Raw genomic sequence first — 57,671 nt, forward strand, 5'->3', positions numbered from 1 at the left:
GTGTTTGCAACAGTGATCGCAAGTTCCATGATGTTTTTAAGGGTTCTTTTTGAAGTATCTGTCATAAATCCAAGTTTAATAGGTCTTTTGATATATCCAATGATTAGTATGGGCATATTAGGTATTATATTGGGTTTTATAGCTTGGAAAGCAACAAAAGTATGGAATATTGATACTGATATTAAATTAGAAAATCCTTTTTCACTTAAACCGGCATTAATATTTGGTTTACTTTTTATAGTGATTCTTTTTGCTTCTAAAGCTGCAGACATTTATTTTGGAAGCGCAGGAATTTATATAGCCAGTATAATCTCAGGGGTCGCTGATGTAGATGCAATTACAATAAGCATGGCATTTCTTGCAAGGGATACAATCTCTCCTGAAACTGCTGTAACTGCAATAACATTGGCCAGTATATCCAATACAATTATAAAGTTTTTAATAGCGTTGTTCTTTGGAACAAGGAAATTTGGACAGTTAATTGGAATAATATTTGCAGTAATAATAGCAATAGGATTAATAACCATTATTTTTGTTTAAACACATTGTTATATTTATAAAATCAGTTAAATGGACTCTAAATCATGTTTTAATATTTTAATAATTTATCTAATAAAAACTTAAATACTGCAAGATTTAAAAATTTATGAGTAATTTATTAATCCACAACACTACATAATATAATATTCTAGAATATTTTAAATCAGTTATATAGAATTACATACTTACCTTATAACTATTTTAAATTCACAGGTGATAAAATGCGGATACTTTTGATTCATTCTGATTATCTAAGGTATAAAACCAAATCAAAAACAAAAATAGCAGAAAAAATCGAAGACGAGAAGAAAAGCGGCCAATTTGAAAATGCTTTAGTCGTTTTTACAGCAGTTGAAAAGGAAGATGAACAAAACTCAACTGAAATTGTTGAAAATGCTGTATCGGAAATAATGAACGTTTCTAGGCAAGTAAAACCAGATAATGTGATTATATATCCCTATGCTCATTTAAGCTCATCTTTAAGTTCTCCCGACGCTGCAAAAAAGATATTAAAAGAAATGGAATCTCAATTAGGAGATGAAGGCGTTGAAGTTTCAAGAATTCCATTCGGATGGTATAAATCATTTGAAATTTCATGCAAAGGCCATCCCTTATCAGAATTATCAAGAACAATCACAGCAAAACCAAAAGAAGAAGAAAAAACAGAGGAAGAACCTTCAAAATGGTATATTTTAAATGAAGGAGAACTTTTAGACATTGAAACCTTTAAATTCGAAAGTGGAGACCTCAAGAAGCTCACTGATTATGAGCTTGGTAAATTAGAATCCACTGGAGAAGAACCACCACACGTAAGACTAATGCGTGAAAAAAGTCTTGCGGATTATGAACCTTCTGCGGATATTGGACACCTCAGATGGTATCCTAAAGGAAGATTAATTAGAGATCTTCTCTCTGATTACGTTTACAATCTTGTAACTGAATATGGGGCAATGCCTGTTGAAACTCCAATAATGTATGACCTTGCAGATGATGCAATAAGGACACATGCCGATAAGTTTGGGGAAAGACAGTACAGGATGGGTACTAAAAAAGAACTAATGTTAAGATTTGCTTGCTGTTTTGGAGCTTTTAGATTACTTTCCGATTCTTTTTTAACCTGGAAAAACCTTCCTGTTGGAGTATATGAACTTTCAACATATAGTTTTAGATTAGAAAAAAGAGGAGAAGTAGTGGGACTTAAAAGACTTCGAGGATTTACAATGCCTGATTTCCACTCAGTATGTGCAGATATTCCTCAATCAATGGAAGAATTCGACAGGCAAATTGACATGTGCATGCAGACTGGAGAGGACCTTAATGTAAACTATGAAGCTATTTTCAGGGCAACAGCTGACTTTTATGAAGAAAATAAGGAATGGATATATGAAGCAGCAGAAAAAATGGGAAAACCTGTACTGCTTGAAATTCTACCAAGACGTAAGCATTACTGGATTGCTAAAATGGACTTTGCAGCCATTGACTATTTGGGAAGACCTATAGAAAACCCTACAATCCAAATAGATGTTGAAAGTGCTGAAAGGTTTAATATAACATATATTAACGAAAATGAAAAAGAAGAATATCCAATAATTATTCACTGCAGCCCAACAGGAAGTATAGAACGTGTTATAGGCAGTTTACTTGAAAAAACAGCCATTGAACTTAAAGAAAACCCGAAAAAACCTATAATGTTACCTGTGTGGCTTTCACCAACCCAGGTAAGAGTTATTCCTATTGCAGAAAGACATATAGAAAAATCAATGGAATTAGCCAAGGTATTAAAGGAAAATAACATTAGGGTTGACATGGATGACCGTCATGAAACAGTGGGAAAAAAGATAAGGAACTCTGGAAAAGAATGGGTACCTTATACTATTGTTATTGGGGATAAAGAACTTGAAAGTGATCAATTCACTGTAAATATCCGTGAAACCAATGAGAAAGTGTTAATGGATAAAAATGAGTTGATAGCTAAAGTTCAAGATGAAATTGGAGGAATGCCATTTAGATCATTACCATTACCGGTAATTATATCTAAAAGGGTTAATTTCTAATTTTAATAACTATTTTTCTCTTTTTTTAATTGCTAGGTTACTTTTCATTTAAGATTTTTTTTATTTTAAATTTGACAATTTATAATAAATAAAAACAGAAACTTAAATATTATAAGTTATAACTTAGAATTTAGAAGTAAAATTTTGGAGGACAATTAAATGGGTGAAGTGATTGCAATATTGAATCAAAAAGGCGGATGCGGTAAAACCACATCAGCAGTAAATCTTTCAACAGCTTTAGCTTTAAATAAAAGAAATATTTTACTTGTAGATATTGATCCACAGGGTAATGCTACAACAAGCTTTGGAATTGAAAAAAATGAGCTTGAAAACACTATATACACAACTTTAACTGGAAAAAACTCCATTGAAGATGCTGTAATCCCAACAGGTATTGAGGGATTGAATATCGTTCCAAGTAACATATCATTAAGCGGTGCAGAAATTGAGTTAAGCGGCGAAATAGGATTTCACTCTATATTAAAAGAAAAATTAGAATCAATGAAAGACGCTTACGATTATATATTTATTGATGTGCCCCCATCACTAGGGGTTCTAACAATAAACTCATTAGTTGCAGCAGACAGCGTTATAATACCAATTCAAGCAGAATTTTATGCTCTTGAAGGAATAGCAGATCTTATTGAAGCAATGGAACTTGTAGGCAACCGATTAGACAGCCCATCAACTATTAAAGGAATTCTTCTAACATTGTATGATTCTAGAACAAGATTGGGCAGAGATGTTTACAGTAATGTTGTTGAATACTTTGAAGGGAAAGAAAATATATTTAAAACAACTATACCTCGAAACGTTAAGCTTGCAGAAGCACCAAGCCATGCAATCCCATGTTTAATATATGATGAGGAATGTAAAGGTTCAATTGCATATATGGAGCTTGCAGAGGAATTGATGGATATGGAGGACGAATAATGCCTAAAGAAAATAAAAGCGGAGCACTGGGACGTGGGCTCGATGCTTTAATCAGCAAAAAATATGTTAAAGAATCTGAAAATAAAGATGCATCTAAAGATAATCATCAACTCAACGAAAAAATAGTGGAAGATATTTTGGCAGATGTTAAGAAAAATCCACGTATTTCACTTTGGTCTGCTAAATCTGCTGCTGTTTTGAGGTTTTTAAGAAAAACAGAGCCAGAGTTTAGTATAAGCAGTGAAGCATCTCTTTTAATTGAAGAAGCTGTAAAAGAGAAATATCCTGAAATATGGGTGGTATTTGAGGATAAAGTTTAAAATTGAAATGATTTATAGTTATATTTTCAATTTATTAAATTTTTCATTAAATAAATAATAAATTATATGTTATTCCTTGGTCACTTATAACTAATAACTTAAATCTTATAATTTATAACAAGAACTTTATAATTAAAAACTTAAAACAGACTGATATGACTTATTTAACTTAACAAAAGGTTCAGCACGTTTTACAGCAACACCCAGATTTTTAAGATCTTCTAATTTTCCAATTTTTAATCCTCTTTTCCTTAAAGTTATAATCCTCTCTGCAGAAACCATTCCAATCCCTGGAACCCTAATAAGCTCATCATAAGACGCTTCATTAACTTCAACAGGGAACAAATCCATATTGTTCATAGCAAAAGAGTATTTTGGATCAACCTCTGTTTCAATATTCCCATTTTCATCAAATACCAGTTCATCAAAGGAAAAACCATAATAACTCAATAAAAAATCCGCTTGATAAAGTCTGGAAGTCCTTTTAGGATGTGGAGATTCATAATTTTCAAGAGGAGTATTTTCTAAAGGAGTAAAAGCACTAAAATAACTTCTTTTTATTTTAAACTTATCTAAAAGCCAATTTGTTCTTTTTAGAATATCTTCATCACTTTCATCCGCTGCACCTACAATAAATTGGGTTGTCTGGCCAGACGGGGCCATATTTTTATCATTGGACAAACGACTGATCCATTTCATCCGTTTTAAGATATCTGTTTTGAAATTCTTAGTGGTTGTAAGTTCTTCAAATCCATCAGGAGTTGCAGCTTCAATATTTACACTTACTCTGTCTGCTAAACTCATAGCTCTTTTAATAAGGTCATAAGATGTTCCTGGAAGAATTTTAAGATGTATATAACCATCATATCCATAATCCCTTAAGATTCTGGCAACTTCTACCTGTTTTTCCATTGAAGAATCTATATCTTTAAAAACTCCTGAACTTAAAAATAAGCCTTCAACATACCTTTTATTGTAATAATCCATGAATACTCTTGAAAGTTCTGCTGGTTCATATTCATAACGTTCAAATTTCCGGTTACTGTGATTCATACAATATTTACAATCATTTGAACATTTATTAGTCATCAAAACCTTAAATAAGGGCATACAATGTCCATCTGGCGATGTACTGTTGTAGACTCCAGGTATTTTGCCTGAGGCGTAAGTTTCAAGATTGGGGCTTACATAATTGCATAAATCATATTTTGCAGATTCCCCAAGAATTTTTAGTTTTTCTAAGGCATTCATTACATTATATTTTATCAAAAATAGTATTATAATTTATTCTATATGCCTTCCATAATTAAAAATCATGATAAAATTACAGATAAAAGCTTTAAATTCTAAAATAAGCAAATTCCATATGTAAATTGATCATGAGATAGTTTTTTAATAAAAAATAAAAAGAAAAGATTAAATCTTTTCACCGATATTATCCTGGCATTCCAGACATCATACCAGGTTTAAATTCGTTCCAGTAGCATTGTGCAGCAGTTAGTTCTGTGTATTCATATGTGGCAGGTATTTTTTTTGAGTAAGAAGCACCTGTACCATAATGTTTAGCAATCATTTTTCCATATAGCTTTACTTTTTTCTTACTGACTTTTTTAAGATACATATACATTGTAACTCCTGTGTCTGTCTGTGGAGAATACATGTATCCAATAACTGCAACATATTTTGTTCCTCTTTGATATGTTTTCCATGTAAATGTGATTGTATTGCCACTTGGATCGTTTAAAGTAGTAGTGCCTTGATCTACAACTTTAAGTTTTGCTGCTGATACTGGTTCAACTAATTGAAGGCCAATAACGAACATAAACACTATTCCTGCAATTAATACAATATTCTTTTTCATTTATTTCCTCCTTTATTATTTACTGTTATGAATTACACTAATTTCTATATTATTTGTGTATATAAATGTTATTATTATGATAAATTGAAAATGCTTATATACGAGTTAATATTAAGTTATCATAACTTTCACTAAATATCATAACTTTCTAAACTTCTCTTGATTATAAATTTTCTTCTTGAATTTCTGTTCATTTAATTTTACAAACTTATTTTCAAAATATATAAATAATAAAAGATCTTCATAATAAATGGTGTTAAAAAATGTCAGTTTATATAATACTAGGAGTTATAATAGTTTTTTTAGTCATTTTAGCTGTTTTTACAGTTGCTATTTACAACAGCTTGATTGGTTCACGTAACAGGGTTAAAAATGCATGGTCTCAGATTAATGTTCAACTGAATCGAAGAGCAGACTTGATACCTAACTTGATAGAAACTGTTAAAGGCTATGCTAAACACGAAAAAACTGTATTTGAAGAGGTAACTAAAGCAAGAGCCAGTCTTATGAATGCAAAAACAGTTCAAGAAAATGCGGATGCGAATAATATGCTAACTGATACTTTGAAAAGTCTTTTTGCTGTGGCGGAAAATTACCCTGAATTACAGGCTAACGAAAATTTTTTGGAGCTACAGAGTCAGTTAGAAGAGACTGAGGATAAAATAGCTTATTCCAGACAATTTTACAATGACACGGTTTTAATTTACAACAACAAATGTCAGATGTTTCCAAGTAACATATTGGCAAGACAATTTAGTTTTACAGAATCAGAGTTCTTTGAAATTGAAGAATCAGCAAAAGAAGTCCCTAAAGTTGAATTTTAAGTGGTAAAATGAATATGGATATTTTCTTACCTTACTGCTTATCAGTGGGTTTAATTTTACTAGGGTTTTTTACACCACTTTTTATTTATTTAAAATATGGTAGAGAACCAAAAATTGATTATAATGCTAAATATGAAATGGATTTACCGACTGATGATCCTCCAGCAATAGTAAATGCAGTTCGTGCTGGAGATCTAAGATTTGGTTTTCCTAATTCAGATGGGTTTAGGGCAACGATATTGGATTTAATTGATAGAAAGTATTTATTTTTAAAAAATTGGCATTCTAATAAGGTTTGCTATTCAGATTCCATATTACTGGAAATTAATCCGGATTATGATCCTGATACTCTCTGGGAATTTGAAGTACAGGTCTTAAATTTTCTTAAAGAATATGAAGAGGACGGGATTATATCAATGGATTTGATTTCAGAAAGCCTGAAACATATTGATAATTTAGGGCCCTTCAGGTATAAATATGAAGCTTGGAGAGAAGAAGTCAAAGATACTTTATTGGAAGGAAATAACTTTAAGGAGGCGTTTTATAGTAAAGGGGATAAATATTTAAAAATTTTTGGAGTTTTAGGGATAATAACGGCTTTGAGTTTGATTTCATATGCTGTCAATTTTAAATCATTTTCAGGAACGTTTATTTTATGTGCCCTGATTTTATGGTTGGTATCTGCTGTATCATTTTTATTGCCTAAAAAGATCGCTGGCCAATGGACACCTTATGGAAAAGAATATTATGAAAGATGGCAGAGTTTTAGAAGATATATTGAAGATTTTAGTTTAATGAATGAATATTCTCCAGAATCAATTAAGGTCTGGAATAAATATTTGGTATATGCTACTGCTTTGGGTGCTGCTAAAGAAGTTAGAAAAGCAATGTGGCTATCACTTCCAGAAAACTAATTAGAAAAAAAGCGATGTCTACTCCTATCATGATGAAACAAAAATTTTAGAATCTCTACAAAAACATACTAGACACTTTAAATAAATCAAACTAAAATATTTCATTTTGAAATTAAGCAATATTTTCCAAATCGTTTTTTAAGCTAAATTTTTAAATAACATTCTAACTTACTACATTATATGAGAATAGTCCTAGCAGGAACAGGAAGTGCAGTTGGAAAAACCACAATTTCAACAGGCATAATGAAAGCATTATCAGAGGAGCATCAAATTCAACCATTTAAAGCAGGTCCCGACTATATAGACACATCATATCACACCCTTGCAACAGAAAACAATTCAAGAAACCTTGATTCATTCTTTATGTCTGATGAACAAATAAGAACATCCTTTGAAAGAGGTTTAAAAACATCAAAAGCTGATTTTGGAATAATTGAAGGTGTTAGAGGACTTTATGAAGGAATAAGTCCTATTGAAGATGTGGGAAACACAGCATCCATTGCTAAAGCCATTGATGCACCAGTTATACTTATTATAAATGCCCGAAGTTTAGTTAAAAGTGCGGCAGCAATTGTAATTGGGTTTAAAACCCTTGATCCAACTATAAAAATTGAAGGTGTGATTTTAAATCAAGTAAAAAATAAAAAACACTACCTTAAGACCAAAGAAGCTGTTGAAACCCTTGCAAAAACGGATGTAATAGGTGGAATACAGCGGGATGACGCAATAAAGGTTGAACAACGTCATTTAGGGTTAGTACCTGCTGTTGAGCGTGAAAATTTACTTAATTATATAGAAAAATGGGGAGAAGTTGTTAGGGAGAATATAGATTTAGATGCATTCATGGAGATAATGAAGAATGCTGGAAAACTTCCTGAAGGAAGAGAAGACACATGGCATCAGGAAAACCATAAAAAAGTTAAAATAGGCGTAGCTATGGATGAAGTGTTCAATTTTTATTATACTGAAAATTTAGAAGCACTAAAAGCTAATAATGCTGAAATAATTCCATTTAGCCCCCTTCACGATGAAGAAGTTCCTGATGTTGATGGTATTTACTTTGGCGGCGGATACCCTGAAATATTTGCAAAAGAGCTTGAATCTAATGAATCAATGCGAAAATCAGTTCTTAAATTTCATAAGGATGAAAACCCAGTTTATGGGGAGTGCGGAGGACTTATGTACCTTACAAATGCTATAAATGGCAAAAAGATGTGTGGAATTTTTAATTACGAGTCAACAATGACTAAAAAAGTCCAGGGATTAAGTTATGTAATTGCAGAAGCTCAAAAAGACAATGTGATAACCCAGAAAGGTGATATTTTTAGAGGGCATGAGTTCCACTATTCAAAAGTATTGTTAAATGGGCAAAAACCAGAATTTGCATTTAATATACTCAGGGGAAAAGGAATTGAAGGTGCACAGGATGGTTTAATGAAAAATAACACTCTTGCAAGTTATATGCACACACACACTGCAGCATGCCCACAATTTGCATCAAATTTCACTTTAAATGCAGGAAAATAAAATGGTCATGATATTGGGGATTTAATAATGAAATTAGCGGTTATAGCTGAAATTGCCCCTGCAAAGGCATTTGTACCCATACTTGAAAAAATTGATGCCGAGATAATTGGATTAACTCATGGAACGGGTGCAGACACGTTACTTACGAAATATTGCACTGAAATGCATCATATAGGTGAAAGCAGAGGTAAAGGGGCAGAAAAAAGGTCAAAGGCCAAAATCGCCAGCCTTGTTTTTGAGGATGTTATAAGCACGATAAGAGCTTTAAAAGGCAAAAAAATAGACCTTCTTTTAACCTGTGGAAATGCAGGAGATGTTAGAAAGGGAATTATTGCCTCAAAATTTCTTAGAATTCCGGATTTACATATAGAACAGGATTTCTACAATCCTATAGAGATGATAGCATTTTCAAATCTGCTAACTGTGCCCTCCGATCATTATAAAAATTTTTTAGCTCAAAATTATGGAATATTTAACTCTAAAGTCATTGGAGGATATCCAATGGCCTCTTATGTAAATCAAATGCAATTAAAAGACCCTGAAACCGTTAAATCTGAGCACAATATTGAAGATTTCATATTACTTGTTTTTGGAGGGGATGTACAGGGAAAAGGCATTCCCCAGATAATAAAAAATGTTGAAAAACTGGATAGAACTGTTTTAATTGTACCATTCCGCTTTGATGCAACTTACATAAGAAGCTTGATCAAATCTCCAAAATTAAAGGTTTTAGATGGATTTGTGGAATTATTAAGCATTATGAATGCATCATCGAGCATGATATATGGTGCAGGGATGGGTTTAACTATAGAAGCGGGTGTTCTTGGTGTTCCATCTATTAAATTAGCTGGATTTCACAGGCAACATGCAAGTGTGGACCTTGCAAGCCAAATTGGCATTCAAGTAGCTGAAATAGATGAAATACATAAATATATCCATGAATTAAAGGATCCAAATGGAAAATGGCTGGTTAATGACGGTAAAAAAGCTGTTTTGAATGTGATAGATCTTATAAATAATTTTGAAGCTTTAAAAGGTGAAAAAGGCGGTATAAAAAGCTTTAGAAAAATTTGGAATGCCCGATCTAAATTTAGATAATTGATATATGTAGTGCTCCAATTACGTGCTTAATATGTTTTAACAGCATTTATTTTAAGTTAATCAGATAAATAAAAACTGATCTTTGATTCACATCATTACAACAGTTTTTACGAGTAAAAAAGATTTTTTACTGCATTAAGCATTATATAAATAAATAAAATCCCTAAAAATAATTGCCAGTGATACTGGATCTTTGAATTTTCATTAATTTTAGTCAGATACCATATCATTGAAGTAAAAATCAATATCATTGCCAGTAATAATAGACCCGCGACTATTGGTCCTCCAATATTCCCATTTATAGTTCCGTATGTCGCAGTAACGATTAGATCTAAAACAGAAGAAATAAGGAGCAAAAACAGACCAATATAACCCAACATGGGAATTGCACTGTCTGATAAATCATTTAAAGACACTGAAACTGTTTGGTTTTCCTTAAATTGGTTTAACATTTCAAATAGCTTTTTAGTATTGGATTTACCGTCCACACTAATTAGAAAATCTCCATCCATCATATCTTCATCACAGATAACTCTTATCCAATTCCATTTTCTTTTATTGGATGGATTTTTGTAACTATACTGCTCAATGGACTTAATATTCGAGGGTTTCAAGATAAAGGATAGTTTTATAAGATTGTATTGGCTACCCATGACATATTTCTTAAAAGAATTCTTTTCAACTTCAATTGAGCGGTATAATAATTCATTTCCTTTGAAAATGACTTCCCCACTGGAAAAGTAAGTTAATGGTAGTTTATTTGTTTTTGGAAAATCTTCAGGCGCAGGATAATTGTAAAAAAACTTATTTTTAAAAGTACCACTCTTTATAATTTCATTATAGAGCTCTAAATGATCAATGGTACTTATCCATATTGTTGGTTTTAAATCCATTTTATGAACCTTTCCTTTATGCGTAAATTCATCTTGAGAATAATTGAATTATCTTTAGATTTCATTTCTTTTCTATTTAATATAAATATTTTATTATATCTTTTTATTAATAGTATTGGCCAATATATGGTTTAAAAAGCTTTAAATGAGTTACCACTTCTTTTTAAGTTTATAAATGCCTTTCAAATTGTTATTTATTCATCTCTCTTTTTGCAGCGTGATTAATAACCCATATAAAAACATTGTCCCTCAAGATTAAATCAAAAAATACTTATTATATTAAAAAAATAGCTACAGCCGGTGATATAATGGTTGTAAAAATAGGAATTATTAAATGTGGTAACATAGGTACCTCTCCAGTAATTGACTTATTACTCGATGAGAGGGCAGACAGACCGAACATAGACACTTGTGTAATCGGCTCTGGAGCTAAGATGAACCCAGAAGAAATTGAAAAAGCTGTACCATTAATGTTAGAAATGGACAGAGATTTTGTTATATTTATAAGCCCAAACCCTGGTGCACCAGGCCCTGCTAAAGCAAGAGAATTATTAGCTGCTGCGGATGTCCCTGCAATCATTATTGGTGATGCTCCAGGACTAAGATCCAAAGACGAGATGGATGAACAAGGCTTAGGTTACATAATCGTTAAAGCAGACCCAATGATCGGTGCAAGAAGAGAATTCCTGGACCCAACTGAAATGGCATCATTTAACGCTGATGTAATTAAAGTATTAGCATTAACTGGAGCATACAGAGTAGTTCAAAACACCATCGACGCAGCTGTAGATGCTGTTGAGGCTGGAAACGCTTTAGAATTACCAAAAGTTGTAATCTCCCGAGACAAGGCGGTAGAAGCTGCAGGATTTGCAAGCCCATACGCAAAAGCAAAGGCAATGGCTGCATACGAAATGGCAACCAAAGTAGCTGACATAGACGTTGAAGGATGTTTCATGGTTAGAGATGCTGAAAAATACATACCAATTGTTGCATCAGCTCACGAAATGCTCGGTGCTGCTGCTAAATTAGCTACAGAAGCAAGAGAAATCGAAAAAGCTAATGATACTGTTGTAAGAACACCTCACGGTGGAGACGGTAAAATAGTTTCAAAAGTCGACTTAATGGCTAAACCACAATAAATTATTAAATAGCGGTCTTCGGACTGCTTACCATATATTTTTTTTTAAATTAGGATTATTTTGCTCATTATTGTACTTAATATCTATAAACTCTGTATTTAAACAGATTTTAGGTAATAAGTTATTTTAATTTTGCGTATAAGTTATGCAATATATTTATTATTTATAGTTTAGTAGTTTAATAACATTCATTAAAAAAGAGGATTTTAATTTGTTTAATAATGATGTATTAATTGCAGCAGCCTTTTTTATCAATTAAGTATATAAGGTTGAAGTTAATAACTTAACCAATAAACATGATTTGGATTTTTATTTAATTTAAAAAAATGGACATTCATTAATTGAACCAAAATTGATTTTATCGTGATTATAATGGCTAGAAATACTGAACAGAAAATTATAGAATCCGCTTTAGTAGTATTTGCTAAAAAAGGATATACTGGTGCTACAACCAGATTTATTGCTGAAAAAGCAGGATTTAGTGAACTTACTTTATTTAGAAAATTTAAAACAAAAGAAAATCTTTATAACAAGGTTTTAACTCAAAATATGGAAAAACTCAAAGATGAATTAGAAATAATTTTTGTTAACATGGAGAACAAATTTAAAGATCCTAAAGATTTTACAAGGGCTTTAATTACAGATATTGCTAAAATAATTGAAGATAACTTTCAGATCATTTATTTAATGAATAGTGATATAAACGAAGAATATGAGTCCTTTAAATTTGAATTCATCACTTTAATAAGTGAATTTATGAAAAAAAATCTTAAAAACGATGAAATTAATTATCAAACATTTGCAATTACTATTTTTTCATTTGTATACATGAGAAGCCTTTCAAAATATAAAGGAAGTGATTTTGTGGACTTTGACGATGTTCTGGAAAGTTTTATAAAAAATTCTACTCTATGTATTTGATTAAAGTTTGATTTTTTATATTTCTTTTTAAATAATTTTTTTTTAAATTCAGCTTTTAGATTTTCTTTTTTTTATTTTAATAAAATGTTGTCATTTCTTCCCATTTATTTTATAAAACTTTATATATACGTTAGTACCTACATAGGACTGGTTAAACATGTAATTACTTAATAAAGATGTGAAAAGGGGAATTAAATGAAAAAAAATCTGTTTTTAGTAAGTGTGCTGTTATCCATGGTTTTTTTGGGTCTGCAGATGGCCGAACCAGTTGCAGCAGCACACCCGAAATTGATAGACACATTTAAAGTATACCATCCTGGCGGGCAAGGCGGTGACATGACAAAATATAATGTTTACAAATACAGTACTCGCCACGTATACGTAAAATCATATGAATACGTATATAATGCAGCTACAGGGAGATATACACGTGTTAGCAGTAGTTGGGAAGATATATACAAATTTAAAAACTCTAATTTGCTTAAAATGACCAGTCCAAATATTGAAGATAATGGTGTAACTAGATATTGGTTTAATACACATTGGAACGATGTAGGATTCTATAAATATGTATATAAACCAAATGTGCAAAACAGAGTTAATCCTATGCATTGGCAAGGCTATGTGAGCACTACTTCTACTTAAAATTAATTATTTAGTTAAAAGAAGCGGAATAAAGATACTAATTAGTTATATAGTGGCTTTAAAGCTTCTTTTCAAATTTTTTTAATTAACGGAGAAATAAAAAATGAATACAAAGAACATAATAATGATTATAGGACTTATTCTTCTTTTAACTTTTTCTTTTGGATGTACTTCACAGTCAAACAATCAAACAAGCAGCAGTGGCGTTAAAGAGCAAGTAGTGGGAGTAATTACGTTCACTGCTGACTCTAATGTTTCACCGAATGGCCTTGTAGCATCTAACGGTGTAAAAGTCATTTCAACAAATGGAGAAACTTTGTCACGTGAAGTTAAAGCATTTTCATTACCAGATAACACCCAAAAAGTGATTATAGAGTATTATAATGTTAGTGCGCTTCCTAATCTTAACGGAACTATATATATTTCAACAAATGAGAAAGCACTACCTGCAGATCAAAATGTAACAACTGATCAACCTCTTTTAGGCAATATGATAGATGAAAGTCCCCAAGTTTTCAGGGATTTTGTTCTATTCAATGGAACATTGCCAGATGGTAAATTTGAACTAAATGCTATTGGAGCTAAAAGTGTATATTTAGAGTCACGCTGTGCTAAAGGAACTTTTAAAGTCATAGCTGTTTTAAAATAGTTAAAATTCAGCTTATAAATTAAAAGGAGTGAAAAAATGTGAAAAAACAAATCGTAATGCTAGCGTTTGCATTTATCACCGCTTTAGTGTTATGTGGTGCCGTTTCAGCTGTTGATATAAATGTATTGCCTGGACAAACTATAAATGATGCAGTAGATGCTGCTACTGACGGAGATAACATTTTTGTATATGATCAGGCAGGCTCTCCATACACTTACACCGAAAATGTTGTGGTGAATAAACCAAACTTGAATATCGCTGCTAAAGGTAGTGTAACGGTCACACCATCCGATAACACAAAACCAGTGTTTGAAATAGCTTCATCAGGTGCAGGATCATCTATAACTGGATTTACTTTAACTGGAATTACAAGTAATGAATATGATTCCTATGGGAGGCCTAATAGTCATGTTTTCATAGATTCAGATAATTGTAAGGTTAAGGGTAACACTGTTATTGGGGCTTTAGTACCAAATGATGGAGTAATAGTCACCACAGGCGGAATAGATGTTTGGATGGGGAGAACGGGAAATCAAATCACTGGAAACACCCTAAAAGATGCATCGATCGGAATTTGTGGGGCGACCTATAATGAAGTGTCTGGAAATACATTAACCAGCGCTGCAGCGAATCCAGGTATTGCTGTTGGGCCTTTAGATACAAATTATAACACTGTAAAAGACAACACTATCTCTGGTTATAGCACAGGAATAAGAGTGTGGGATTCAACAGGTAACCAAATAATTGGAAACAAAATCCATGGAGAGGGTACTGGAATCAGTTTAATGGGTAATGTGCATTCATTAATGGCAGATAATATCATATCTGACTGCAGTAGGTATGGAATCTTAAGTAATGATGAACATATGTCTTATAGGGGCAACACCATCACTAATTGTAATATTGGCGTATATCTAGATAAAACTGAAGCTATCTTTGTCACTGGAAACACCCTACTAAATAATGCTTTATATGGAATATATCTAAGGGGAGCATCTTTTAGTGAAATAGCCAATAATAAAATAAGTGGTAGCCAAATTGGGATTCTTGTAGATGAATATGTTGATAGTTTTGGAAATATGTTTCCATCATCGGATAACCACATCACCGACTGTAACATATTTAATAATGGGGACGGAATAGTTTTCTCATCTTTATTTACCAATCCTTCTGGAAATGCGGTTAATAGCAACAGAATTGCTTATAATACAGCTTGGGCGTTGGTTAATTATTCTGATGAGACTGTTGACGCAACTTATAACTGGTGGGGTTCAAATAGCAATCCTTCAAGCAAGATATATGGTACGGGGCCTGTTAAGTATGATCCATGGCTGATTTTAAAAGCATCTGCTCCAAATGGAATATATTCAGGTGGTTTTGCTTTAATAACTGCTTCTCTTAACCATGCTTCTGATGGATCAATCCCTCAGATTACAGCTCCAACTGGAATAAAAGCTTTATTCAGCACTGATAATGGTATTATTGGTTCTCCAAGGACTACAATTAATGGTGTGGCTACATCTGTGCTTTTATTTACAAATCCGTGGGATACAAATGTTCAAGTCAAAATCGACGATGAAACAGTGAATTTAAAATTAGCTAATATCCCTCTTCTTTTAGATTTAGTCAAGGTTAAAAACTTCAAAAAATGGAAGGTGCACTATCTTTACTTTGTAAAAATCATTGCTCCTGATGGACAAATAACTACAAAAATCTTCCGAGGCGATTTAAGAGGTTATAAATCCCGAATTTTAAATCTGGGTAAACTTCCACGTGGTTCTATAATACAGATATCTTCTTTTATTACAAATAAAAACCGTTTTAAAAGAACTATTAGCCTGGTTAATTCAATTATTAAGCCTAAATGGAAGTGGAATTTCCAGTGGATTTACGAGAGGAATGTTGGAGCATCACCTGGAAGATTCTGGAGAAATCTGGTGATTAGATCCACACAAATCAGTATTTAAAAAAAATAACCTTCTTTTTTCATTTTTTGTTATTAGGTAAATTAGATTTATTCTAATTATGAAACTACTAATAAATTTTTATTAGCCATGAGAAAATATGATTCATAAATTATTCTGTTATGATATTGTATCTTAATTAGTATTCATTTATATACTAGTTATTATCTATTTTAGAGTATGATTTCATATGAAATAATGAATATGATATGAAGAATTCACAAATGGATTAAAAACACGTTATAATACTGATATTATCTTATTATGTATTTTAGGGGATTAGAATAAAGAAAGCATTTAAACATCTATTTGATAGCAAGATAAAATTTAAGGATAATTTTAGAGGATTAAATAATGACAAGGTGAGTTAATGAGAACAAATAAAGGATTGATAGTAGGAATAGCAGTAATAATAATCATTATTGTAGCGGCAGGAACATATGCATTTATGCAGCTGTCTGGAACTCCAGCATTAATTACAACAAATAATTCGGTAAATTATAGCTCTGATAATCAAAGTAGTTCTAACAGCACAGATCATGATCAAGGTAGTTCTAATAATGATCAAGGTAGTTCTACTAGTTCAAATAGTTCAAAAGCAGCTAAATCAGGATATACAAATCCATCAAGTCATACTCCTTCAAATGTTGTTGAAAATATAAAATGTCCGATGTGTGGAGGTAAAGGCACAATAACACGTGATAAAATAACAGGTTATACAGATTATTTTGATCCACAGCATAATAAATCATGGAAAATTCCAATTATTCAAAAGGTAACTGAAACATGCTCTACATGTCATGGGTCTGGATATGTCCAAATTGAAATTAAACGATAAATAATGGTTATTTTTTTATTTTTATGCAATGATTTTGAATCCTTAAACTTAATAATAATATTTTAAGTTATAATTGAGTTTATTATTACCATCAGTTAATGCTGCAGTTTTTATTAATTCTTATTTCTAATAAATATAAATAGAATTAAATATTTGATCTTTAAATAAGTCATAGATATGGTGAATTTATGATAGAAAAACTAATCGAAAGATTTTTTGAAGCTGCAAGCATGCAGCGATGGAATGACCATATAAGGCCAGTTGAATTAACAGAACTGGACAAACAAGCCCATAAAATGACTATAGCATATGTACTCGCCAAAATTGAAGAGGATAAAAAAGTTGAAGGACATATAAAATGGATAAATCTTATAGAGGGCTTTATTTTTGATTTTCTTTACAGATTAGTTTTAACCGATATTAAACCACCAGTATTCCACCGTATGATGGCAGAAAGAAGAGAAGAATTAAATGAGCATGTTTTAAAAGAGCTTAACGATGATTTAGATGCTTTTGGAAATAAAGAATTCCGCCTGAAATTCGAAGAACATATTTCAAGCAACGAGAATACTTTGGAACGCAGAATTCTTCGGGCTGCACATTATTTGGCTACAAACTGGGAATTTAAAATTATATATAATTCCGCACCATTTGTCTATGGCATTGAAAAGACAAAGGAAAGTATAGAAAACCAGATAGAGGATCATTATGACCTTATTGGTGTTCAAAAAATATTGCTTGGAAAGAAATCATTTGGATTTATAGATCTCTGCGGTCAGCTTAGATTTCAAAAAAGATGGGCTCATTCGCCGCGAATTCCAGAAACATCAGTTTTAGGGCACATGCTGATAGTGGCCATTATGGCTTATTTAAGCACCATTGAAATGGAAACGGTTCCATGTAATAAAAGAATTTATAATAACTTCTTTGCGGGTTTATTCCATGATTTACCTGAAGTTTTAACTAAAGACATCATTTCTCCAATTAAAAGGGCGGCAGACCTTGAAGAACTGATTAAAGATTATGAAAATGAACGTATGAAAGAAGAAATACTGCCCATACTTCCTAAACCCTGGCATGATGAAATGAAATATTTCCTTGAGGATGAATTTGAAAATAAAATTAGAAAGAAGGGTAAACCTCAAAAAGGGGTTCTATTTAAGGATTTAAGCAAGAAATATAATAAAAATGAATTTTCACCACTTGACGGGGAACTTATTAAAGCATGTGATAAATTAGCGGCATTCGTTGAAGCAAATCTATCTATTGAATATGGTATTAAATCTAAATTCCTCCTAGATGGTAGAGAAAATATATATGAATTATACAATGGTAAGAAAGTTTCTGGAACTGATTTTGGAAGGATTTTTAATTATTTCTATAAAAAACAGTGGTAATTTCAGCGTATTCTCCTTAAAACCATCTAAACAATTGATATATTCTTTTTTATAAATATGGTTTAATATTTAGTTAATGTAATAAATACTTCCTATTTAATTCAAAAAAAACAAAACAGCATCAAATAAGTAGTAATGACTGAGAAAGATTTTTATAATGTGAAAGTAACAAATATGTACCATGACAGATGAAAGCGGACAAAAAATTATGGACGCTGCCTTAATAGTATTCGCTGAATACGGGTATAAAGGAGCAACCATTAAAGAAATTGCAGAAAAAGCAGGTTACAGTGAGTTAACCCTGTTTAGAAAATTTAAAACCAAAAAAACCTTTTTGAAATGGTTTATATTCAGAGTTTTAACAATTTGATGAGGGATACAGAAGTAGTATTCAATGTTAAAGCTGAGGATCCTGAGGATTTTTTAAGACAAGTTATCGTGTTTATGGAAAGGATCACAGATGAAAATTATGAAGTAATCCAGTTAGGCACATATAATAGAACTGATGAAGCTGAACCTGCAATGACCGAGTTTATGGATAATTTTGCAGAATTTCTCAAAAAGAATATTCCAAATAAGGAGGTAGATCATATGGCGTTGGGTCTAAGTATCCAGGCATTTGTTTTTATGTATAATATTAATAAACGCCATTTACATCAACTTGGAGTTGATTTGGGAGATGCTTTAGAAGGATTCATACATAATGCTGTTAGAAGCGTTCGAGAATAGGTTTTATTTTTAAATTAATCTTTATTTTTTATTATTTAGAAATATACGCACTCTTATGTTAGTATCGGTTTGAATTTTTGGCTTATTTTTTCTTTTTTTGAAATATTTTATAATATTGCCTTAAAATCACTGTTTTTTTTTGAATAACCGAAAATGATATTATGTATGACCTATTATCATAATTTAGGTAAGAAAACCACGATTAGGATGTATATTCATAATTCATGGATACTGATGATCTCAATTGGAACTTAAACATTAAATTAGGCATGAATTGTCACTGTATTTTTTATTACAAATACTCTCAAAACTTGAATATACAGATTTAAGGTATTATAGAGAGGTATGATTTATTTCAACTAAATCAGCATTGGAAAAACCAGAAATAAAGGAAAATTTAATTGAAATACACTTTAAATTAAATTTAAATTTATATGGGAGGAATTAAGCTGAATCAACATGATTTTCAAGAATTATATGATGATTACACTCAGATGATGTTATTTACAAGTTCTAATAAACTCAAGCTTGAAAATATCCAAGAAGAGGTTGTTGAAATACAAAAAAGCTACATTGAAATTTTAGAAACCTCAAAAAATCAGGAAGAATTATTAAATTCACTTAAGGGACTTAAATCACGATTACCATTAATTAAAGAGGAAATTAAAACTGTTTTATATAAATTTGACAGAATCAGTGATATGATGCATCTTATAGATGTAATGATAGCTGATTATTATGAATTGGATATTGAAATAGATTTATATGAGTTGAATGGGATGGAAAAGGATTTATTTGCCATAAATGATGAATATGGGAAATTTAATGGGTTAAAAACTGAAATTGATGCATTAAATAAAGAAATGGCTGATAAAATAAATGAATTTTAGCCAAATTCTTATATTGCTTACATTTATTATAAAACGCCTTTGGTACTGGGAATTATATCATGCTCTATCTTTGAGGCATCATTTAAAGCTCGGGCAAATGCTTTAAATAGGGCTTCTATTTTGTGGTGGTCATTTTCTCCTTCTACTTTAGCATTTATATTAATTCTAGCGTAGTTTGCAAATGATTCAAAGAAGTGTTCCACATTTTCAGTGCTTAAATCGCCAACTTTGGCCTTTTTAAACTTGAAATTTAATACACTGTAACTTCTACCGCTTATATCTACTGCAACTGTTGCTAAAGCATCATCCATAGGGATTATGGCATGTGACATCCTTTTTATTCCTTTTTTATCGCCTATTGCACTTTTAAATGTTTCTCCAAGAAGTATTCCCACATCTTCTACTGTGTGGTGGTCATCAACACTTAAATCTCCATTTGCTTTAACTTGAAGGTCAAAGAACCCGTGTCGTGCAAATGAATTTAGCATATGGTTAAAAAAGTCAATTCCAGTATCTATATGGGATTTTCCTTTACCATCAATATCCAGGGATATTTCAATATTGGTTTCAGATGTCTTTCTTTTCATTTTCTTGCTTCTTTTCATCATTATCCTCTCTTATTACATGAATAGCTCCTTCAGGACATTTTGAAGCACATATTGTGCATACATGACAAAATTGTAAGTTTGTGGCCATTGCTTCTTTTTCTACATTCCATATTTTAGCTCCTTTGGGGCATGCTTCTTTACATATCCCGCAGCCAGTGCATTTTTCTTTGTCTACTTCTATTCTCATTTCTACAAATCCTATTTTATATTATTTATTCTGGATTAATTATATTTTAATTATATCTGCTGAAACAGCCTTAAATCCGATAAATATATTTTCACCTAAGCTTAAATCAAGTTTTTTTCTTGATAATTCGGTTATATCTACCCTAATGGGAATATTATCTATATCAACGTTAAGGCGTACCATATCATTTTTAAATCTCATTTCAGTTATATTACCTTCAAGCATGTTCCTAACACTGGATTCTTGAGGGGTTAATGTTACAAATATATCTATGGGACTTATTAAAATTAGGACAGTATCTCCTACTTTAAAGCCTTTTAAAGCTGAGAGGATTATTTCTTCTTTATTTAAAGTAACATACATTACTTTTTCTTCTTGGTCGATACTGGAGATTGTTCCTTCTATTTCGTTTACTTCAACGTGTTTTTTGAGGATTCTATTCATTTTCATGAATTTGTGTAAAAGTTCCTCTCCAGAGAGAGTGAGCTTACTGCTTCCCCCTCCGCCTTTTCCACCTCTTTTAGTTACCACGATTGGCGAACCTAACTCATTTTCCATGATTTCAATATTTTTAAGCGCAGTCCGGTAAGGAATTCCAGTTTCATTTGAGGCTTTCACTATAGAACCACATTGGTCTATACATTGAAGGAGTCTGGATTTTTTATTATTTAAAGAAACTAATTTATCTCCAATTTCAATTTCCATATCTAGTTTATATTTTGGCTTTTTTTCTAAGTCTGCCATGTTGATCATCTTCAAGATTCATTTGAAGTTTATTACTATTTATTTATTTTGCAAACCTTTCTATAAATTTAACTACTTTTTCCAGTACTTTAGATAACGGACCTAATTTTACCATGTACTTCCTCATTATGCGTACATCATCCTTTTTAAATCCTCCAAAGAGTGTTAAGGCAATTATATACGCAACGGGGGATATAATTATGGCTGTAATTAAGCCATAAACATCTTTGGGTATTATAAAAATAATTAATCCCATTACAACAGAAGCTATACCAATTCTCGCAAAATCTAGATAAGGTGGCTTAATTTCAGTTATATGGAAGGTTCTCCACACAATCGCAATCATTATAATGAAGGCAGCGATAGTTGTAGCTACTGCAGCACCTATAAGTCCATAATATTGAACCATAAAATAATTCAATGTAATGTTTATTACAGTTCCTATAAGGAGAATAACCATGGGAATTCTTGGATGTCCAATTCCCTGAGAAATACTGGATGAAACCATAAACAAAGTATAAAATGTCATACCTATAACAAGAATGCTCAGGGCACCTGCACCATAGATGTAATTTGACCCAAATATCAGGCTTAAAATAGGTTGAGCAAATATGGAAACGCCAACACAAATTGGTAGAACAGTTAAAATAACATAACGATATGATTGAGTAACGTAGGTCTCAAGGAGCTTTTTGTCCTTTAAACTGGCTGCTTCAGATGCTGCGGGGAGTATTGCAGCAGCTACAGAAAGTGAAATGATTAAAGGTAATCTTGCTATGGGATCTGCTACTCCATAGTACCCTGCATCTTTAGCAGTCATATATCTACCTATCATAAATGTACTAACATCATATATGGCTAGTTCTGAGAGTCCTGTTATTGCAACAGGTATTGAAAACGTTAAAATTATTCTTGCAAGGCCTAATTCTTCTTTTAAGCTTAATTTATTTTCAGGAGCAGGTTCTGGGAAATATTTCCATAGATATTTCCTAAATATTATAACTGCAGTTATTGCAGATGCTAAAAATCCTAATCCAGTACCAAGAACTGCGCCTGCAGCATAAAAACCTAATGATACAAGTACCACGGCGAATATGATGGTGAAAATTTGTTCAGCGGCTCTTGTGACTACTATAAATTCCATTCGGTATAATCCCTGGAAAGATCCCCTAAAAGCACCTACTATGACACTAAATGGAGTTATAAGTGCAACAGCTTGAAGAGGATATGCAACAGCAGGTTTATGGAACCAGTTAAGAGCTATCCAGTCTGCAGAAAAGAAGATTACAAGAGCAAAGAAGATACCTAAAATGGACATGATTTTTAAGGATGTAAAAATCACCTGCCGTGCCATTTCATCTTCGCCTACTGCTTTATGCTGTGCCACGAATTTTGCGACTGCAGGGGGGATTCCAGCGGCTGATAAAATCTGAAAAATTCCCTGAAAGGGTAATGTCAGTACTACAAGACCGTAACCATCAGGGCCGAGTAATCTACTCATTAAAAACCTGTAAATTAAGCCACCTATTCTGAAGAATATGTAGCTTATCATTATGAGGAAACTTCCCTTTAATATCTTTGAACTTGCCATTAACTCACCAAAATTAAGCATCGACGGATGTACTACTTTAATTTATTTTATTTCCTTTAATCTATATTAATTGTAGTTATAAGTGTTTAAAAAACGTTTTTTAAATTTAAGATAAAATTTTATACTTCAATCTATATGGAATGGATACTATTTAAAAGCTTTATTTAATAATTTTTAAATTTTAAGGAAATTAATATATGAATTTATTTTTAAATACGCGTCTTTTAATTATTTTCATATATGAGGATTATAAATGGCGGAATTTGAATAAAAAGGTATTTATAGCAGCAAATAAAATGGAAAATTTTAAATAGGCATTTAATGTTAATATCTCTATTTAGTACTTACTTAAGGGGATTTTAAAAGAGGTGATCAAAATTGAATAATAAAGCAATTATTGGAATAATGGCAATGCTGATTTTAGTGGTTTTAGCATCAGGTTGTACATCTACATCTGCTAATCAGTTTACAACTAAGGATTCTGCAGGGAAAGAAATGTCATTTACTATTCCTGCAGGATGGACATTTGAGGAAAGAGCACCAGGCATGGTGGTAAGTGGTGAAACAAACAAAACCAACCACACAGCAGTAACTATCTCTAAATTGCCTACTAATGGGGCCTCACTGGAAGTTTTAAAAAATAATGCTACCTATGTTAAGACAGGAAAAATAGTATCTGAAGTTAACCGTACTGTAGACGGGGTTCAAGCCTATGAAATTACCACAGATCAAATGGCAGGGGCATTAATAGGGAAAATAGGTGAAGCAAAGGACATAATATTTATAAAAAATGGAAATGTGTATAAAATCTCATTCTTTACTGGAGGAACGCTTCAACAGATCCAGCAAGACATAGATACTATTGTAAACAGTTTTAAATCAACATAAAAGGGTTAATATAGTTCTAATCTTTTTATATCCCTTATTTTTTTATTTATCTAAATGCTCTGCAAACTTTTTTACTGTTTTCTGGAGAGTTTTAAACCCATCTTCGTCATCTTTTACGCCATCAAGTGTGTCCTTTGACCAGAATGTGGCTCCTAAATTTGCTCCCCATGCCCCGCCGCTTACGGGTATTGCTCCAGTAAGCACGTAGTATGTGATTATTTGTTGTATTGCAAGTTCTTGGCCTCCGGATCTATCTCCACCTACTGCAATGGCCATTCCAACTTTATTTCTTAAAAAATCAATATCTACAGCACCCATTGCTCGTGTTCTATCCATAACGGCCTTTAATTGTGCGCTGATTCCTCCATTATAACAGGGGGATGCCATTATTAGTCCTTTACAGTCTTTAAGAAGGCTGTAGACTTCATACATATCGTCTTTTTTAATACACTCTTTTTCTCTTAAACAGTAGTTGCAGTGCATACACCCGGCGATATCTTTTCCTCTAATACTAAAAAAGCTTGTTTCATGGCCTTTTTCTTCCAGCATATTTAAAGCTTCATTTAAAACATAATATGTTGCTTGTTTTCTTGGACTTCCGCATATTCCTACAATCATAATAACCCTCGGATCATATTATGATTCTTAAATAGATAAAAGTTGTTAATGGAAATATTTTAGAAAAAATAGAAATAAAAAAGAGTTTATTGATGAAATAAATGAATTAAATATTATTTTTCAATAACATTACTAACTTCAAAATCTTCAGAAACCCACAACCCTACGATATTTAAATCTGGAAATAAGGATTTAATTCGATTTACAGCAGCGTAAATATGTTTTTCATGGGTTAAATCATTAACTGGATTTCCAACACAATCATAATGTCCAACAATGAATACATTTTCAGAATCATGAATATCAACTGTAATCTGTACTTTTTTAATGATATTTTGGATATTAGAACTTTTATCAGCTAAAAATCCGTTCATTCCAGGTTCTGTTATCATATCCACGTATTTAATGTTGTAATTTTCCATTATCCATTTTATCACGGGTAGCTGTACTCTCCCGTCCATGCAGTTTAGGCAGGTAGCGAAGGTCATATTTATTCTCCTATGTCTCGTTATTGGTTAAAAAAGAATTATATGTAGAAAATATTCAATTAAATAAACACTGCAAAATCTTTGATTTTGAGCGTTAAATAAAAAATAGAATAAGCATAGAATGTTCCATACTTATTAAATGTAATTAAACAAATTATTATTAGATTGACTCGTCTTCATCCATTGCAAGTCTCATTGTGTCTGGGTCTTGAGGCATGTGTTCTAAGAAGTCTTCAGCTGAACGTCTTACATCTCTTGAGCCTATGATGTACCTTCCAACAACAATGATGTCGGCACCGCTTGTAAGTGCTTTATTCACCTTATCTGGGGTTACTCCGCCTGCAACAGCAACAAGTCCGTTTTTATTCAGGAGTTCTTTGATCTGGTTTATATTACCCCATTCGGTAACTTCAGCCATTTCTTCGCCTCTTTCTGTTGCCATTGTTTCTAAATCAACATTTCTGTGTAACAAAACAATATCTGGCTTGTATTCTAGGGATTGAAGTTTTTCAACGAAGTTGTCAACATTCATCATATCTAAGATGGAGTATATTCCCTGTTTCATTGCTTCATGAACTGCTTTTTCTATGGATTCGATGGTTCCCAGTCCAGAGATTGCTACAGCGTCAGCTGTTTCATCTGCAGCCATTTTTATCTCTATTCTTCCTACATCAAGGGTTTTAAGGTCTGCAATAATGAATGCGTCTTGTCTAAGTTCTCTGATCCTGCTTATAACTCCAACACCGAATTTTTTAACCAGTGGTGTTCCAGCTTCAAGTAATATTCTTTCACGGTTGGGAAGACTGTTTACAATCCTTTCTACTTCGTCAAAGTTATCTAAATCAAGTGCAACCTGTAAGTATGGTGGTTTCCATAGTCTTACTACTTTAAAGCCCATTATGGCATGTGCACCACGGTCTTTTTCAGCTAAAACCTTTTTAGCTGATGGGTAGTCTTCCATTGCTCTTCTAATTGCTAATTTTGTTGCCCCATAGTTGTACTGGTAAATTTTTCGATAATCTTCAGCTTCAGGGTGTATGAACACGCTTGCAAGGATTACTATGTCTTCTACTTTATCTTCGGGGATAAGTCCTTCTTCTACTGCATCTGCAACAGCTCTACCTACTGCGGTTTGTGCTGGGCCGAAAATCTTGTTTGCATCTTCTAAACAGCCGACTGTGACTTTAGGAATAATTAATGTCGCTGGTTTTGTCATTAAATTTGGTCTAATCACTGAAAGAAGTGGTGTGTGACCAATTGAAAGCTGTGTTAAGCCGTTTGTGAATGCGGTCCCTGCAGGGCCATTTTTATCTCCAATTACTAAATCAACATGAGCTATTTCATTGCCATTTCCAATTAGGGCTTCGCCAATAAGATACATAATTTTAATCCTCCATATTAATCTCAGATAATGTATAAATAAAACAATATAAATATAGTTTTAGTTTTTTGGATATCTTATTGTATTTAGAAATAGGCTGATAGATTATATTGACGCTTGAGTTAAGAAAAAATAAAAAAAGAATAATTTCCTCTAAGAAATTATTTTTATGTGGAAATTTATCTTGTACTTGTTCTTGTTACTGTGTGGTATAGCCATCCGTATTTCCATTTATATCTCCACTTGTACTTCCATTTTCCGTGGGATTTAAACCATTTTTTACGCCAGGACTTGTACCATCCTTTCTTGTAACGAACTTTAACTGTGTAGGTGTATGTACCTGCATTTACTTGATTCGCGATGTTTACACTTGTTGGAATTGGTGCTTGGCTGTCTAAAGCTGCTGAAGCTGTTGCAACTCCTGGAGTTGAACCTGCTGTTAATGTAGCTGTTGCTTTACCGTTTAGGGTTTCTCCGGGGTTGTTTATAGTTCCAAGGTTTGTGGTGAATGTAACTGGTATTTTATCTGGGAAATGTTCAGTAGCAGGGTGAACACCTCCTGCTGAGTCGTGGGTAAAGTCTGCTGTAATTGTCGAAGTGCCACCAGTATGGATGGTTGTTGGAGAAGCTGTTACAGTCATTATTAACCATGGACTGTAATTTACAGTATGTCCTCGTCCATTAAAGATTTTACTGCTTGGATCGGCATTTGAACCATACCAGTTGTACTGTGCGTCTAATGTACCTGAACTTAAAAGTGAAATTGCTTCATTAGTAGATATGATCCTGTTGAAGTTGATACGATTATCAGGAGATAATGAATAAATCCCTGTTCTGGCGGTTATGCTGTTTTCACTTATGTAATTACCGTTTACAGTATCTATATACATTCCATATGCTGCTGTGGATGTACTTATAACTGATAGTATGTTCCCTACAATAAGGTTATGTGAATCACCTATTAAAATTCCATAGGCACCACTTGTTGGCGTGCCTATAACGGTTATTGTGTTTTCAGCAACGGTGTTGTGATCTGCAGCAGTATTAAGCCAAATTCCATATGCATCGCTGCTTCCGGCGGCTGTTATTATGTTTTTAGATATGACGTTATCTGCTGCATTTCCCAAAATGACTGTTTCACTATTTCCTGAAGGATCTGTAACTCCATTTAGCGTGTTATCATGTATATAATTGTTGTTTCCACTTATTTGAACTGCTATTAAACTACCACTTATGGTATTTCTAAGAATCTGACAGTTATCTGCACTATTAATGTCTACTCCGATACCTGTAGGATTGTTTATGGTGAATCCTTGGATAATTGAATCACTTCCAGGTGTAGTAATCATGAAGCTTGTGACTGTTGCTGTTCCTGCCCCTGTGGGGAATATAGTTAACCTTTTGTTAACCAAAATGTTTTCATTGTAGGTTCCAGGATCAACTTCGATTGTATCGCCATCAATAGCATGATTTACAGCATCTTGGATAGTTGTGGATGTGTATACAACTGTTCCACCTCTAACTACTCTTGGGTCAGGTAATGCTGTTGATTGTGCTGTATTCTCTGTACTTGTAGTGTCTGCAGGGTATGAATTTGAATTTTGATCATCTAAAATCGTTGTACTGGATGAATCTTCAGCTGAAACGGCGCCTGCAAACATCAAAGCAAATGATAAAGTGATTAAGATTATTATTGCTTGTTTTTTGATTTTTTCACCTCCTTTATAATTTTCCATTAATTTTGGTGATTACAAAATATGAATCCCATAAGTCTGTCAGTACAGACACCCATATAAAGTTTATTATATAAAAATACGAAAAAATAGAAATTAATTATTAATTATACAAAAAAACATTCTTAAAACTTAATTTAAAAAAAGGCAAAACTAATCTCTATTTTGAAATAAATCAGAAAAATACTTTATTATGAGCAAATACCCAAAGCTAGATTATCTATAAACTTTTCTATGGCCTCATCCATGTTAAAAACGGCACGCCCATGATATTTCTCACCAGCAAGCGTATATGTAAAGGATAGTATTGTCATTGCAAATATGGGATAGTCAATGGCATCATTCTTTAAATTGTCTTCAAGATGTTTACTAAGAAGGCCAACCCATTCAATCATAAACGGTTCAGAAGGTTTACTTGTTTCTTCCAGTATTAAATGTATAATTTCATAGTTATCATCACAAAACGCAGCTAGATCCGTTACAACAGTATTTAGAAAGTCTTTGGGGGTTTCACATATATAATCCTTAAATATACAGGCAAAATCCTCTTTAAGCTTGTCTATATATTGAACTGCCATCATATCATAAAGATTTTTTTTAGTTTTGAATTTCCGGAACAAAGTCTTCTCATTGAACCCTGCTTCTTCTGCAATGGCTATAGTAGTAGCAGATTCATATCCTTTTTTTGAAAATAATTTTAAGGCAGCATCCAAAATTTTTTGTTCAGTTTCATCTGTCATATAGTCAACTGTATTTTTTTAAGACTTTAAATTTTGTGAATTAATTTCAAAAAAATGATGGATTAAATGGGAATAATAAGTTATAATTGATTTTATAACAAAATAGCTTAAAAAAATTAATAAAATAAAAAAAGAGATGAAATATTTATTTAACCTGGAAGGTTATCATTTATATAGTCATCATATCCTTTAAGGTCAAGCATTCCATGCCCTGAGAAGTTAATTATAATGTTTTTCTCTTCTTTATTCTTTTTACATTCTAATGCTTCATCCATACCTACTTTTATGGCGTGACATGTCTCTGGAGCTGGAACTACTCCTTCACATTTAGCAAAAGTGGTACCGCTCTTGAATATGTCATTTTGACCTACGGAACGTGCCTCTATAATGCCTTCATGTAAAAGCAATGATACCTGCGATGACATTCCATGGTAACGTAAGCCTCCTGCATGCACAGATGGAGGTACAAATTCATGTCCAAGGGTATACATCTTGAGAAGCGGTGTTAAGCCTGCTGTATCTCCAAAGTCGTACATATATTCTCCTTTGGTAAGAGTAGGGCATGATGAAGGTTCTGCTGCAATGAACTTGCAATTAATCTTTCCATCGAGCTGGTCTTTAACAAAGGGGAATGTAGCTCCAGCAAAATTACTTCCACCACCTACACATCCAACAATCACATCAGGATCTTCCCCTATTTTTTCCATCTGTTTTTTGGTTTCAAGACCTATAACTGTCTGATGCAACATAACGTGGTTTAAAACACTTCCAAGTGAATAATAAGTACTATCGTCATTTAATGCATCTTCCATAGCTTCAGAAATTGCAATTCCAAGGGAACCAGGATGGTTAGGGTCATTAGCTAATATTTTTCTTCCAAATTCAGTCTTATTACTTGGTGAGGGTATAACTTCTCCATCATAAATCTGCATAATTGTTTTCCTGTAAGGTTTTTGTGTAAATGAAACATTAACCATGTAAACAGTACAATCAAGACCAACTAAAGAACATGCTAAAGATAACGCTGTACCCCACTGCCCTGCACCTGTTTCTGTTGTAAGACGTTCTACTCCATCTTTTTTAGCATAATATGCTTGTGCAATAGCAGTATTAAGTTTGTGACTTCCTGTTGGGGAATAATCTTCTCTCTTGTAATAAATCTTTGCAGGAGTATCTAAGTAATCTTCAAGTCCTTTGGCTCTAAATAGTGGACTTGGTCTTCCCATCATCTTATAAACGTTTCTTACTTCTTTTGGAATTTTGATCCATCGATCTTGTGACATTTCCTGCTCTAAAACACCTTTAGAGAATATTTTTGGCAAACTCTCCAGTTGTTTTCCTTCTTCAGTCTGATCTGGTGCGGGAAGTTCTACTGGTAAGTCAGCAGCTATGTTATACCATTTTTTTGGAATTTCTTTCTCTGATAACGTAACCTTATACATTTAATCACCATTTATCTTTGTATAAAATTATATACATTATGTACTATTTAAACCTTTATTGTACAAATATATACATTAGATTGTTTTTCTAAATTAGTATTTTTCTTAAATTGAGGGTTTATTATATATAAACATCTGGAAAGCTAAACTTTAAAGCCGTTTTCACTTGTAATTTCATACTATTTTCTTTTTTATGATGCATTTTTTAATTTCAAAACGTGAGCGACTAACTATGACGTTTTATTGATTGGTGTATTCTAATGAGGAGGAGAGAAAAATGTTTGAAACAAATAGAAAAATTACAGTCGTAGACGAACCCATATTCCAAGATTTTTGTATTGAGAGAGATATAAGAGAATCAAGTATTAAAGGTTATAAATATGCTTTACAGAAATATTCAAATTTTACAAACAAGACTTTAGAAGAATTAATTGATGAAGCAGAAGAAGAAAACGACTCAAGTATAAAATTACGTAAACGTAAAATTACTAAATATTTAAGAAATTATAAATTAAGACTTGAAGAATTAGATATGGCTGATAAATCTAGGAAACAAAATATGGTTTTAGTAACATCATTCTACAGGTATTTTGATATAGATTTACCTAAATCTAATGGGAGAAAGTCCAGAAATTTACGGAAACTACAAACAATAGATGATTTGCCTACTATGGATGAAATCCAAAGATTTCTTGAATATTGTAATAGTACATATAAAGCGATAGTATTAACAGGTTTAAGCTCTGGAATGGGCAGCGCAGAAAAAGCTAGTTTGACATTTGAACACTTTTTTAAAGCAATAGATATGTTTCCTTATCCTGAAACCTTACCAGAAATTATAGATAAAGCTAAAGCAAAAGGAAATATAGTACTTAAATGGTATATTATTAGAATCAAGACAGGTAATCCATACTTTACGTTCAGTAGCCCTGAATCTTTAGATCGTATAATAATTTATTTAGAAGAGTTACATCATAAACACCCAGAATATAATCCAAAGCCTAAAGATCGATTATTCAGGAGTATATATTCAAATAAACCTCTTAAACCGAATAATATGTGTAGCATGTTTAATTATATAAATAGAACTAAGGGTTTTAGACGTGTAGATAATCACTATGTAATAAAGAATCACACCCTACGTAAATATTTTGCAACCACTCTTGAAAATATGAAAGTTCCGCACTTAACCACTAGAAAGTTAATGGGTCATAATATAGATTCAGTTACTAATACATATTTCAAAACAGATGTTGAAATTCTTAAAAAAGATTATTTAGAAGCATTAGATAAATTAACAACAAATAAGGTTCAAATAAAGGTTATAGATAAAAATCAAGAACTTAAAGATGAGTTTGATAGTTTAAAGGCACTTGTATTAAAAAGTGGCAATTTATTTCCAGAACAGAAAGATTTATATCTTAAAGAAGAGTTAAAAGAACAGTTAGAGTTTGATAAAAGATATGCTAATGATAAAGCATTTAGAGAAGATTTACTAGAAAAAGAACGAGAATACAAACTAAATTTGATAAACAATGGGTATAATAACGCTGTTGGATAATGAGTGAAAAATGCTACAAATAGTAGCAACATCACTACTTTTTTTTAAACTATCCTGACAAAACATTTAGAATTTTTTCGACTTCCAGATCCATTTATTTTCCTAAAATATAGACACTGTATAATGATGATAGTGTAAAAAGAATATACTTTCAAAGTATCATTAACCATCCACATTCAAAGAATTTTCAGATCATTAAGTTTAGGTTCAACCAAAATCATGATAAATCATGATAAATGGTAACAAAGGTAACAAAATATTTGCATTTTTAATTCGGAGAAAAAAAGTTTTAAAATAGACTAAATAATTTTACGAATTGAAATCACGATTTTTTTGTTACTTTTGTTACTTTTAGAATATTGGTGAAAGGGTGTTTCATGAAATAGTAAAATAGAACTAAGTCCTAGAAGGGCTTAAGATGGTATATAAAGAAGTATTTGATTTATAATGGTCTTAATATATTGGATGAATTCTTATTTAAAAGCTTAAAAATGTTTAATAGTTGAATATAGAAATTAAAGGTCGTATAGGATGTTTTTAAATTTGTTTTTATAGCTGATAGTCTAAGCCAATGCACCGGACAAACGTGTTTTTGAAAATTCTGTAACTTTTGAAAATTAATATACGGTGATTTATAATGATTTATCATGATACATTTGTATCTGTTTTGACATAAAACTTAATGCTGTTAGATTCTTTCTTTTAATCTGTACCTCTCGAAAATATAAGTTTTTATTAAATGGATACTTCGGTTACTTTATTTAAAATCACTATCAACATACAGCGTTTATTTAATTGAAAGAATTAGTATAATAAGTGGTTAAGTTTTAATGTTCTATTTGTAATGTTTCATCTATATGTAATAGTTTATTTTTAGAGTTCTTTTCAGGTTTAAAGTGGTAGTATAGATTTTTTTCTGGAATAGTGGGAGTTAAAGACGCTGTTTATTTTTTGTGTGGTAAGTACACCTGTATTACACCTATTAAAGAATAGTCTTACCTTTTTTAGTGGTTCTATTTTATACTTTAAGAAATAGCTATTAAAATTATGCAATTAAACCACTATTAAACTGATAATTATCTTATGACTTTCAATTTAATTATATATCTTTGTTTTTATATCCTTATCTTGTAATATCTCAAATTAGGTCTATTGGGACATCGGTATGTCCGTATAGCATAAATTTAGAAAAAATGAAGGGTACTATCAATAATAAGACTTTTTTAAAAAAACTGGTTTAACTTAAAGTAAATGATATTTCCAATTAATTTAATTACTTGTATAATTACCTTTATATACTAGTTTAGTAAAATTGCAAGTGTAAAAATCATTATAAATCATTATAAATTATTTAATTATTTTTTTACTACTTTTTAGAATCTTTTAATGCTAATTTGATTAACCAAATAAGAAGATCATAGACTATAAAGAAAAGGTACAACCACCGACCAGCTTAAAAAAAGCCAAGTATACCCCTCATAAATACCTCTTTCTAAACATTTATACCATAAACCACCTTAAAAATCGAGTGTCAGAAAGATATATGATAAATAAAACATTAAAACCCTTATTTATAATTCATTCTATTTTAATATCAGTTTTAAACTTTATACCACCACTGAATTAATGAAAAATATACGATTCAAGCTTTTTTTATAAATTTTATATTTTTTTAGATTATAAAATTCGATGTCGAGTTGGTTACATTAAATTATCTTTACACCATAAAATTATAGGACTTATGATCATAAATTCTTTTTAATTAAGTCTATCTTTAAGTATTCTACATCAGTTTATATTTTTTAGCTTTTTTCATCCTTCCTCATCAACAGGGTCTTATTTTTTGGTACTTTTTCAGGTTTTTTAAAATATAAATTAACTATGACGTTTTAGTGATTGGACCATATATATTGAGGGCTGTCTTACCTGAGGTGATTGGACCATATATATTGTGGGGCGATATTATGAGAAGTAATTGGAAATATTGTAAACATTGCAAAAAAGCTTTTTATGGCCAGTATAATAAGCTTTATTGTAGTGATAAATGCAGGAAAAAGGCACATTATAGGTCTAAAAAGCCTTTAGAATTTAAAACGTGTGTTAAATGTGGAACTGAATTTAAACCAAGACACAATAACCAAACACGTTGTGTTAAATGTTCTAGATATATTATATTTTAAATCGTATTTTTAAACCGTCTAATTTACAGCAGTAATAATAATATCAATTTTGTAATATTTTTCTAAATACTTGTTTTTATTTCTTCTTTGTTATTTTAAAGGTCTAATAGTTATTATATAACATGTGTTATAAAGCTGATTTTAAATCTAAATGTTATTATAGCGTGGGGAGAATGAGAGTAAATATTTTTTATAAGTTTATTTTTTTAGTAAGTAATCTTCCGAAAGACATGTCAAATAGTCTTTTATTAACCAGAAGGTTATGATTAGAAACCTCTTTAGGTTAGTATTCTTATTTAAAGTTGAACACCTAAAGGGGCTAGTCTATGACTAGAAATAAAGCATGTCTTCTTTTATTGTAAACGAGCATTACACATTTTAAATGGTTTTTTAATGGTTTAAACTGTTTAATTCCATTTATTTTTTATTTTTTTTGTGAAGCTTAATAAAGAAATATATAAGTAAAAGGAAGACTAAAAAGAACGGAGGTATTGTTTATGGTAGAAAACAGAGAGAATAGAAGTCCTTTAACATTTGGAGAGATAGTTAGGACACTAAAGGCGGATATAACCTTGAATATATACGAATTAACCTATAAACTCAATTGTAGTGATGGGGTTATATATAGAAGGATAGTAGAATCTGAAACAGGTATTAGAGGTCTTTCAGGTCTTAAACAAGCTATAAGAGAAGGGAGAATTTAATTTCCCTTTAATTTACACTTTTTAAGGCAGTGATAACATGAGGATTATTAAAAACACTAGAACAGGTAACTACAAGTCTAAAGATGTAATAGATAAGATTTTACTTGAAGAAAGGAAGCGTATTCAGGAAAATGAACGCAAATCTAAGGATATTTTATAAAGAAGAGGTGGTTTTACATGGTAAGTAAAGAAAAAGAAATAGAGTTCCCAGATTATAATTATAACAGAGTTAAAAAGGGTTTATTAGAAAGTGGACAAGGTCATGGGCTTTTAAAGATAGAAAAGAGGAATAAAGACGATAAGTCTTAAGGAGGTGTTTTAAATGTTCGTTTCTGATAAAGAACTTACCGAAATATATAAGAATGATCTAGAAATTATTAGAAATTGGTCGGTTAAAGTTTTTAAGGCTGATACTGTACTTTATAAGCAAATGGGATTAATTTTAAGGGATTATAAAGAAGGATCAGAATCTAAGTTTTTAGGTTCGGAATATATGAAACTTATGGAAGACTTTAAAGCTAAAACAGATAAAAAAACTAAGTTTTTTAGTATAAGGGGGATACATTTACGAAATAGGAAAATCATAGTTAGTATAAGCCGTAAGGACGAAATAGACTATTCAGTAATGTATAATATAGGTTAAACCTATAATTTTACTTTTTTTATGATTTTCATTAACGAAATAAGAAAGAGAATAAGAATGAGGATAATATGATAAAGGATTTTGACAGACAAAGAAGGGTTTTAACTACTTTAAATGAGGGGGAATGCAAATGGTATTAAAAGATTGGTCAAGAGAATTGCTTGAAGAATTATATGGTAGTGATTTAGAGTTGATGGAGATAGTTAGGCGTTTACCTGGCTGTACTTATGAAGAAGCAAGGGTGATTCTTGAAGTTGAAAAGTGCTTCAGATTAGGGAAATTAAGAGAAAACGAATACTAATTTAATAAGATACTCATTTTTTTTTAATTTATTTATTTTTTGTAGTATTCTCTAATTAATTTGCATTTTGAAGCTTGTTTTTATATATTTTTTATTAGATTTTTTCCAAACAACTTCATTATACAGTGTTATATCCGATTTTAAGCTTTTATAGTCTTCAGAAATTAACTGTTTCATTTTAGTGATTAGTGCATTATAATGAGGGAAGATTTTAAGAAGGTGGTTTAATATGAATGAGAATGGATTTAAATTTACTGAAGTTTTTAATTATGCTAAAAAGATAGCATTATCATCTAAAGATCAAGTAAGGTATGGTGGAAATCCTAAAGCACCATGTGTTGACTGGGATAAACAGCCAGATGATTATAAAGGATTTAATGATAATAATTATGGTACTGCTATTGTTTGTGATTATATTAATGACTTAAATCAGTATTTAGTAGTAATTGATTTAGATGTTCCTAAACATGATGATCATATACCTATAGATGTTTTAAAGGAATGTATACAGTTTGCAATTAATGACACCTATAGTGTTAAATCTGCTTCTGGTGGTTATCATATTTACTTATTATCTGAGAAAAAACCAATAGCTAAACAACCAAAGCTAAATATTGATTATAAGCATAACGGATACATAATAGCTGATTATAGGTATAATAAAGCTGGTGATAAGGAATATTATACTAAATTAGAAGAATCTCCAGAGATTATTTATTCAGTTGAAAACGCAGATGTAGTTTTAAACAAGCTATTAACAGATTTAGAAGATAAAGGACATTCTTTAACTCCTAAAACTGAATATTTAAACCAAATAGCTACGATTATAACTAAAAATCTACGTAAAGGAAATAGAAACGATCTAGTATTTTATTTATCTGGTTATTTAAGAAAGAAATCCTTTGATCATGACACAACTACTCAAATAGTTAGAATTGCTTTTAAGGACGATGAAGAGCTAACAGAAAGACTTCAAGTAGTAAATAGAGCTTACAAACAAGATATGCACAGATTAAATGGGTGGAAGGGATTAAATAAACATTTAAATAGTTCAGACTTAAAGGAATTAGAAGCTCTAGTGGGTGGTGATGAATTAAGTCTAAAAAACAATATTATGAGAACTTTAGCTAAACAAGTAGAACCAAAACCGAAATTACTAGCTAACTACTTAAACAGCGAATTAACACTTTATAAAGACCCTAAGCTAATGAAATACTATGAAAGGAAAGAAGACGGAACTATAATAGAAATAAACAGTATAAGAATCGAAGAATTTATGAATGGTGTTTTTGGTAATAATCAAATAACAGCGTCTAAATGTAAATCTATGCTTAATTATGTGACTAATCACATTAAACGAAACTATGATATTATATTATTTAATAATGGTTATTTAAATACACGAACTAGAGAATTTAATCCTAATAAATCTGAATTAGAAGAAATACCAAAGCTTTCACTACCTTTTAATTACAATAGCGAAGCTAAAGAAGGGAGAATTAAAACACTGTTAGATGACATATTAAATAATCCTAAATATCCAAACGATAAGGAATTATGGCTTAGAGTAGTAGGACACGCTTTTATTGGTGCTAATCGAATAGGTAAGATGGTTATGGTACAAGGAGAATCAGGTACAGGAAAAAGTACACTTTCTACTATACTAAAACGGGTTTTTACAGGATCTTTTTCAGAAGTAAAGACACAAGCAATAGTTAGGAATGAAAGATTTACTTTACATTCTTTAATCGGTAATTCAATTAATATAGATGATGATATAGCAAATGGTATGTTGAAAGGTATAGGAAATCTAAACACTTTAATTACTGGAAACGGTCTAGAAGTTGAAATTAAAGGAGAAAACCGAAAGATACAAGCAGAAGCCGAACAAATACCGAAATTATTTGCTAATGGTAACACTTTACCTCCTATTGTTGGAACGGGTATAGAAAGAAGGCTTTTATTAATACATGCCAACAATCAGATAAGCTACGAGAAAAAGGACGACTACTTACAAGCAGATATACTTTCAGGTAAATATGATAAAGATGGAATCGAATGGCTAATATATACAGCTATTAATCTATATTTAGATATGCAAGACGAACCATTAACCAATAAAGCAGAAGAGGAACGAATGAAAAGAGAATATGATTATAAAGCTTATCCACTTAAATGTGCAATAGAAGAGATATTTGAAGATTCTTACGAAGAAATGGATTATATAGATAGGAAAGATGTTTATAAATATCTTAAACAATGGTCTAAACAAGCATATAAGAAAGGGTTAATAAGTTCAGAACACCGGAAACCTTCGGCTCAACAAATAAACAAAGCAATGGATAAATCAGGATACTCCCACAGACAGAAAAAGGTAAATCTGGGATCTTTAAGAGTATACGAAGACATAAGACTTAAAGACCATTATAAACAGAAATTCACACCTGAAACAAACCAACAAGACCAAATAACATTAATAGAAGCCTAAACACCTTTTTTAATATTTATTATTAGGTAAAGAAAACACACTTATTTTTACTTTCTCAGGTAATCAAACATGCTAAAAAATTTTTTTATGGCTTTTAATCTAGTTTAAAAAATTAACTTTTGGTAAACGGATAGGAGAAATTTTAAATATATAAAAATAACAATATAAACCTTCAATGGGGTAAAATGTATGGATATTGAAGAAAAATGGATAAAGGATAATTGGAATATAGAAGAGATAGATTTAATTTCAGATACATATTATATATCCTTTTGGCTAAAAGAAGATTTAAAAAAGTTCATTGATAAATGTTTTGAATATGACATTCCAATGACTTTTTCGCCACCGTACGCCTTAGCTATACCCAAATATAAACTTAAACTGTTAATAAAAAAAATTGAAAACAATGAAAAAGTTAAGGAGCAAAAGTTTTCTCAGGAAAGTCCTCTTTCATTACTTCATTAATTTCAGGATCCCCAATATCGGTAATTCCTTTTACATCCTTTATTTTATCCATTAAATCAAGAGTTCTTAGTTTTGCATTTCTAATAATAGTATCATAAGTACTAGGATAAACCTTAATCATGTTACCTATAATTTCTTCATCTTTATTATCCTCATCAACTTTAGAACCAAGCACATAACAAACTATTTTAGTATCTTTTTGAAGTTTTCCATGTTTTTTAAGTTTTTTTACATAAAATCTAGCTTGATTCATTTCTTCATAGCTTATGGTAGAATTTCCTTTTTTGAGTTCAATAACCAATACTTTTCTATATCCAACTACTTGAGAATCTTTTAATTTGTTACTACCATATATATTCCATATATCTCCCTCAGGAGTAGCAACTAAATCAGGCCTTTTATTAGAACCATCAAATTTTTTAATATCTACACCTAAAACCTCTCTAAGAGCTTTTTTTAATGATTTGTTTGATGTAAAGTTAGTAGTACCTTCATATTCAGGGCCAAACATCCATAGACCAGTTTCAAATAAAGGTTGTAATTGAGGTAGTTCTAGCGTTTCAATATCATCAACTAACATTTCAAGTTTAGAAATTATTTCCAATCTCCAATAAAGTTCACCTAAAACCGTATAGGCATCTTCTACGCTCCATTTATCTAAAATTTCTACTAATTTATCCATATCTTTGTAATCTAATTCTACAAGTTTATCAAGTAATTCGTGTTTTCGATTAGATTCTTCCATAGTTACTAATATAGATACAATTTTGGATAGATCTTCGGGTTTTATTGAGCATTGATTAATTACTTCATCTATGAAACGGCCTACTTCTTCTTGAGATACAGGATTTAAATTTTTTATATGCTCTTCGGAGGTTCTAACAACTTTTATTTTTTTAACACGATGAGATTCTTTGATATAATCTTCTGCAAGTTTAATTATTTCTTCTTTAACAAACTTTTTAAGCTCTTTAACCATGTCATTATCTTCAAAACCAAATCCTTCAGGTTTAACATGCTCTTCCATAAAATCAACGATAATACAAAATGCAAACTTATTTTCAATCTTATTTTTCCCATCCAAAGGAATATCTAACTCTTTCCATGTACTAAATTCAGCACATTTTTGATTGACCCACCATACTATTTGATATTGAGATAATTTTTTATTGTAAACATCACGAGGAATTTGGGCTATTTCTACTTTAAATCCTTTAAATTCTAATTTCTTCTTTTCATATTTTTCTAAATCTAATAATTTTATCTCTTTATCATTAAGATAAACTTTAAAGTGAGGATCAGCACCAAATCTAGTACTTAATGCAATTTCTATTTTATCTTTATTAAGATAATCATGATGTAAAGGACATTCAATATATGTACCTGAAAAATCTCCATCATAGCTTTCCACATGTTCATCAATTATTTTTGCATATTGTCCAGATTTTTCAATTTTTTCCACTTCAAATATAGATTTTTCATTTTCTTTACAAGTTATAACCTTATAACTATCTGAAAAACCAAATAAACCTAGCCTTCCTTTACCGTTACGTCCAAGAATTTTCCTAGTTGTTCCATCTTTCAATGTAATTTCTGACCCAATATTGTCCCTTTTATCTCCGCCTAATTCACCCCAATACTTTAAAAACTCTTTTTTGGTCATCCCAAACCCATTATCTTTGATAGTGAAAATTTCCCCATTAATTAAATCTACTTCTGGCCAATTAATTTCTACTTTTGTTGCACCAGCATCCCATGAATTAGATACAAGTTCTATTAAGGTAACATCAGGATGTTTTACAGTATCTTGAACGAATTTTCTTTCAAAATTAGTACCAAATGTGAAGTAGTGAACATCTTTAGTTTTACTCATATTGGATTCCCCTTTTTTAACTAAGAATAATTTATTTATGTAATAGATAAGGTTTATGATTTATTATCCTATAAAGAAAATTACTAAAAATAAATGGGTTTTAAAAGGGTCTATTTATTCAAAAGATACCAAACCGCAGTTTTTACATTCATATTCACAAAAAGTTATTTCTTCATCTACATCTATCTTAGAAATAGACTTTAACTCAAAATTATGACCAAGTATCTTACACATCTGACATTTAATTTTCCATACAATACCGAACTCTTTCATATCTTTCACCAACTTTTTTGTATAATGACAATATAATTAAATACCTAATAGTCATTTATTACATTAAAAAAACTTCCACATATACTTTTTTCTATTTTATAAACATAATAACATTTAATTTTGATAAAAAAGCATTAATTATGACGAAATAATGATTAGATTTATTGAAGGAGAGTATTTGAAAAAAGGTAGTAATATTTAAATATGTAAATGTGGTATTTAATTAATAATGATGACGTATATTAAAATCCCTCATATAACATCTAAAAAATTAAAACAAAGTAGATGTTTCTTTTTTCTAGATGAAGATATCACTGAATCCATATATGACGATATTATACTATATTTAATGGATTATAAACCGTATAATTATAATTTGAAGATATCTTATGATATAATGTACTCTAAAACGTTTAAAGCTCATTTAATAAAAGTTATAATGTTTTTTAGTGATATAATTTATCTTAATTTAACTAATGAGGATATTGATGTTTTAGCAGAGCTTGAGAGATTGAGAATTGAAAAATATTACAATGATTAAGTATTAACATCTAAATTTTGATATCATATTTATCTAGATTTATTAATTTACTTTTTTATCAATTTTTTTAAGAATGTAGGAATAATTATATACATTGAATTCTATAAAATTTAAATAATCAATAGATTTGTAACTCATAAGTGTTTTTGTAGGTTAAAAGTTAATTTTAATCATAATATGGTAGATTTTATGAGTTTACGAGTAAAAAAGGGTCTAGAATTTAGTTTTTAATTAGTTTATTATATATAAAATTAAATATAATAGCATGAAAATTTTAGCAATTGATGTGGGTGCAGGTACCCAGGACATCATGTTCTATGATTCTAAAAACACAATTGAAAACTCGGTTAAGCTGGTAATGCCATCTCCCACTAAAATATTTGCAAAAAGAATAAAAAAATGCAAAAATGACTTGTTAATAAGTGGAGAGACCATGGGCGGTGGTCCCATAAATAAAGCAATACAGAAACATCTAACTGAGGGATACAGAGTTGTAATGACAGAAAACGCTGCAAAAACAGTAAGAGATAACCTGGATCATGTTAAATCAAAGGGGATTGAAATAATATCTTCAAAAGAAGAAAATAAATATTCAAATTTTGAAAAAATTGAGTTAATAGATGTTAATTTGGAATCGATAAGAAAATCTTTATCTCAATTTGATGTAGAGCCTGATTTTGATTATATAGGAATAGCAGTACAGGATCATGGATATATGGAAGGAATGGGGGATAGAAACTTTAGATTCATGAAAATAAAAGAAGTGATGGACAAACCAAAATATCCTGAGGAATTTGCATTTTTTAATAACGCTCCTGATTATTTTACAAGGATTAATGCAGTATTTAGAACATTTAAAGGTTATAAAACTACTGTAATGGATTCTAAATTCGCATCAATTTCAGGGGCAACCTGTGATCAGCAGGTAAAGAAACTTGAAAGATATATAGTGATGGACATTGGAAATGGACACACATTGGCCGCTGCAATTAATAAAGGAAAAATATATGGAGTATTTGAGCACCATACTAGTAGTTTGACTCCAGAAAAGATTGAAAATTATGTAAATAAACTTGTAGATGGAACTATAACTCATGAAGAGGTGCATAGTGATCATGGGCATGGGGCATGGTCTTTATCGCCTATAGGGGAATTTGAGGCAATAGTTGCTACAGGGCCTCGAAGGAAAATAATGGAAAAAACTGACTTTAATGTGCATTATGCAGCTCCTGCAGGTGATGTGATGATGACAGGACCTGTTGGATTAATAAAAGCAATTCAATCAAATATTTAAGGAAATAAAACATGATAATAGATCCTCATATTCACAGTAGTTATTCCAGTGATTCAAGAATGACACCTAAAGAAATAATTGAGCAAGCAAGAAAAATAGGTTTGGATGCAATAGCAATTGCTGATCATAACTCAATTAAAGGTGCTCAAGTTGGAATTAAAGAAGCTAAAGGAATCAGTGATTTGATAGTAATACCAGCAATGGAGGTGAGCACCAATAAGGGACATATAGTGGCTTTGGGTATAAATAAAGAAATTAAATCATATATGTCTCCAGAAGAGACTGTTGAAGCTATAAGAGATGCTAATGGGATTGCAATTGCCCCTCATCCATTTGTACGATACAGGGAAGGGCTTTGCGATAAGGTTAAAGATTTAGACATTGATGCAATGGAAACTTTAAACTCTCGTTATGTATTTGGTTATTCCAATTGGCGCGCTAAAAAACTGGCTGAAGAAAGAGGAATACCTCAAATTGGTGCAAGCGATGCGCATTTTTTAGGAGCTATTGGAAGCTGTGTAACAGAATTAGACGCTGATTTTTCTATTGATAGTATAATTGAATGTATTTTATCTGGAAAAACCAATGTATTTGGTGATAGGACTCCTTTACCTTTAATATTGAAGGAAGTTATTGATAAAAAGATTAAGAAAATCTAATTCATTTATTAAATAAAATATTATGTCAAATGACATTTTAAAGGCCCATATGTGCAATGTTAATAGAACATGAAAAATCCAATTGTATTTATTTTTCCTCTTACATAAAATAAATTAGATTAAATTAAGGAGGAATCTCGCATGCAAAAAATATTATTGCCTATAGATGGCTCAGAAAATTCTATGAGGGCTGGAGAATACGCTATTTCTATGGTTGATTTAAATGGCGCAGACATCATTGTTTTATATGTTATTGACACTTCTTACTTGGATGCATTACCACAGCAGGATTTAAGGGATAAAATGAGTGAAGAGTTAAGAAAAGAAGGTGAAATAGCAGTTGAAGAATTTAAAAGTAAATTAGAAGAAAGTCAATGTCAGGGGCATTGTAAAAATGTGAATTTAATCACTAAAATTAAATGGGGTAAGCCTGCAGATGTAATACTTAAAACTATAGATGAAGTAGGTGTGGATCAGGTAACCATGGGAAAATCAGGTAAACAAGGAATAGAAAAGCTTATTCTTGGAAGTACTGCAGATAGAGTGGTCCGAGGATCCAAAGTTTCAGTAAATGTGATATCTTAAGCTTATTTGAGATATTTCAGCTAATTATACATTTTTAAATAAATTTTATTTTCATTTTTTTAAATTTATATTATGATAAAACTTAAATGAGCAATAGTTCTATTAAATTTATGCTCTCTGAACTTTCCCAATTTATCCAGGATAACTTTCTTTATCTTCAACCAGGGTACACAATATTAAATACAGTTGTTTTTGGAATTATACTGGGAATTGCAGTTATTTTAATTATAAAAATGTTTAATTACATTAAAAAGGATCCAAAGGACCTTATACTTCCTGTGATTCCATTTATCTTTTTTGGGTCCAGTGCAAGAGCTCTTGTAGACAATGGAATTTATCCATTAATCCATCTTCTAGTTACTCCAGGCATTTATGTTTTCACAGGTTTAATGACAATTGCAGCACTTTTAGCATCAGTTTATATTGAAAAGAAAACCAAATGGGATTATAGATATTTAATGTTTATTATGGGGTTTATTTTATGTATTCCCAATATTATTTATATAAATAACATGAATATAGTTGCATTCTTTGAAGTTATTGGAGTATGGGCAGTATTTTCATCTATTTTCGTTCTTTTAAGGAATAAATGGGCTCTTCTAAAGAGTAAAGCTAATTTATATGCCCTTTCAGCTCATTTGTTTGATGCAGCCTCTACATTTATAGCTGTTGACTTATATGGCTATGGGGAGCAGCATGTACTTCCAAACGCCCTTACAAGCCTTGCAGGAACTGCATTTGTAATGTTTCCCCTAAAAATAGCAGTTATTTTAGCCGCTCTTTACGTGATTGATGAATATATTGAAGATAATACTATAAAAAACATGTTGAAGCTTGCTATATTTATTTTAGGACTTGCACCCGGTCTTAGGAATTTTTTAAGCCTGTGTATAGGTGCATAATCTAAAAGATTTATTAAAATTAAATCATTTTTTTACAAGATTTTATCCATATTTTTTTATTAATGTATACCCAATATTATTATACAAATTGCCAAACCAAAGGAGAAATTATTTTATGTATATAGAAAAAGTAAAAAACGAGATGAATCTACCGGAAACGGTAAGAATATTTGACACGACTCTAAGAGACGGTGAACAAACACCTGGAGTTGCAATAACTGTAGATGAAAAGATAAGAATTGCAAAAAGACTCGATGAATTAGGTGTTAATGTAATTGAAGTTGGATTTCCAGCATCTTCAAGCGGTGAAAAAGAAGCGGCACGTGAAATCCTTAAACTTGGTTTAAATGCTCAGGTTTGTGGTTTGGCAAGAGTTTTAAAGGAAGATTTAGATGCAGCAATAGATTGTGACGTGGATTACATTCATACATTTGTAGGAACTTCTCCACTTCACAGGGAATTCAAGCTTAAAATGGAAAAAGAGGAGATTTTAGCTAAAGCAGTGGATGCTGTAGAATATATAAAAGATCATGGAATTGTAGCTGAATTTTCAGCAGAAGACGCTACAAGAACTGAATTTGATTATTTAAAGGATATTTACAAGGCTGTTGAAGATGCAGGGGTAGATTACATAAATGTGCCGGATACAGTAGGTGTAATGATTCCTACATCCATAAAATGGCTTATTCAAAACCTTAAAGAACATTTAAACAGCCCTATAAGTGTGCATTGTCATGATGACTTTGGACTTGCAGTTGCAAACTCTCTTATGGCTGTAGAAGCTGGTGCAAGTCAGGTTCATGCCACTGTAAATGGGTTAGGTGAAAGGGCAGGAAATGCTTCATTAGAAGAGGTTGTAATGTCTTTAATCTCAGAATATGGTATTAAAATGGATATTAAAACAGAAATGCTTGTTAATCTCTCTGAATTTGTTTCAAGAATTACAGGGGTTAAGATGCCTCCGAATAAGGCTATAGTTGGGGAAAATGCCTTTGCTCATGAAGCAGGAATACATGTGCACGGTGTACTTGCAAAGGCAGAAACTTATGAGCCTATCACTCCAGAAATAGTGGGACACACAAGAAGAATTGTATTAGGGAAACATACTGGTGCAAATGCAATTAAAGCTAAATTGGACGAATATGGAATAGAATTAAACGATGATCAATTCAAAAAGGTATATGATCAAGTTAAGGCCCTTGGGGATAAAGGTAAATGTGTAACAGACGCTGATTTAAAAGCATTAGCTGAAAGTGTGCTTGGAAAGGCGAAAAAAGAGATTGTAAGGCTTGAGGGGTTTTCTGTAATGACTGGAAACAGTGTGATGCCCACAGCAACTGTAAAACTTACAATTGATGGAGAAACAAAAACCGTTGCAAAAACGGGTGTTGGACCAGTAGACGCAGCTATTAACGCTATACAAAGTGTTGTTGGTGAAATTGCAGATATTGAACTGCAGGAATATAATATTGAAGCTATAACTGGCGGGACAAATGCACTTGCTGAAGTTTTTGTTATTATGGGAGATAAAAATGGAAATCGTGCAACTGGAAGGTCTACAACTGAAGATATAGTAATGGCCAGTGTAGAGGCAGTTTTAGATGCAATAAACAAAATACTTATCCTAAGATAACAATAATATATTAACTGAACTAATGAATAAGGGCATGAAGGAGGCATAAAATGGTAAATGCCAGGATTCTTGTTGTAGAGGATGAAAGAATCACTGCTGAAGATATAAAAGACAGTCTAATTAATCTGGGATATGAAGTATCTGATTTAGTTTCTTCTGGTGAAGAAGCTGTTAGGAAGGTTGAAGAGCTTCAACCAGATCTTATTCTTATGGATATCCGTCTTGAGGGTGAAATGGATGGTATAGAGGCTGCAGATAAAATTAGGGAAAAATATGATATTCCTGTAATTTATTTAACTGCTTATTCTGATAATAAAACGTTAGAAAGGGCAAAAAAATCGGAACCGTCGGGTTTTATACTTAAAGAATCCTCTGGAATTATATATAAACCTTTTGAAGAGGATGAACTCCATAGTATCATCGAGATAACTCGTTATAAGCATAAAATGGAAAAGGATCATGAAAAATGGGTTTCATCATTACTTGAAAATATTGATGAAGGTTTAATTGCAATAGGCCACAAAGGAACGATAAAATTCATGAACCACATAGCTGAAAATATTACGGGCTGGCTACAAAAGGATGCTGCTGACAGGGATTTAAATGAAGTTTTTAAAATCTATGATATGGAATCAGGAGCTATTAAAGAGATTAAACTGGATAATGGTACTTATTCTTTGGGAGAAGTACTGCTTATAAATAAAAAAGGGGAAAAAGTTTCTTTAAATGCTAAATTAAATGATATGGGAGATACTGGGGGAGAAATAGAAGGCATGGCATTAACCTTCCGCCATATGGGCTAAATCTAATATTTAGAATTATAATAAAATCTGTAATGGGGAGGTAGTATGGGAAATACGCAGATTCTTGTTGTAGAGGATGAAAGAATTACTGCTGAAGATATAAAAGCAGCACTGGAAAGTGTAGGGTATATGGTGCCAGAAATAGTGGCTTCTGGTGAAGAAGCTATTAAGAAAGTGGAAGAACTTCAACTTGATCTGATTCTTATGGATATTCAGCTTGAGGGTGAAATGGACGGTATAAGGGCTGCAGATAAAATCAAGGAAAAATATGATATTCCTGTAATTTACTTAACAGCCTATTCTGATAACAGAACAGTACAAAGAGCAAAAATAACAGAACCTTCAGGTTACATTCTTAAAGAGCCATTTGGATTTATTAGAAAGCCTTTTGAAGAAAGTGAGTTACGTACTGCTATTGAAATAACTCTCTACAGACATAAAATAGAAAAAAGACTTAGAGATCATGAGCAATGGCTTAATGCAATATTAAAAAGTGTAAACGATGCTGTAATTGCTACTGACTCTAAGAGGCAGATTAAATTCATGAATCCTGTTGCTGAAGACCTTACTGGATGGATACAGGAGGATGCTATAGGGGAGAGCTTAGAGAATGTGTTCTTAATTGAAAGTGAAGAACTAGATAACTTTGATGAACCATTAGAACTAGTAGGTTCCTTTAACACTATAATAATAATCTCTAAAGATGGGACTAAAATGCCAGTAGATGGTAGTATTACACATATTAAAGATGAAAAAGGGAATATAAAAGGTTTAGTATTGGTTTTTAGAAAAAATCCGTTCAAAATAGCTATTTGAACATTTATTATCTGCAGTTTGTTAAAATTATTAGAAAATACCTGTTTTCAATGGTAAAATCTCTTTAAATATTGATATATTCACATATAATTGCTTAATTGGGTTTTATGGAGCGATGTGATTAATTAATAATTTTACCGAGTTTTAAGCGAGAATGTAATAACAATATAATTGGTAAATTTAATCTTTTAAAGGGCTAATTTCTTGTAATTAAAGTACTAATACTCTTAATTTGTAAATAATCCCTTAATATAAGTTAATATGGGATTTAGTGTTAATTAACTATTTGTTATATGGCATGAAGTTTCAATAAAGGGTATATAAAACATAAATTATATATATTAATTAAATGATTAACTTATATTAATAATGCCCAATGGGCATGGTTATTCTTTGGAGGTTATCAAAATCGAAGATTTTGGAACCTTTCGAAAATCTTCGATTTTCGAAGGCCAGAACACTGTCAAAATTCTTAAATTTTGACGTTGAAGGAAACGGAGTTTCATGAACCGCAAATCAGAAGATTTGAAGGCAGCAAAAAACTTTGTTTTTTACATGCTATGTGTTCGATGGCCCCAAATATTCCATATTTGGAGGTTAAAGTGATGTCAGAGGAAAATGTTGTATACATTGGAAATAAACCTGTAATGAACTATGTTTTAGCGGTTGTGACTCAAATGAACGGCGGATCTAGAGAAGTTATTTTAAAGGCACGTGGAAGAGCTATTAGTAGGGCTGTTGACGTTGCTGAAATTGTAAGAAATAGGTTTATATCAGATGTAGAACTTGGATCTATAGATATATGCACAGAAGAAATCATGAGTAATGAAGGCACAGCAACAAATGTTTCAGCTATTGAAATACAGCTTTGCAAGTAAATTCAACAATATAACTCCAAAAATTGAAACCATTGGGTTTCATTTTTAATTCAATTTTTAATTTATGTTAGTCATATTTTTAGCCTTTAAACTGATTTTTAAGCTAAAAACGAATATATTTTTCTATTAAGAATAAATAATTAAAGTGGCTCTATTTTTGAAATTCAAAACTTATTGTGAGCTTTATTTTAATCGTCATCTAATTTTAAAATAAAAAGTTAGATGGAATATAAGATTCCATCTTTTTTTGCAAATATATACATACTTAATTATTCACTTTTTTTATTCTTACGACTTCTAATCACCCTAAATGCTATCAAAACCACTATTAATCCAATTACAATAGCACCTATGTAGTAGAGATAGACAGGTGTTGGCCCTGATTTTTTCTCGTCATCCAAGGCGTACATATATCCATCACTGCCACCTACATATATGTCATCTCCATAAACTACAGGAGATGAGGTGAAAGGTGAATTAAACAGGTAATAACCTGGTGAATAACTCCATTCTTCTTTGCCGCTGTATTTATTTAGTATGTAAACGGTTCCACTTTCTGAACTGACTACAATGTTGTTTCCCATAAGTGCAGGGGTTGATTTTACATTACCAACGTTCATTGACCATTTTAGTTTTCCATCCCTCATATCCAGACAAGTAACATTGCCATTGTCTGCACCTACGAATAAACTGTTATCATTTGAATCAAGAAGTGCAGAAGATCTTACAGGGTCTCCAAAATTATATGACCATTTAACAGATCCATCAGCTGTGTTTAAGGCATAGAAAACTCCATTATCTGTACCTTCATATAAAACATTTTCCCTAATGGCTGGAGATGATACAACTGCATTTCCAGTGTCAAATTCCCATAATTTTGCGCCATTGGTGTTTAATGCGTATATTTTACCATCGTTTGATCCAAAATAGATATTTCCATTGTAAACTGCAGGAGCTGATTTAACAGTATTTCCACTTTCAAATTCCCATTTGATAGTGCCATTGTTAGCATTTATGGCATATAAACGGTTATCATTTGATCCAACGTATACAACACCATTATCTATGGCGGGTGATGATTCAATGGAATTTCCTGTTTTATATTTCCATACAGAGTCTCCGTTTTTCTTATTTAACGCGTAGAGATAACTGTCCATAGAACCGAAGTATACAACATCTCCGCTTACAACTGGTGAAGATGTAATGTTTCCATTAGTCTTATAATCCCAAACACGTGTGCCGTCATCAAGATTTAATGCATAAAAGATTCCATCTCCTGATCCGAAATATAATATTTTATCAGAAATTGCAGGAGAAGATATTATTGCTCCTTGAGCTTTAAAAAGCCACATTTCTGGAGTAAAATCTGATGCTTCATCTAAATATCCAGTATGGTCTAAATTTTCATGGAACATGGGCCAGTCTGCAGCTGAAACTCCCACTATTGACATTGGAAGTATCATGAAACAAGCCATAACCAATGCTATGAATGAATTCTTTTTTCCAAACATTTTAATCACCTTTAAACAAACAATTCTTTATTAACATTTTATTTTTCCTTATATATCCCTGTTAAACCGGGTAACTCCAAGTGCAAAGAATATTGCTGTAAATCCTAGAAGCACCACTATATCTATCCATACGTCTCCAATACCTGCTCCTTTTAGCATTACTGCCCTTAAAGCATCATTTACATAGGTTAATGGCACAATATATGCTAATTTTTGGAATATCCATGGCATTGTTTCAATTGGGTAGAATACACCTGATACAAACATCATTGGCATTGTAAATGGCATTACCATCTGCATATAATCTTCCTGTGTTGAAACCCTTGCAGATATCATTATTCCAAAACCTACAAAGCACAATGCTCCAAGCATCAAAAGCAGCATCGTTAAAGCCATACTTCCATTTATCACAATTCCAAATAGAACTATAGCTGCTACAATTAATATTAAAGCTCTTACAGTTTCTGTGACCAATTTTGATATTATTTTACCTCCCACAACAGTAGATACACTTGTAGGGGTCATAAATAGTCTTGCAAGTTCTCCTCGTTCTCTTTCACCCGCTAAAGCTTCTCCCATTCCAAACATACATCCAAATAGAACAGTCATACCTATTATGGCAGGTACAAGGAAGTCTATGTACTCGATGTCTCCATACATCTTATTTATCTGGAAGTTAATTGTGTTCATTATGTTCTGGAAGTTAATTGACTGTCCGGTTACCTGAACTGGATTTTGCTGGGCCTTTATAGTAGGTGTTGCAGCTGACTTTGATGTTAAATTCATAGATTGAAGCTTTTGTATACCCAGTTCATTTGATATTTTATTGAATAATGCTTGTGTAGCCGGAAGAACAGCGCTTGTAGCCATTTGATCCGACGAATCAACATCAATTAACACACTCTTGGGTTTAGGGTCCTGCAGATTATCATAGTTCGTAGGTAGAATTATGGCGGCTTTAACCTGTCCATTTTTAACCATTTGCTTTGCTTTATCGGGATCCGTGGTTATCTCTTTAATATCATACAGACTCATCCCCTTCATTGCAGTTAGGGTAGCATCTGTTACTTGGCCGTGACTTTGTTCCACGACAACGACTGGAATATTTTCCAATGTTCCGCCCATACCATAACCAAAAAGGGTTATCATGATTATGGGGAACAAAATTATTGAAATTAAACGTGGTTTATGTCTCCATAAGACCAACAGGTCTTTTTTAAACATCCACATTATCTTTTTAGTCTCCACCATTATTCTCACCTTCCTCTTTCTTTTTAGAGGTAACTCTCATAAAAACATCTTCCAGGGAAGGATCTTTTGTAGCTATGGACGTTATATTTCCACCTTTTTCAATTATATCGGATATAACTTTAGTAAACGAATCTTCTGAGCCTTCAATATCTAATGTTATTCTTCCAGAGCTATGTTCTAAAATTTTATGGACAATAGGCAAACTATTAAGATGATTTAACATTTTTTCGTCCATATTGCTTATAATTAAACTTAATTCCTTGGAATCTCTGCTTTTCTTTTCTATATTCTCTTTAATAATGTTGAGTGCCTTTATATCTTCAGGATCGGTTTCTTTTTGAATTTCATCAACAATTTTAGATATGTTTGATTCTTTAGATGTTTTTTCTTCTTTTTCTTCTTTAATCATGGTATCTTTAAGCCCTTGAGGAGTATCAAAAGCAGCAAGCACACCTTGATTTATTATACCTACATCATCACAGAGAAGTTCTACTTCGTACATATCGTGGGAACACAATATAATTGTACGGCCTTCAGAATTCAATTCTTCGACTAAATCCCATAGTACTCTCTTTGTAGTGGGATCTAATCCTATTGTAGGTTCATCTAAGAATAATATTTCAGGTTGATGTATTAAACTCGCAACTACGGAAGCTTTCTGTTTCATACCTCCAGATAGCTGTTTTACAAGCTTATTTTCAGCATATTTAATGTCAACCATTTCCATTAGTTCATCTGCCCTGCTTTCTTTTAGGTCTTTTGAAAGTCCGTAGAAATCTGCACAGAGATTTACATTTTCACGGACTGTAAGATCTCCATAAAGACTTACAAGCTGAGGAACCATTCCTATTTTCTTTCTAACTTCATTTGGATTTTTGATGATATCATATCCTGCAACATTAGCAGTTCCAGAAGTTGCTAGAATAAGACAGGTTAACATTTTTATAGTGGTTGTTTTTCCAGCACCGTTTGGACCTAAAAATCCGAATATACTATTATTCTTGATTTTCATCTCCAGAGCATCAACTGCAAAAAAATCACCATACTTTTTTGTAAGATCAAATGTTTCTATAGCGTATTTCATAAATTTAGCTCCTTATCTCCTTTTTCAGTGAACATATCTCTCATGAATTCTACCCACATGCTGGATTTATTCTTTTGAGCGAATTGAGCCATTACTTTGAATCTGGAAATAGTTTCTTCACCTTCTTGGGTTATTTCGTAATATTTCACTTTTCTCTTTCCATGATGTTCCCAGGATCCTTTTATTAGTTTATTTTTTTCTAGATCATGCAGTACGGGATAAATCTTACTGGCACTGGGCATTTTACTCTCATAAGGGGAAGATTCATGGAGTTTAGTCATTATTTCGTATCCATGCTGTCTTTTTTTGCTTATAAGCCACAGAATCAAAGTATTAGCAAAACCGCGCATCACGCCTTTCATGAGCTTTTGTTCGTATTCAGACATGCTTTTGAAGATTTCATCACTTTCATGCATCATTTCATGCATTTTTTCCAGTTCATCGTCTTTAAAACCATTTTTGGGGTCAGATTCATCTGAACCATTCGTTTTTGATGTTTCTTCATCTGCCATTTATTCACCTCACATATATCATTTTAATACATATCGTTTTTGGACATAGTGTATCTTGATATATCAGTTTTATATATAAAATTTTTGGTTATATCAAGAAATGAAATAAAAAAAATAATAAAGGGAAAGGTTATAAAATTAGAATTATGAAACTCGGATTTTCAACTCTGGCCCTCTTTATGAGTTCAATGGAGCAATTTTTAGAAACCGCCTCAAAAGACGGATTTCAATTAATGGAAATACTGTGTGAAGGTCCTTACTGGCCTAGAAATTCATTATTAATGGATAAACGCCAGTTTGAAGTATTTGATTTGTATGATATAGATGTTTTTCTCCATTCACCAACCATTGATCTAAATCCTGCAAGCTTAAATCCAGGAATAAGGGATGAGACATTAAAACAGCTTAAAGAAACAGTTGATTTTGCAGCTAAAATTGGTGCAAATGCCATTACAACTCATCCAGGAATTATCCATAGGTTTGAAGAAAGAGTAAGGAATTATGGAATGCAACATGCAATTGAAACCCTCAGTAAAGCAAATGATTATGCAGAGGAGAGGGGTGTTATATTTTCAGTTGAAAATATGCCAAATAAGCCTGTATATTTCTGTAATAATGCTCAAGAACACCAGTATTTTCTTAAAGAATGTGGAACTCATGCTACAGTAGATACAGGACATGCGAATACATCTCCAAATCCAGCAGACTTTTTTAAAATGAAAAAAATTGCATATTACCATCTAAATGATAATAATGGAGAAAAAGACCAGCATTTAACCCTTGGTGAAGGAACTTTTGATCTATCTCTCTTAAATGGAGTGGATAAAGGTATTATTGAATTAAATAACTATGAAAACATTCTTAAAAGTCGAGATTTACTCATATCCAATGGATTAATCAGAAATATAAATTAAAATAATGTCATGAATATAAAATAAATAATATCATAAAGAATAGGGGAATTTATTCATAATGGGGCTGAAACAATGTATTCTGGTGATATAAATGACAAGTAAAGTGTATTTTTCAGATTTCAGGTCAAAAAGTAGCAAAGATAATAAAATCAGTAAGATTAAAAATCTTTTTAAAGCTGCAGGTTTTGAAAATGTCATTAATAAAAAAGATTTAACTGCAATTAAACTTCATTTCGGTGAAAAAGGAAACGATTCCTATATAAATCCTGTTTTTGTAAGGCAAATCGTTGATAAAGTTAAAGAAACAGGAGCAAAACCTTTTATAACCGACACCAACACACTTTATTATGGAAGCAGACATAATTCAGTTGATCATTTAAAAATAGCAATATTGCATGGCTTTGGTTATGCTGTAACTGGAGCGCCCTTAATAATTGCTGATGGGATAAGGGGAGAAAATGAAGTTGATATTGAAATTAACTTAAAACACTTTAAATCTACTAAAATTGCAGGAGATATTGAAAAATCCGATAGTATGGTTGTTATGTCACATTTTAAAGGACATGGGATGAGTGGATTCGGCGGAGCTGTAAAAAATCTTGCTATGGGCTGTGCATCACCTGCAGGTAAATTAGAACAGCATGAATGTGTCAAACCGGTAATATCAGAAGAATGTATTGGCTGTGGAAAATGTATAGCGGCCTGTCCTGTATCTGCAATGTATTTAGAAGACAATAAATCAGGAATTGATTATGATGCGTGTATTGCCTGTAATAACTGCCTTTTAGTTTGCCCTGAATCAGTAATAGATCTGGATTGGGAAATGATAGGTTCTTTTATTGAGAAAATGACAGAATATGCCTATGGGGCAGTTAAAAACAAACAGAACAAAATTTGCTACATTAATTTCCTCATGGACATCACACCGGAGTGTGACTGTGTTCCATGGAGCGATTCACCAATAGTTCCAGATATTGGGATACTGGCATCTAATGATCCAGTAGCGCTGGATACTGCCAGTTATAATCTTGTAAATGAACAATACGGTTTTAAAGAATCTCTTTTAACTCATAATCATGGAAAAGGAGAAGATAAATTTAAAGGTTTATACCATAAAATTAATGGAAGTATTCAACTGGAATATGGCGAGAAAATAGGACTTGGAAACATGGATTATCAATTAATCAAAATATAGGATAAGATAAAATGGCGTCTCAGTGGGAAACTACTAAACGTATTGAAACGTTGGTAGATGGAATATTTGCAATTGCAATGACTTTACTGGTTTTAAACCTTAGTATTCCTCAGTTAACAGGTTCTGTGCAAGATGCAAATTTACAAGTCGTCTTAATGCATTTAACACCTAAATTATTTACTTATGCTATGAGTTTCATGCTTCTTGCAATATTTTGGAGGGTTAACCATGGCCAGTTTTACTATATTAAAAGGATTAATACGCCTCTTTTATGGATAACTGTAACATGGCTCTTATTTGTTGCGTTGGTTCCTTTCTCAACTTCTTTAACAGGAGAATATGGTCATTTACAATCTGCTCAGATTTTTTTTGACCTTAATTTACTTGCTATAGGATTATTAGCTGCTTTAATATGGTATTACGCTACAGAAAAGAAATTTACAGATAAAAAACTAAGTTTGGAGGATATACATAAAATCAGAAAAATTAACATGCTGCTGCCCACTGCATCATTACTTGCAATTGGATTAACTTTTATATCTCCTTCATGGAGTCCATTAGCTTATGCATCTATCGTTATTACTGAAAGATTTTTTAAATAAAATCAAGCAGTTATACTAATGATAAAGAGTTAAATATATTTAAAATTTCATTTTGAGGTAATTTTAGCTGTAACTTGGATATATATTCAATTTCAACCACTACATTTTGTGGTTCGTATTCGAGTACATGTCCACCTGACTTTTTATCTTGGCTAATGAAATGAAAATGGTATCCTGGAGAATCAATCCCATTTACAGAGTTAGGGCTCCAAAATCCGATCATTGTGCCGTTAATATCGTTAAATTCAAATATTGTCTGATTTTTGAGTACTTCTGTAAGTGGAGGATAAGGTTCGTTTTGTTTAGGAACACTTCTTGCTTTAATATGCTTAAAAACACCTTGGATCTTTATTGCATGGAATTTATTCTTTGAATACAGGGAATTATCTAAATATTGTTGCATTGCACTGTTGTTTAATATGTAATTCACTTTTAATGTTTTATTGGGTTTAAAGAAGGTAACAATGGCAAAAGGAGTTTTTACAGAGGAATTGATAACATAAACGGTTCCATTGGATTTTATTTGATAAAATGTATTGTTAAGTTCAATCATTTCACCATCAAGACCATTTGAAGTACCTATTCCCACATCACCATGATTTTTAAGTTCTTCAAATGTTACAATGCCATTATAATTACCTTTAGAAAAGTATTGGAATGTAGATACTTGAAATAGGATATTTTCGGCATTAAAATTAGTATTAGGTTGTATTTGGGTTTCTAGATCATCATTTTTAGGTGAATAAAAAGCAGCTACTAAGAATAATCCTATTAAAATAGGGATTAACCAATATTTTCTTTCCATGCATTATATTATAAAAAAACAGTTATATAAACTTAAATTTATTTGATGGAATTTAATTTAAAATTCAATGCCCAGTATTTCCTTAATATTATCTACAACAAAATCTGCAGCGTTAAAAACCTTTTGTGGAGTGTTTTCTTTCTTTTGCACAGTTAAAACACTAATATCTGCTTCTTTAAGCGCAAAAATAATCATTATTTGAATTATCTGGGAGTTCCAAACCATGTATACTATGGGTAGAAACTTTTTTATAATAATAAAGTATAAGAGGATAATATGAGTGGAGAATTGATGGGGTTTGTGCTATTTGGTTTAGTTTTAGGTACTATTCTCTTGTATTATGAGGATAGGATGACAACTAAAATGGAACAAATTTTAGGCATTAAAATAAAAAAGTTTGATTGCAAATCTATGGATTGTTACACCTATGAGGGGCTTTCTTGGCTTCTTTTAATATATATCTCCATATTAGCCATCGTTCTATTTTATCCGGTAGTAATTGGTTATAATAATTTTCCTGCTTATATTGGCTTATTATTTTTGTTAATTTATCCACAGGTAGTAATGATTATTCGAAATGGTACTTTTAATGATTATAGTATCCCTTCAGCGCAAAACCCAGTTTATGCAGGCCATAAC

General features: G+C 31.5%; 60 protein-coding genes (2 of these 60 only partly in view). 39 read left to right on the plus strand and 21 right to left on the minus strand.

The window, feature by feature from the left end; genetic code table 11:
* The 4 genes from HZC47_00825 to HZC47_00840 form a co-directional block, all read left to right on the plus strand.
* Positions 1-540, plus strand: partial view of a DUF4010 domain-containing protein gene (locus HZC47_00825; GenBank protein ID MBI5679431.1) — the end only. The gene continues 702 nt to the left of window position 1, outside the view; the window shows 540 of its 1,242 coding nt (coding positions 703-1,242); its start codon lies beyond the left edge, outside the window; the stop codon is at positions 538-540.
* Positions 541-761: 221 nt separating this feature from the next.
* Complete coding sequence (locus tag HZC47_00830; GenBank protein ID MBI5679432.1) at positions 762-2,594, plus strand: threonine--tRNA ligase; 1,833 nt, start codon at positions 762-764, stop codon at positions 2,592-2,594.
* 159 nt (positions 2,595-2,753) lie between these two features.
* A complete protein-coding gene (locus HZC47_00835) occupies positions 2,754-3,527 on the plus strand; it encodes a ParA family protein (protein MBI5679433.1) in 774 nt (257 codons plus the stop codon).
* The gene (locus HZC47_00840; protein MBI5679434.1) at positions 3,527-3,847 is read left to right on the plus strand and encodes a hypothetical protein; all 321 of its coding nucleotides are present in this window, start codon (positions 3,527-3,529) and stop codon (positions 3,845-3,847) included. Before HZC47_00835 ends, HZC47_00840 begins: the two co-directional genes overlap by 1 nt.
* 132 nt (positions 3,848-3,979) lie before the next feature.
* Here HZC47_00840 and HZC47_00845 read toward each other — a convergent pair whose 3' ends face one another.
* Complete coding sequence (locus HZC47_00845) at positions 3,980-5,098, minus strand: putative DNA modification/repair radical SAM protein (GenBank protein ID MBI5679435.1); 1,119 nt, start codon at positions 5,096-5,098, stop codon at positions 3,980-3,982.
* 184 nt (positions 5,099-5,282) lie between these two features.
* Positions 5,283-5,708, minus strand: coding sequence for a hypothetical protein (locus HZC47_00850; protein MBI5679436.1), 426 nt, complete (start codon positions 5,706-5,708; stop codon positions 5,283-5,285).
* Between the two features lie 263 nt (positions 5,709-5,971).
* Here HZC47_00850 and HZC47_00855 point away from each other — a divergent pair, with 263 nt between their 5' ends.
* The 4 genes from HZC47_00855 to HZC47_00870 all read left to right on the plus strand — a co-directional run bounded on the left by HZC47_00855 (position 5,972) and on the right by HZC47_00870 (position 10,071).
* Entirely contained in the window at positions 5,972-6,532 is a 561-nt protein-coding gene (locus HZC47_00855) for a LemA family protein (protein MBI5679437.1), read from the plus strand.
* 8 nt (positions 6,533-6,540) lie between these two features.
* Positions 6,541-7,446: a DUF2207 domain-containing protein gene (locus HZC47_00860; GenBank protein MBI5679438.1), complete on the plus strand. Its 906-nt coding sequence runs from the start codon at positions 6,541-6,543 to the stop codon at positions 7,444-7,446.
* A 180-nt stretch (positions 7,447-7,626) separates the two neighbouring features.
* Positions 7,627-8,973 (plus strand): Ni-sirohydrochlorin a,c-diamide synthase, encoded by a 1,347-nt coding sequence (gene cfbB / locus HZC47_00865; GenBank protein ID MBI5679439.1) that lies wholly within the window; start codon positions 7,627-7,629, stop codon positions 8,971-8,973.
* A 27-nt stretch (positions 8,974-9,000) separates the two neighbouring features.
* Positions 9,001-10,071, plus strand: a complete 1,071-nt coding sequence (locus HZC47_00870; GenBank protein MBI5679440.1) for a hypothetical protein — start codon at positions 9,001-9,003, stop codon at positions 10,069-10,071.
* A gap of 110 nt (positions 10,072-10,181) precedes the next feature.
* On the opposite strand, the gene HZC47_00875 is transcribed toward HZC47_00870, so the two are convergent.
* On the minus strand, positions 10,182-10,967 hold the full coding sequence (locus HZC47_00875) for a hypothetical protein (protein MBI5679441.1): 786 nt from the start codon (positions 10,965-10,967) through the stop codon (positions 10,182-10,184).
* A 308-nt stretch (positions 10,968-11,275) separates the two neighbouring features.
* Between HZC47_00875 and HZC47_00880 the strand changes: the two genes are divergently transcribed.
* The 10 genes from HZC47_00880 to HZC47_00925 all read left to right on the plus strand — a co-directional run bounded on the left by HZC47_00880 (position 11,276) and on the right by HZC47_00925 (position 20,139).
* Positions 11,276-12,106 (plus strand): F420-dependent methylenetetrahydromethanopterin dehydrogenase, encoded by an 831-nt coding sequence (locus tag HZC47_00880; GenBank protein MBI5679442.1) that lies wholly within the window; start codon positions 11,276-11,278, stop codon positions 12,104-12,106.
* A 372-nt stretch (positions 12,107-12,478) separates the two neighbouring features.
* A complete protein-coding gene (locus tag HZC47_00885) occupies positions 12,479-13,027 on the plus strand; it encodes a TetR/AcrR family transcriptional regulator (GenBank protein MBI5679443.1) in 549 nt (182 codons plus the stop codon).
* Between the two features lie 195 nt (positions 13,028-13,222).
* A complete protein-coding gene (locus tag HZC47_00890) occupies positions 13,223-13,672 on the plus strand; it encodes a hypothetical protein (protein ID MBI5679444.1) in 450 nt (149 codons plus the stop codon).
* Positions 13,673-13,775: 103 nt separating this feature from the next.
* Positions 13,776-14,321 carry a hypothetical protein gene (locus HZC47_00895; protein ID MBI5679445.1) on the plus strand — a complete coding sequence of 182 codons (546 nt, stop codon included), beginning with the start codon at positions 13,776-13,778 and terminating at the stop codon, positions 14,319-14,321.
* A 38-nt stretch (positions 14,322-14,359) separates the two neighbouring features.
* Complete coding sequence (locus tag HZC47_00900; protein ID MBI5679446.1) at positions 14,360-16,288, plus strand: right-handed parallel beta-helix repeat-containing protein; 1,929 nt, start codon at positions 14,360-14,362, stop codon at positions 16,286-16,288.
* A 367-nt stretch (positions 16,289-16,655) separates the two neighbouring features.
* Positions 16,656-17,123 carry a hypothetical protein gene (locus HZC47_00905; protein MBI5679447.1) on the plus strand — a complete coding sequence of 156 codons (468 nt, stop codon included), beginning with the start codon at positions 16,656-16,658 and terminating at the stop codon, positions 17,121-17,123.
* Between the two features lie 188 nt (positions 17,124-17,311).
* Positions 17,312-18,520 carry an HD domain-containing protein gene (locus HZC47_00910; GenBank protein MBI5679448.1) on the plus strand — a complete coding sequence of 403 codons (1,209 nt, stop codon included), beginning with the start codon at positions 17,312-17,314 and terminating at the stop codon, positions 18,518-18,520.
* Between the two features lie 181 nt (positions 18,521-18,701).
* On the plus strand, positions 18,702-18,890 hold the full coding sequence (locus HZC47_00915) for a helix-turn-helix transcriptional regulator (GenBank protein ID MBI5679449.1): 189 nt from the start codon (positions 18,702-18,704) through the stop codon (positions 18,888-18,890).
* The gene (locus HZC47_00920; GenBank protein ID MBI5679450.1) at positions 18,890-19,249 is read left to right on the plus strand and encodes a hypothetical protein; all 360 of its coding nucleotides are present in this window, start codon (positions 18,890-18,892) and stop codon (positions 19,247-19,249) included. The genes HZC47_00915 and HZC47_00920 overlap by 1 nt, the downstream gene beginning before the upstream one ends.
* A 434-nt stretch (positions 19,250-19,683) precedes the next feature.
* A complete protein-coding gene (locus HZC47_00925; protein ID MBI5679451.1) occupies positions 19,684-20,139 on the plus strand; it encodes a hypothetical protein in 456 nt (151 codons plus the stop codon).
* A gap of 26 nt (positions 20,140-20,165) precedes the next feature.
* On the opposite strand, the gene hisB is transcribed toward HZC47_00925, so the two are convergent.
* From hisB to HZC47_00945, 4 genes are all read right to left on the minus strand, one after another.
* On the minus strand, positions 20,166-20,744 hold the full coding sequence (gene hisB, locus HZC47_00930) for an imidazoleglycerol-phosphate dehydratase HisB (GenBank protein MBI5679452.1): 579 nt from the start codon (positions 20,742-20,744) through the stop codon (positions 20,166-20,168).
* On the minus strand, positions 20,707-20,934 hold the full coding sequence (locus HZC47_00935; GenBank protein MBI5679453.1) for a 4Fe-4S binding protein: 228 nt from the start codon (positions 20,932-20,934) through the stop codon (positions 20,707-20,709). The genes hisB and HZC47_00935 overlap by 38 nt, the downstream gene beginning before the upstream one ends.
* 39 nt (positions 20,935-20,973) lie before the next feature.
* A complete protein-coding gene (locus HZC47_00940) occupies positions 20,974-21,639 on the minus strand; it encodes a TOBE domain-containing protein (GenBank protein MBI5679454.1) in 666 nt (221 codons plus the stop codon).
* Positions 21,640-21,721: 82 nt separating this feature from the next.
* Positions 21,722-23,269 (minus strand): oligosaccharide flippase family protein, encoded by a 1,548-nt coding sequence (locus HZC47_00945; protein MBI5679455.1) that lies wholly within the window; start codon positions 23,267-23,269, stop codon positions 21,722-21,724.
* A 378-nt stretch (positions 23,270-23,647) separates the two neighbouring features.
* Between HZC47_00945 and HZC47_00950 the strand changes: the two genes are divergently transcribed.
* Entirely contained in the window at positions 23,648-24,157 is a 510-nt protein-coding gene (locus HZC47_00950) for a hypothetical protein (GenBank protein MBI5679456.1), read from the plus strand.
* A 42-nt stretch (positions 24,158-24,199) separates the two neighbouring features.
* On the opposite strand, the gene HZC47_00955 is transcribed toward HZC47_00950, so the two are convergent.
* The 6 genes from HZC47_00955 to HZC47_00980 form a co-directional block, all read right to left on the minus strand.
* Positions 24,200-24,775, minus strand: coding sequence for a flavodoxin family protein (locus HZC47_00955; protein ID MBI5679457.1), 576 nt, complete (start codon positions 24,773-24,775; stop codon positions 24,200-24,202).
* A gap of 113 nt (positions 24,776-24,888) precedes the next feature.
* A complete protein-coding gene (locus tag HZC47_00960; GenBank protein MBI5679458.1) occupies positions 24,889-25,269 on the minus strand; it encodes a hypothetical protein in 381 nt (126 codons plus the stop codon).
* Positions 25,270-25,423: 154 nt separating this feature from the next.
* Positions 25,424-26,644 carry a bifunctional 5,6,7,8-tetrahydromethanopterin hydro-lyase/3-hexulose-6-phosphate synthase gene (locus HZC47_00965; protein ID MBI5679459.1) on the minus strand — a complete coding sequence of 407 codons (1,221 nt, stop codon included), beginning with the start codon at positions 26,642-26,644 and terminating at the stop codon, positions 25,424-25,426.
* Positions 26,645-26,823: 179 nt separating this feature from the next.
* Complete coding sequence (locus tag HZC47_00970) at positions 26,824-28,380, minus strand: right-handed parallel beta-helix repeat-containing protein (GenBank protein MBI5679460.1); 1,557 nt, start codon at positions 28,378-28,380, stop codon at positions 26,824-26,826.
* Positions 28,381-28,568: 188 nt separating this feature from the next.
* Entirely contained in the window at positions 28,569-29,117 is a 549-nt protein-coding gene (locus tag HZC47_00975; protein ID MBI5679461.1) for a TetR/AcrR family transcriptional regulator, read from the minus strand.
* A gap of 149 nt (positions 29,118-29,266) precedes the next feature.
* Positions 29,267-30,559, minus strand: coding sequence for a TrpB-like pyridoxal phosphate-dependent enzyme (locus HZC47_00980; protein ID MBI5679462.1), 1,293 nt, complete (start codon positions 30,557-30,559; stop codon positions 29,267-29,269).
* A 277-nt stretch (positions 30,560-30,836) separates the two neighbouring features.
* Between HZC47_00980 and HZC47_00985 the strand changes: the two genes are divergently transcribed.
* From HZC47_00985 to HZC47_01015, 7 genes are all read left to right on the plus strand, one after another.
* Positions 30,837-32,120: a site-specific integrase gene (locus tag HZC47_00985; GenBank protein MBI5679463.1), complete on the plus strand. Its 1,284-nt coding sequence runs from the start codon at positions 30,837-30,839 to the stop codon at positions 32,118-32,120.
* A 1,964-nt stretch (positions 32,121-34,084) separates the two neighbouring features.
* The gene (locus tag HZC47_00990) at positions 34,085-34,300 is read left to right on the plus strand and encodes a hypothetical protein (protein ID MBI5679464.1); all 216 of its coding nucleotides are present in this window, start codon (positions 34,085-34,087) and stop codon (positions 34,298-34,300) included.
* 497 nt (positions 34,301-34,797) lie between these two features.
* Positions 34,798-35,004, plus strand: a complete 207-nt coding sequence (locus HZC47_00995; GenBank protein MBI5679465.1) for a hypothetical protein — start codon at positions 34,798-34,800, stop codon at positions 35,002-35,004.
* A gap of 322 nt (positions 35,005-35,326) precedes the next feature.
* The gene (locus HZC47_01000) at positions 35,327-35,647 is read left to right on the plus strand and encodes a hypothetical protein (GenBank protein ID MBI5679466.1); all 321 of its coding nucleotides are present in this window, start codon (positions 35,327-35,329) and stop codon (positions 35,645-35,647) included.
* Positions 35,648-35,777: 130 nt separating this feature from the next.
* On the plus strand, positions 35,778-35,948 hold the full coding sequence (locus tag HZC47_01005) for a hypothetical protein (GenBank protein MBI5679467.1): 171 nt from the start codon (positions 35,778-35,780) through the stop codon (positions 35,946-35,948).
* A gap of 229 nt (positions 35,949-36,177) precedes the next feature.
* Positions 36,178-38,436 carry a hypothetical protein gene (locus tag HZC47_01010; GenBank protein ID MBI5679468.1) on the plus strand — a complete coding sequence of 753 codons (2,259 nt, stop codon included), beginning with the start codon at positions 36,178-36,180 and terminating at the stop codon, positions 38,434-38,436.
* Positions 38,437-38,625: 189 nt separating this feature from the next.
* Positions 38,626-38,901, plus strand: a complete 276-nt coding sequence (locus HZC47_01015; GenBank protein MBI5679469.1) for a hypothetical protein — start codon at positions 38,626-38,628, stop codon at positions 38,899-38,901.
* Here HZC47_01015 and HZC47_01020 read toward each other — a convergent pair.
* Together HZC47_01020 and HZC47_01025 are read right to left on the minus strand one after the other, a co-directional pair.
* Entirely contained in the window at positions 38,852-40,774 is a 1,923-nt protein-coding gene (locus HZC47_01020) for an ATP-binding protein (GenBank protein ID MBI5679470.1), read from the minus strand. The genes HZC47_01015 and HZC47_01020 overlap by 50 nt on opposite strands.
* A gap of 114 nt (positions 40,775-40,888) precedes the next feature.
* The gene (locus HZC47_01025; GenBank protein ID MBI5679471.1) at positions 40,889-41,047 is read right to left on the minus strand and encodes a hypothetical protein; all 159 of its coding nucleotides are present in this window, start codon (positions 41,045-41,047) and stop codon (positions 40,889-40,891) included.
* A gap of 232 nt (positions 41,048-41,279) precedes the next feature.
* Between HZC47_01025 and HZC47_01030 the strand changes: the two genes are divergently transcribed.
* The 9 genes from HZC47_01030 to albA all read left to right on the plus strand — a co-directional run bounded on the left by HZC47_01030 (position 41,280) and on the right by albA (position 49,158).
* Positions 41,280-41,588, plus strand: coding sequence for a hypothetical protein (locus tag HZC47_01030; protein ID MBI5679472.1), 309 nt, complete (start codon positions 41,280-41,282; stop codon positions 41,586-41,588).
* A 265-nt stretch (positions 41,589-41,853) separates the two neighbouring features.
* Positions 41,854-42,882 (plus strand): DUF1786 domain-containing protein, encoded by a 1,029-nt coding sequence (locus HZC47_01035; protein MBI5679473.1) that lies wholly within the window; start codon positions 41,854-41,856, stop codon positions 42,880-42,882.
* An 11-nt stretch (positions 42,883-42,893) separates the two neighbouring features.
* Positions 42,894-43,541, plus strand: coding sequence for a PHP domain-containing protein (locus HZC47_01040; protein ID MBI5679474.1), 648 nt, complete (start codon positions 42,894-42,896; stop codon positions 43,539-43,541).
* A 141-nt stretch (positions 43,542-43,682) separates the two neighbouring features.
* Complete coding sequence (locus HZC47_01045) at positions 43,683-44,126, plus strand: universal stress protein (GenBank protein ID MBI5679475.1); 444 nt, start codon at positions 43,683-43,685, stop codon at positions 44,124-44,126.
* A 110-nt stretch (positions 44,127-44,236) separates the two neighbouring features.
* On the plus strand, positions 44,237-45,028 hold the full coding sequence (locus tag HZC47_01050; protein ID MBI5679476.1) for a DUF63 family protein: 792 nt from the start codon (positions 44,237-44,239) through the stop codon (positions 45,026-45,028).
* Between the two features lie 115 nt (positions 45,029-45,143).
* Complete coding sequence (locus tag HZC47_01055; GenBank protein MBI5679477.1) at positions 45,144-46,661, plus strand: 2-isopropylmalate synthase; 1,518 nt, start codon at positions 45,144-45,146, stop codon at positions 46,659-46,661.
* Between the two features lie 50 nt (positions 46,662-46,711).
* Entirely contained in the window at positions 46,712-47,464 is a 753-nt protein-coding gene (locus HZC47_01060) for a response regulator (GenBank protein ID MBI5679478.1), read from the plus strand.
* Positions 47,465-47,509: 45 nt separating this feature from the next.
* On the plus strand, positions 47,510-48,280 hold the full coding sequence (locus tag HZC47_01065) for a response regulator (GenBank protein ID MBI5679479.1): 771 nt from the start codon (positions 47,510-47,512) through the stop codon (positions 48,278-48,280).
* A 605-nt stretch (positions 48,281-48,885) separates the two neighbouring features.
* Positions 48,886-49,158, plus strand: coding sequence for a DNA-binding protein Alba (gene albA, locus HZC47_01070; GenBank protein MBI5679480.1), 273 nt, complete (start codon positions 48,886-48,888; stop codon positions 49,156-49,158).
* 269 nt (positions 49,159-49,427) lie between these two features.
* Here albA and HZC47_01075 read toward each other — a convergent pair whose 3' ends face one another.
* From HZC47_01075 to HZC47_01090, 4 genes are read right to left on the minus strand one after another with little or no spacing between them, the layout of a single operon-like run.
* Positions 49,428-50,669, minus strand: a complete 1,242-nt coding sequence (locus HZC47_01075) for a PQQ-binding-like beta-propeller repeat protein (GenBank protein MBI5679481.1) — start codon at positions 50,667-50,669, stop codon at positions 49,428-49,430.
* Between the two features lie 48 nt (positions 50,670-50,717).
* Entirely contained in the window at positions 50,718-51,920 is a 1,203-nt protein-coding gene (locus HZC47_01080; protein ID MBI5679482.1) for an ABC-2 transporter permease, read from the minus strand.
* On the minus strand, positions 51,907-53,004 hold the full coding sequence (locus tag HZC47_01085; protein MBI5679483.1) for an ATP-binding cassette domain-containing protein: 1,098 nt from the start codon (positions 53,002-53,004) through the stop codon (positions 51,907-51,909). The genes HZC47_01080 and HZC47_01085 overlap by 14 nt, the downstream gene beginning before the upstream one ends.
* The gene (locus tag HZC47_01090; GenBank protein ID MBI5679484.1) at positions 53,001-53,390 is read right to left on the minus strand and encodes a PadR family transcriptional regulator; all 390 of its coding nucleotides are present in this window, start codon (positions 53,388-53,390) and stop codon (positions 53,001-53,003) included. The genes HZC47_01085 and HZC47_01090 overlap by 4 nt, the downstream gene beginning before the upstream one ends.
* 272 nt (positions 53,391-53,662) lie before the next feature.
* Here HZC47_01090 and HZC47_01095 point away from each other — a divergent pair, with 272 nt between their 5' ends.
* From HZC47_01095 to HZC47_01105, 3 genes are all read left to right on the plus strand, one after another.
* Entirely contained in the window at positions 53,663-54,430 is a 768-nt protein-coding gene (locus HZC47_01095) for a sugar phosphate isomerase/epimerase (protein ID MBI5679485.1), read from the plus strand.
* A 91-nt stretch (positions 54,431-54,521) separates the two neighbouring features.
* Positions 54,522-55,625, plus strand: a complete 1,104-nt coding sequence (locus tag HZC47_01100; protein ID MBI5679486.1) for a DUF362 domain-containing protein — start codon at positions 54,522-54,524, stop codon at positions 55,623-55,625.
* 11 nt (positions 55,626-55,636) lie between these two features.
* Complete coding sequence (locus HZC47_01105) at positions 55,637-56,227, plus strand: DUF1211 domain-containing protein (GenBank protein MBI5679487.1); 591 nt, start codon at positions 55,637-55,639, stop codon at positions 56,225-56,227.
* 10 nt (positions 56,228-56,237) lie between these two features.
* On the opposite strand, the gene budA is transcribed toward HZC47_01105, so the two are convergent.
* Both budA and HZC47_01115 read right to left on the minus strand, forming a co-directional pair.
* On the minus strand, positions 56,238-57,032 hold the full coding sequence (gene budA, locus HZC47_01110) for an acetolactate decarboxylase (protein ID MBI5679488.1): 795 nt from the start codon (positions 57,030-57,032) through the stop codon (positions 56,238-56,240).
* A 57-nt stretch (positions 57,033-57,089) separates the two neighbouring features.
* Positions 57,090-57,227 carry a hypothetical protein gene (locus HZC47_01115; protein ID MBI5679489.1) on the minus strand — a complete coding sequence of 46 codons (138 nt, stop codon included), beginning with the start codon at positions 57,225-57,227 and terminating at the stop codon, positions 57,090-57,092.
* Positions 57,228-57,308: 81 nt separating this feature from the next.
* On the opposite strand from HZC47_01115, the gene HZC47_01120 reads away from it, so the two are divergent.
* Positions 57,309-57,671: the 5' portion of a hypothetical protein gene (locus HZC47_01120; protein ID MBI5679490.1), read on the plus strand. It continues 291 nt past the right edge of the window; only the first 363 of its 654 coding nucleotides appear in the window; it begins with the start codon at positions 57,309-57,311; its stop codon lies off the right edge, out of view.

Source organism: Methanobacterium sp. (assembly GCA_016222945.1).
In the GTDB taxonomy this organism is placed as follows: Archaea; Methanobacteriota; Methanobacteria; order Methanobacteriales; family Methanobacteriaceae; genus Methanobacterium_D.

Bases quoted from the DNA above. Each gene is read 5' to 3' on its own strand.
- HZC47_00830 (MBI5679432.1), top strand. From the start codon at position 762: ATGCGGATACTTTTGATTCATTCTGATTATCTAAGGTATAAAACCAAA.
- HZC47_00835 (MBI5679433.1), top strand. From the start codon at position 2,754: ATGGGTGAAGTGATTGCAATATTGAATCAAAAAGGCGGATGCGGTAAA.
- HZC47_00840 (MBI5679434.1), top strand. From the start codon at position 3,527: ATGCCTAAAGAAAATAAAAGCGGAGCACTGGGACGTGGGCTCGATGCT.
- HZC47_00845 (MBI5679435.1), bottom strand. From the start codon at position 5,098: ATGAATGCCTTAGAAAAACTAAAAATTCTTGGGGAATCTGCAAAATAT.
- HZC47_00850 (MBI5679436.1), bottom strand. From the start codon at position 5,708: ATGAAAAAGAATATTGTATTAATTGCAGGAATAGTGTTTATGTTCGTT.
- HZC47_00855 (MBI5679437.1), top strand. From the start codon at position 5,972: ATGTCAGTTTATATAATACTAGGAGTTATAATAGTTTTTTTAGTCATT.
- HZC47_00860 (MBI5679438.1), top strand. From the start codon at position 6,541: ATGAATATGGATATTTTCTTACCTTACTGCTTATCAGTGGGTTTAATT.
- cfbB (MBI5679439.1), top strand. From the start codon at position 7,627: ATGAGAATAGTCCTAGCAGGAACAGGAAGTGCAGTTGGAAAAACCACA.
- HZC47_00870 (MBI5679440.1), top strand. From the start codon at position 9,001: ATGAAATTAGCGGTTATAGCTGAAATTGCCCCTGCAAAGGCATTTGTA.
- HZC47_00875 (MBI5679441.1), bottom strand. From the start codon at position 10,967: ATGGATTTAAAACCAACAATATGGATAAGTACCATTGATCATTTAGAG.
- HZC47_00880 (MBI5679442.1), top strand. From the start codon at position 11,276: ATGGTTGTAAAAATAGGAATTATTAAATGTGGTAACATAGGTACCTCT.
- HZC47_00885 (MBI5679443.1), top strand. From the start codon at position 12,479: ATGGCTAGAAATACTGAACAGAAAATTATAGAATCCGCTTTAGTAGTA.
- HZC47_00890 (MBI5679444.1), top strand. From the start codon at position 13,223: ATGAAAAAAAATCTGTTTTTAGTAAGTGTGCTGTTATCCATGGTTTTT.
- HZC47_00895 (MBI5679445.1), top strand. From the start codon at position 13,776: ATGAATACAAAGAACATAATAATGATTATAGGACTTATTCTTCTTTTA.
- HZC47_00905 (MBI5679447.1), top strand. From the start codon at position 16,656: ATGAGAACAAATAAAGGATTGATAGTAGGAATAGCAGTAATAATAATC.
- HZC47_00910 (MBI5679448.1), top strand. From the start codon at position 17,312: ATGATAGAAAAACTAATCGAAAGATTTTTTGAAGCTGCAAGCATGCAG.
- HZC47_00915 (MBI5679449.1), top strand. From the start codon at position 18,702: ATGACAGATGAAAGCGGACAAAAAATTATGGACGCTGCCTTAATAGTA.
- HZC47_00920 (MBI5679450.1), top strand. From the start codon at position 18,890: ATGAGGGATACAGAAGTAGTATTCAATGTTAAAGCTGAGGATCCTGAG.
- HZC47_00925 (MBI5679451.1), top strand. From the start codon at position 19,684: ATGGGAGGAATTAAGCTGAATCAACATGATTTTCAAGAATTATATGAT.
- hisB (MBI5679452.1), bottom strand. From the start codon at position 20,744: ATGAAAAGAAGCAAGAAAATGAAAAGAAAGACATCTGAAACCAATATT.
- HZC47_00935 (MBI5679453.1), bottom strand. From the start codon at position 20,934: ATGAGAATAGAAGTAGACAAAGAAAAATGCACTGGCTGCGGGATATGT.
- HZC47_00940 (MBI5679454.1), bottom strand. From the start codon at position 21,639: ATGGAAATTGAAATTGGAGATAAATTAGTTTCTTTAAATAATAAAAAA.
- HZC47_00945 (MBI5679455.1), bottom strand. From the start codon at position 23,269: ATGGCAAGTTCAAAGATATTAAAGGGAAGTTTCCTCATAATGATAAGC.
- HZC47_00955 (MBI5679457.1), bottom strand. From the start codon at position 24,775: ATGATTGTAGGAATATGCGGAAGTCCAAGAAAACAAGCAACATATTAT.
- HZC47_00965 (MBI5679459.1), bottom strand. From the start codon at position 26,644: ATGTATCTTATTGGCGAAGCCCTAATTGGAAATGGCAATGAAATAGCT.
- HZC47_00970 (MBI5679460.1), bottom strand. From the start codon at position 28,380: ATGGAAAATTATAAAGGAGGTGAAAAAATCAAAAAACAAGCAATAATA.
- HZC47_00975 (MBI5679461.1), bottom strand. From the start codon at position 29,117: ATGACAGATGAAACTGAACAAAAAATTTTGGATGCTGCCTTAAAATTA.
- HZC47_00980 (MBI5679462.1), bottom strand. From the start codon at position 30,559: ATGTATAAGGTTACGTTATCAGAGAAAGAAATTCCAAAAAAATGGTAT.
- HZC47_00985 (MBI5679463.1), top strand. From the start codon at position 30,837: ATGTTTGAAACAAATAGAAAAATTACAGTCGTAGACGAACCCATATTC.
- HZC47_00990 (MBI5679464.1), top strand. From the start codon at position 34,085: ATGAGAAGTAATTGGAAATATTGTAAACATTGCAAAAAAGCTTTTTAT.
- HZC47_00995 (MBI5679465.1), top strand. From the start codon at position 34,798: ATGGTAGAAAACAGAGAGAATAGAAGTCCTTTAACATTTGGAGAGATA.
- HZC47_01000 (MBI5679466.1), top strand. From the start codon at position 35,327: ATGTTCGTTTCTGATAAAGAACTTACCGAAATATATAAGAATGATCTA.
- HZC47_01005 (MBI5679467.1), top strand. From the start codon at position 35,778: ATGGTATTAAAAGATTGGTCAAGAGAATTGCTTGAAGAATTATATGGT.
- HZC47_01010 (MBI5679468.1), top strand. From the start codon at position 36,178: ATGAATGAGAATGGATTTAAATTTACTGAAGTTTTTAATTATGCTAAA.
- HZC47_01015 (MBI5679469.1), top strand. From the start codon at position 38,626: ATGGATATTGAAGAAAAATGGATAAAGGATAATTGGAATATAGAAGAG.
- HZC47_01020 (MBI5679470.1), bottom strand. From the start codon at position 40,774: ATGAGTAAAACTAAAGATGTTCACTACTTCACATTTGGTACTAATTTT.
- HZC47_01025 (MBI5679471.1), bottom strand. From the start codon at position 41,047: ATGAAAGAGTTCGGTATTGTATGGAAAATTAAATGTCAGATGTGTAAG.
- HZC47_01030 (MBI5679472.1), top strand. From the start codon at position 41,280: ATGACGTATATTAAAATCCCTCATATAACATCTAAAAAATTAAAACAA.
- HZC47_01035 (MBI5679473.1), top strand. From the start codon at position 41,854: ATGAAAATTTTAGCAATTGATGTGGGTGCAGGTACCCAGGACATCATG.
- HZC47_01040 (MBI5679474.1), top strand. From the start codon at position 42,894: ATGATAATAGATCCTCATATTCACAGTAGTTATTCCAGTGATTCAAGA.
- HZC47_01045 (MBI5679475.1), top strand. From the start codon at position 43,683: ATGCAAAAAATATTATTGCCTATAGATGGCTCAGAAAATTCTATGAGG.
- HZC47_01050 (MBI5679476.1), top strand. From the start codon at position 44,237: ATGCTCTCTGAACTTTCCCAATTTATCCAGGATAACTTTCTTTATCTT.
- HZC47_01055 (MBI5679477.1), top strand. From the start codon at position 45,144: ATGTATATAGAAAAAGTAAAAAACGAGATGAATCTACCGGAAACGGTA.
- HZC47_01060 (MBI5679478.1), top strand. From the start codon at position 46,712: ATGGTAAATGCCAGGATTCTTGTTGTAGAGGATGAAAGAATCACTGCT.
- HZC47_01065 (MBI5679479.1), top strand. From the start codon at position 47,510: ATGGGAAATACGCAGATTCTTGTTGTAGAGGATGAAAGAATTACTGCT.
- albA (MBI5679480.1), top strand. From the start codon at position 48,886: ATGTCAGAGGAAAATGTTGTATACATTGGAAATAAACCTGTAATGAAC.
- HZC47_01075 (MBI5679481.1), bottom strand. From the start codon at position 50,669: ATGTTTGGAAAAAAGAATTCATTCATAGCATTGGTTATGGCTTGTTTC.
- HZC47_01080 (MBI5679482.1), bottom strand. From the start codon at position 51,920: ATGGTGGAGACTAAAAAGATAATGTGGATGTTTAAAAAAGACCTGTTG.
- HZC47_01085 (MBI5679483.1), bottom strand. From the start codon at position 53,004: ATGAAATACGCTATAGAAACATTTGATCTTACAAAAAAGTATGGTGAT.
- HZC47_01090 (MBI5679484.1), bottom strand. From the start codon at position 53,390: ATGTCTGAATACGAACAAAAGCTCATGAAAGGCGTGATGCGCGGTTTT.
- HZC47_01095 (MBI5679485.1), top strand. From the start codon at position 53,663: ATGAAACTCGGATTTTCAACTCTGGCCCTCTTTATGAGTTCAATGGAG.
- HZC47_01100 (MBI5679486.1), top strand. From the start codon at position 54,522: ATGACAAGTAAAGTGTATTTTTCAGATTTCAGGTCAAAAAGTAGCAAA.
- HZC47_01105 (MBI5679487.1), top strand. From the start codon at position 55,637: ATGGCGTCTCAGTGGGAAACTACTAAACGTATTGAAACGTTGGTAGAT.
- budA (MBI5679488.1), bottom strand. From the start codon at position 57,032: ATGGAAAGAAAATATTGGTTAATCCCTATTTTAATAGGATTATTCTTA.
- HZC47_01115 (MBI5679489.1), bottom strand. From the start codon at position 57,227: ATGATTATTTTTGCGCTTAAAGAAGCAGATATTAGTGTTTTAACTGTG.